Origin of the sequence: uncultured Tenacibaculum sp. (assembly GCF_947494125.1) — a bacterium.
GTDB lineage: Bacteria > Bacteroidota > Bacteroidia > Flavobacteriales > Flavobacteriaceae > Polaribacter.
Genome location: NZ_CANLTU010000004.1, coordinates 1 through 57,671, shown reverse-complemented (window position 1 = coordinate 57,671; position 57,671 = coordinate 1). Strand labels below are relative to the sequence as shown.

Annotated in this window: 56 protein-coding genes and 1 pseudogene (1 of these 57 running past the window's edge); 16 read left to right on the top strand and 41 right to left on the bottom strand. The window is 29.2% G+C overall.

The annotated features are described in order from the left end of the window. Window positions 1–272, top strand: the 3' portion of a protein-coding gene (locus tag Q0881_RS08780; RefSeq protein ID WP_299159088.1) for a thioredoxin family protein. It extends 37 nt beyond the left edge of the window; only the last 272 of its 309 coding nucleotides appear in the window; its start codon lies off the left edge, out of view; the stop codon is at window positions 270–272. Between the two features lie 91 nt (window positions 273–363). Then, on the top strand, window positions 364–621 hold the full coding sequence (locus Q0881_RS08775) for a hypothetical protein (protein WP_299159085.1): 258 nt from the start codon (window positions 364–366) through the stop codon (window positions 619–621). Window positions 622–672: 51 nt separating this feature from the next. Here Q0881_RS08775 and Q0881_RS08770 read toward each other — a convergent pair whose 3' ends face one another. The 3 genes from Q0881_RS08770 to Q0881_RS08760 all read right to left on the bottom strand — a co-directional run bounded on the left by Q0881_RS08770 (window position 673) and on the right by Q0881_RS08760 (window position 2,820). After that, window positions 673–1,104, bottom strand: coding sequence for a hypothetical protein (locus Q0881_RS08770; protein WP_299159083.1), 432 nt, complete (start codon window positions 1,102–1,104; stop codon window positions 673–675). Between the two features lie 144 nt (window positions 1,105–1,248). Then, entirely contained in the window at window positions 1,249–2,127 is an 879-nt protein-coding gene (locus tag Q0881_RS08765; protein ID WP_299159081.1) for a hypothetical protein, read from the bottom strand. A 75-nt stretch (window positions 2,128–2,202) separates the two neighbouring features. Beyond that, window positions 2,203–2,820: a Crp/Fnr family transcriptional regulator gene (locus tag Q0881_RS08760; protein WP_299159079.1), complete on the bottom strand. Its 618-nt coding sequence runs from the start codon at window positions 2,818–2,820 to the stop codon at window positions 2,203–2,205. A 212-nt stretch (window positions 2,821–3,032) separates the two neighbouring features. Between Q0881_RS08760 and Q0881_RS08755 the strand changes: the two genes are divergently transcribed. Beyond that, complete coding sequence (locus tag Q0881_RS08755; protein ID WP_299159077.1) at window positions 3,033–3,506, top strand: helix-turn-helix transcriptional regulator; 474 nt, start codon at window positions 3,033–3,035, stop codon at window positions 3,504–3,506. Between the two features lie 199 nt (window positions 3,507–3,705). Here the strand turns inward: Q0881_RS08755 and Q0881_RS08750 are convergent, their stop codons facing one another. From Q0881_RS08750 to Q0881_RS08645, 22 genes are all read right to left on the bottom strand, one after another. Further along, window positions 3,706–4,203 (bottom strand): hypothetical protein, encoded by a 498-nt coding sequence (locus Q0881_RS08750; RefSeq protein WP_299159074.1) that lies wholly within the window; start codon window positions 4,201–4,203, stop codon window positions 3,706–3,708. Between the two features lie 159 nt (window positions 4,204–4,362). Then, window positions 4,363–5,655 carry a WG repeat-containing protein gene (locus Q0881_RS08745; RefSeq protein ID WP_299159072.1) on the bottom strand — a complete coding sequence of 431 codons (1,293 nt, stop codon included), beginning with the start codon at window positions 5,653–5,655 and terminating at the stop codon, window positions 4,363–4,365. Between the two features lie 161 nt (window positions 5,656–5,816). Beyond that, entirely contained in the window at window positions 5,817–6,335 is a 519-nt protein-coding gene (locus Q0881_RS08740) for an SMI1/KNR4 family protein (RefSeq protein WP_299159070.1), read from the bottom strand. 165 nt (window positions 6,336–6,500) lie between these two features. Continuing rightward, a complete protein-coding gene (locus Q0881_RS08735) occupies window positions 6,501–6,794 on the bottom strand; it encodes a DUF1330 domain-containing protein (protein ID WP_299159068.1) in 294 nt (97 codons plus the stop codon). 18 nt (window positions 6,795–6,812) lie between these two features. After that, window positions 6,813–7,718 (bottom strand): NAD(+) diphosphatase, encoded by a 906-nt coding sequence (gene nudC, locus Q0881_RS08730; protein ID WP_299159065.1) that lies wholly within the window; start codon window positions 7,716–7,718, stop codon window positions 6,813–6,815. Further along, a complete protein-coding gene (locus Q0881_RS08725) occupies window positions 7,711–8,046 on the bottom strand; it encodes a helix-turn-helix domain-containing protein (RefSeq protein ID WP_299159062.1) in 336 nt (111 codons plus the stop codon). The genes nudC and Q0881_RS08725 overlap by 8 nt, the downstream gene beginning before the upstream one ends. 366 nt (window positions 8,047–8,412) lie before the next feature. Next, window positions 8,413–8,829: a hypothetical protein gene (locus Q0881_RS08720; RefSeq protein ID WP_299159059.1), complete on the bottom strand. Its 417-nt coding sequence runs from the start codon at window positions 8,827–8,829 to the stop codon at window positions 8,413–8,415. A gap of 168 nt (window positions 8,830–8,997) precedes the next feature. Continuing rightward, window positions 8,998–9,846 carry a DUF4238 domain-containing protein gene (locus Q0881_RS08715; RefSeq protein ID WP_299159056.1) on the bottom strand — a complete coding sequence of 283 codons (849 nt, stop codon included), beginning with the start codon at window positions 9,844–9,846 and terminating at the stop codon, window positions 8,998–9,000. A 5-nt stretch (window positions 9,847–9,851) separates the two neighbouring features. Further along, on the bottom strand, window positions 9,852–10,571 hold the full coding sequence (locus tag Q0881_RS08710) for a hypothetical protein (RefSeq protein WP_299159053.1): 720 nt from the start codon (window positions 10,569–10,571) through the stop codon (window positions 9,852–9,854). A 375-nt stretch (window positions 10,572–10,946) separates the two neighbouring features. Further along, window positions 10,947–12,440, bottom strand: coding sequence for an RNA-directed DNA polymerase (locus tag Q0881_RS08705; protein WP_299159050.1), 1,494 nt, complete (start codon window positions 12,438–12,440; stop codon window positions 10,947–10,949). Between the two features lie 646 nt (window positions 12,441–13,086). Continuing rightward, window positions 13,087–13,680 (bottom strand): hypothetical protein, encoded by a 594-nt coding sequence (locus Q0881_RS08700; protein WP_299159047.1) that lies wholly within the window; start codon window positions 13,678–13,680, stop codon window positions 13,087–13,089. Window positions 13,681–13,732: 52 nt separating this feature from the next. Beyond that, window positions 13,733–14,314 (bottom strand): outer membrane beta-barrel protein, encoded by a 582-nt coding sequence (locus Q0881_RS08695; RefSeq protein ID WP_299159045.1) that lies wholly within the window; start codon window positions 14,312–14,314, stop codon window positions 13,733–13,735. A gap of 195 nt (window positions 14,315–14,509) precedes the next feature. Further along, a complete protein-coding gene (locus tag Q0881_RS08690) occupies window positions 14,510–15,496 on the bottom strand; it encodes a DUF5700 domain-containing putative Zn-dependent protease (RefSeq protein WP_299159043.1) in 987 nt (328 codons plus the stop codon). Window positions 15,497–15,605: 109 nt separating this feature from the next. Further along, entirely contained in the window at window positions 15,606–16,145 is a 540-nt protein-coding gene (locus Q0881_RS08685) for a dihydrofolate reductase family protein (protein WP_299159040.1), read from the bottom strand. A gap of 65 nt (window positions 16,146–16,210) precedes the next feature. Continuing rightward, window positions 16,211–16,966 (bottom strand): helix-turn-helix domain-containing protein, encoded by a 756-nt coding sequence (locus Q0881_RS08680; RefSeq protein WP_299159038.1) that lies wholly within the window; start codon window positions 16,964–16,966, stop codon window positions 16,211–16,213. 64 nt (window positions 16,967–17,030) lie between these two features. After that, the gene (locus Q0881_RS08675) at window positions 17,031–18,209 is read right to left on the bottom strand and encodes an acyltransferase family protein (RefSeq protein ID WP_299159036.1); all 1,179 of its coding nucleotides are present in this window, start codon (window positions 18,207–18,209) and stop codon (window positions 17,031–17,033) included. Between the two features lie 91 nt (window positions 18,210–18,300). Further along, complete coding sequence (locus Q0881_RS08670; RefSeq protein ID WP_299159034.1) at window positions 18,301–19,149, bottom strand: LytTR family DNA-binding domain-containing protein; 849 nt, start codon at window positions 19,147–19,149, stop codon at window positions 18,301–18,303. An 82-nt stretch (window positions 19,150–19,231) separates the two neighbouring features. Next, window positions 19,232–19,837 carry a MarR family winged helix-turn-helix transcriptional regulator gene (locus tag Q0881_RS08665; RefSeq protein WP_299159032.1) on the bottom strand — a complete coding sequence of 202 codons (606 nt, stop codon included), beginning with the start codon at window positions 19,835–19,837 and terminating at the stop codon, window positions 19,232–19,234. 54 nt (window positions 19,838–19,891) lie between these two features. Beyond that, window positions 19,892–20,155, bottom strand: a complete 264-nt coding sequence (locus Q0881_RS08660) for a DUF2024 family protein (RefSeq protein ID WP_299159029.1) — start codon at window positions 20,153–20,155, stop codon at window positions 19,892–19,894. 4 nt (window positions 20,156–20,159) lie between these two features. Further along, window positions 20,160–20,882 (bottom strand): hypothetical protein, encoded by a 723-nt coding sequence (locus Q0881_RS08655; RefSeq protein WP_299159026.1) that lies wholly within the window; start codon window positions 20,880–20,882, stop codon window positions 20,160–20,162. A gap of 67 nt (window positions 20,883–20,949) precedes the next feature. Beyond that, window positions 20,950–21,183 carry a thioredoxin family protein gene (locus tag Q0881_RS08650; protein WP_299159023.1) on the bottom strand — a complete coding sequence of 78 codons (234 nt, stop codon included), beginning with the start codon at window positions 21,181–21,183 and terminating at the stop codon, window positions 20,950–20,952. A gap of 163 nt (window positions 21,184–21,346) precedes the next feature. Next, complete coding sequence (locus tag Q0881_RS08645) at window positions 21,347–22,084, bottom strand: GH25 family lysozyme (protein WP_299159020.1); 738 nt, start codon at window positions 22,082–22,084, stop codon at window positions 21,347–21,349. A gap of 192 nt (window positions 22,085–22,276) precedes the next feature. Here Q0881_RS08645 and Q0881_RS08640 point away from each other — a divergent pair, with 192 nt between their 5' ends. From Q0881_RS08640 to Q0881_RS08625, 4 genes are all read left to right on the top strand, one after another. Further along, window positions 22,277–23,023, top strand: coding sequence for a response regulator (locus tag Q0881_RS08640; protein WP_299159017.1), 747 nt, complete (start codon window positions 22,277–22,279; stop codon window positions 23,021–23,023). Beyond that, a complete protein-coding gene (locus tag Q0881_RS08635; protein ID WP_299159014.1) occupies window positions 23,004–25,922 on the top strand; it encodes a histidine kinase in 2,919 nt (972 codons plus the stop codon). Before Q0881_RS08640 ends, Q0881_RS08635 begins: the two co-directional genes overlap by 20 nt. Before the next feature lie 122 nt (window positions 25,923–26,044). Next, entirely contained in the window at window positions 26,045–31,342 is a 5,298-nt protein-coding gene (locus Q0881_RS08630) for a choice-of-anchor Q domain-containing protein (RefSeq protein ID WP_299159012.1), read from the top strand. 18 nt (window positions 31,343–31,360) lie between these two features. Then, complete coding sequence (locus tag Q0881_RS08625) at window positions 31,361–31,522, top strand: hypothetical protein (RefSeq protein ID WP_299159010.1); 162 nt, start codon at window positions 31,361–31,363, stop codon at window positions 31,520–31,522. Window positions 31,523–31,900: 378 nt separating this feature from the next. Here the strand turns inward: Q0881_RS08625 and Q0881_RS08620 are convergent, their stop codons facing one another. The 11 genes from Q0881_RS08620 to Q0881_RS08570 form a co-directional block, all read right to left on the bottom strand. Then, window positions 31,901–33,484: an NAD(P)/FAD-dependent oxidoreductase gene (locus Q0881_RS08620; protein WP_299159007.1), complete on the bottom strand. Its 1,584-nt coding sequence runs from the start codon at window positions 33,482–33,484 to the stop codon at window positions 31,901–31,903. A 28-nt stretch (window positions 33,485–33,512) separates the two neighbouring features. Beyond that, entirely contained in the window at window positions 33,513–33,902 is a 390-nt protein-coding gene (locus Q0881_RS08615) for a hypothetical protein (RefSeq protein WP_299159005.1), read from the bottom strand. Window positions 33,903–33,990: 88 nt separating this feature from the next. Beyond that, a complete protein-coding gene (locus tag Q0881_RS08610) occupies window positions 33,991–34,302 on the bottom strand; it encodes a hypothetical protein (RefSeq protein ID WP_299159003.1) in 312 nt (103 codons plus the stop codon). A gap of 12 nt (window positions 34,303–34,314) precedes the next feature. After that, entirely contained in the window at window positions 34,315–35,100 is a 786-nt protein-coding gene (gene bla / locus Q0881_RS08605; protein ID WP_299159001.1) for a subclass B1 metallo-beta-lactamase, read from the bottom strand. Between the two features lie 25 nt (window positions 35,101–35,125). Next, window positions 35,126–35,584, bottom strand: a complete 459-nt coding sequence (locus Q0881_RS08600) for a GNAT family N-acetyltransferase (RefSeq protein WP_299158998.1) — start codon at window positions 35,582–35,584, stop codon at window positions 35,126–35,128. Between the two features lie 39 nt (window positions 35,585–35,623). Further along, window positions 35,624–36,016 (bottom strand): DUF4345 domain-containing protein, encoded by a 393-nt coding sequence (locus Q0881_RS08595; RefSeq protein ID WP_299158995.1) that lies wholly within the window; start codon window positions 36,014–36,016, stop codon window positions 35,624–35,626. 22 nt (window positions 36,017–36,038) lie between these two features. Then, complete coding sequence (locus tag Q0881_RS08590; RefSeq protein WP_299158993.1) at window positions 36,039–36,554, bottom strand: cupin domain-containing protein; 516 nt, start codon at window positions 36,552–36,554, stop codon at window positions 36,039–36,041. Continuing rightward, window positions 36,514–36,690 carry a hypothetical protein gene (locus Q0881_RS08585; RefSeq protein ID WP_299158991.1) on the bottom strand — a complete coding sequence of 59 codons (177 nt, stop codon included), beginning with the start codon at window positions 36,688–36,690 and terminating at the stop codon, window positions 36,514–36,516. The genes Q0881_RS08590 and Q0881_RS08585 overlap by 41 nt, the downstream gene beginning before the upstream one ends. Further along, window positions 36,683–38,125, bottom strand: a complete 1,443-nt coding sequence (locus Q0881_RS08580) for a sodium:solute symporter (RefSeq protein ID WP_299158989.1) — start codon at window positions 38,123–38,125, stop codon at window positions 36,683–36,685. The genes Q0881_RS08585 and Q0881_RS08580 overlap by 8 nt, the downstream gene beginning before the upstream one ends. A 68-nt stretch (window positions 38,126–38,193) precedes the next feature. Beyond that, window positions 38,194–38,823, bottom strand: a complete 630-nt coding sequence (locus tag Q0881_RS08575) for an NAD(P)H-dependent oxidoreductase (protein WP_299158987.1) — start codon at window positions 38,821–38,823, stop codon at window positions 38,194–38,196. A gap of 89 nt (window positions 38,824–38,912) precedes the next feature. Further along, window positions 38,913–39,740: a peroxiredoxin family protein gene (locus Q0881_RS08570; protein WP_299158985.1), complete on the bottom strand. Its 828-nt coding sequence runs from the start codon at window positions 39,738–39,740 to the stop codon at window positions 38,913–38,915. Window positions 39,741–39,777: 37 nt separating this feature from the next. Here Q0881_RS08570 and Q0881_RS08565 point away from each other — a divergent pair, with 37 nt between their 5' ends. Next, window positions 39,778–41,061, top strand: coding sequence for a DUF2851 family protein (locus Q0881_RS08565; RefSeq protein WP_299158982.1), 1,284 nt, complete (start codon window positions 39,778–39,780; stop codon window positions 41,059–41,061). A gap of 192 nt (window positions 41,062–41,253) precedes the next feature. Beyond that, the gene (locus Q0881_RS08560) at window positions 41,254–42,006 is read left to right on the top strand and encodes a ThiF family adenylyltransferase (protein ID WP_299158979.1); all 753 of its coding nucleotides are present in this window, start codon (window positions 41,254–41,256) and stop codon (window positions 42,004–42,006) included. Here the strand turns inward: Q0881_RS08560 and Q0881_RS08555 are convergent. Then, complete coding sequence (locus Q0881_RS08555; protein WP_299158977.1) at window positions 42,003–42,764, bottom strand: LuxR C-terminal-related transcriptional regulator; 762 nt, start codon at window positions 42,762–42,764, stop codon at window positions 42,003–42,005. The two genes, Q0881_RS08560 and Q0881_RS08555, sit on opposite strands and share 4 nt — an antisense overlap. 112 nt (window positions 42,765–42,876) lie before the next feature. On the opposite strand from Q0881_RS08555, the gene Q0881_RS08550 reads away from it, so the two are divergent. The 7 genes from Q0881_RS08550 (at window position 42,877) to Q0881_RS08520 (ending at window position 51,098) form a co-directional block, all read left to right on the top strand. Further along, the gene (locus Q0881_RS08550) at window positions 42,877–43,524 is read left to right on the top strand and encodes a hypothetical protein (protein WP_299158974.1); all 648 of its coding nucleotides are present in this window, start codon (window positions 42,877–42,879) and stop codon (window positions 43,522–43,524) included. 85 nt (window positions 43,525–43,609) lie between these two features. Beyond that, the gene (locus Q0881_RS08545; RefSeq protein WP_299158971.1) at window positions 43,610–45,964 is read left to right on the top strand and encodes an outer membrane beta-barrel family protein; all 2,355 of its coding nucleotides are present in this window, start codon (window positions 43,610–43,612) and stop codon (window positions 45,962–45,964) included. Window positions 45,965–46,091: 127 nt separating this feature from the next. Then, a complete protein-coding gene (locus tag Q0881_RS08540) occupies window positions 46,092–46,298 on the top strand; it encodes a hypothetical protein (RefSeq protein ID WP_299158969.1) in 207 nt (68 codons plus the stop codon). A gap of 77 nt (window positions 46,299–46,375) precedes the next feature. Continuing rightward, on the top strand, window positions 46,376–46,585 hold the full coding sequence (locus tag Q0881_RS08535; protein ID WP_299158966.1) for a hypothetical protein: 210 nt from the start codon (window positions 46,376–46,378) through the stop codon (window positions 46,583–46,585). 175 nt (window positions 46,586–46,760) lie between these two features. After that, window positions 46,761–48,071 carry a radical SAM protein gene (locus tag Q0881_RS08530; RefSeq protein WP_299158963.1) on the top strand — a complete coding sequence of 437 codons (1,311 nt, stop codon included), beginning with the start codon at window positions 46,761–46,763 and terminating at the stop codon, window positions 48,069–48,071. Further along, window positions 48,037–50,283 (top strand): peptidase domain-containing ABC transporter, encoded by a 2,247-nt coding sequence (locus Q0881_RS08525; protein ID WP_299158960.1) that lies wholly within the window; start codon window positions 48,037–48,039, stop codon window positions 50,281–50,283. Before Q0881_RS08530 ends, Q0881_RS08525 begins: the two co-directional genes overlap by 35 nt. Window positions 50,284–50,363: 80 nt before the next feature. After that, complete coding sequence (locus Q0881_RS08520) at window positions 50,364–51,098, top strand: SH3 domain-containing protein (protein ID WP_299158958.1); 735 nt, start codon at window positions 50,364–50,366, stop codon at window positions 51,096–51,098. Between the two features lie 86 nt (window positions 51,099–51,184). On the opposite strand, the gene Q0881_RS08515 is transcribed toward Q0881_RS08520, so the two are convergent. The 4 genes and pseudogenes from Q0881_RS08515 to Q0881_RS08500 form a co-directional block, all read right to left on the bottom strand. Then, window positions 51,185–53,638, bottom strand: coding sequence for an alpha-ketoacid dehydrogenase subunit alpha/beta (locus tag Q0881_RS08515; RefSeq protein ID WP_299158955.1), 2,454 nt, complete (start codon window positions 53,636–53,638; stop codon window positions 51,185–51,187). 117 nt (window positions 53,639–53,755) lie between these two features. Next, the gene (locus Q0881_RS08510) at window positions 53,756–56,401 is read right to left on the bottom strand and encodes an aminopeptidase (RefSeq protein WP_299158952.1); all 2,646 of its coding nucleotides are present in this window, start codon (window positions 56,399–56,401) and stop codon (window positions 53,756–53,758) included. 236 nt (window positions 56,402–56,637) lie between these two features. Next, window positions 56,638–57,348: a TIGR00730 family Rossman fold protein gene (locus tag Q0881_RS08505; RefSeq protein ID WP_299158949.1), complete on the bottom strand. Its 711-nt coding sequence runs from the start codon at window positions 57,346–57,348 to the stop codon at window positions 56,638–56,640. 110 nt (window positions 57,349–57,458) lie between these two features. Then, window positions 57,459–57,671 (bottom strand): annotated as a pseudogene (locus Q0881_RS08500) (HlyD family secretion protein); the annotation flags it as partial.

The window sequence follows — 57,671 nt, the reverse complement described above, 5'->3', positions numbered from 1 at the left end:
TGGTTGCTAACAACCAAAAAGTAGTAGTACAATTTTCGGCTACTTGGTGTGGTAACTGTCGTATTATGAAACCAAAATTTAAGAAGTTATCTTCTGAAAATGAAGACACTACTTTTGTAATTGTTGATGCAGAGAAATTTCCTGAAAGTAGAAAGTTAGCGGATGTAAGTAATTTACCAACGTTTGCAACTTTTGTAGATGGTACATTTGTAAACCAAGTTCAAACGAATAAGTTTGATGTATTGAAAGACTTGGTAAACGAGGTTGTATAATACGTTATTACGAACGTAGTTAAGTAATTTTTTTAAATCTAATAAGCTTGCCAGCTAATACTTATTTGCTTGGCAATGACAAACTAAAAATATGAAACTTCCAGTTATTAAACACTTAACTTCTTTTATTGAAGAAAACGACCAAGATTACGTATTAGAAACGATTGAAACTTTAGAAGCTTTAACCGAAGTTCCTTCTTTGAAAGATGAGGAATTGGATGTTATTGGTGAGTTAATATCGAATATGTACGGTGCTATTGAGGTTGATAAAATGATAAAAGACGGTGCCCCTAAAAAAGAAGCGTTAAATACTTTTATGAAACGTGTTTTAGGATCGATAGATAAATAGTTTAAACCTATACTAAAAAAAATCTCGAGTGTTATACTCGGGATTTTTTTGTTAGTAACGTACTGTTCTATTGGTTATATTTTCATCATATTTTCTAGCGAATTTTTTCAATTTCTCGGAATTAATGTTTCCATCCATATCTAATACTTTGCTTCTAATTATTTGCTTGATAACACGTTTCCAGCCCATTCCATTAAATTGACTTGTTTCTACTTTTATTTCATCTTCAGAAAAAAACATCCTAAAAAAATCATCTCCACGATAATGAGTTGTCCCTTTAGTTACATACATCATATCAATAATTTCATCATCGTTATCAAGAGAATATAAAGTCATTTTAGCTCCTAGACCTTGTCTTTCATACTTCATTATTGCTTTTCCATCAACTAAGACTTTTCCTTTTTTTAATTTAATTTTCTGAGAAAACCCTAGAGCAGTTAATAGCATAGTAAATGCAATGGTTAACACCAATTTCTTGTTCATAGTATTCGTTTTTTTGTTTAATAATTTAGGTAAAGTTACTTATTTTTTGTGTACTAAAAACGAATATGTAGCTGATTTACTAACAATATTCTACGCTAGTTGAATATTGTTAGTAATTGCCAACCTTGTAGTTAATTGGTTAAACTATTCGTATTGTTTTAGCACCTGAAACTCATCATAGGTTAAGAGCCATTCTCCATTTATCTTTTCCCATTTTTCTTGATAAATTTTTCCTTCTCCTATATTCATGCTCCAACGGGCAGCTAGTGTTGCTGTATTTGCTGTTTGTGCGGTAAATATTGGGTTGTTGTAAATAAGATTGTTAGCCCCATCGCTAATTAATTTTTTCCAAAAGCCTTGAATGTCTTTTTTAGTATTTAACGATGCAAAGGGTACGGCATTCATGGTTGCTTTTTCTGAATAGCCATTTCCGCAGATAGCTCCTTTTCCTGTATTAAATCCTTGAATCCAGTTTATAGATGCTTGGATTACTTTTTCTAATACTAAATGACTTGCTATTGGGTTGGTTTTATTTTCTTGTGGTGTTTTAAACTTCTCTAGGACTTGAAAGTTATCGTAGGTTAGTAACCATGTACCTTCTTTTTTTTCCCACTTTTCTTGGTAAATAATTCCTTTTCCTACATTCATACTCCAGTTGGCAGACAAGAATGCTGTGGTTTTGTTAACGACTTCTATTTGTACATTGGTATAAATTAAATTGGTTGCCCCCGATTGTATAAAAGGTGCCCAAAAGCCAGTAATTTCTTTTCTTCCTTTTTTAATACCGAATGGTTGGGCATTTATTACCGCGTTTTGGGTATAGCCATTTACACAAGCAGCTGCATTTCCTTTGTTAAAGTTAGCAATCCATGCCTTACTTGCATCGAGAACTTCTAAGGCAACTTTGTGTTGTGCTGTTGGTGCTGATGTCGAAAATGCTTGTGTGGTTTTGGTATGCTGTCCAAAAGTGATGGCACTTATTCCTAGTAGTAGTGTTAGTATTCCTGCTCTTAAATTTTTCATGGTATTGTGTTTTATATCCAATACAAAGTAAAAGAGAATGCAGGGGTGTTACCTGTGCCTTTTGTCACAAGGAAATTAATTATTTAGTAAAACAATTTCTTTTTGCCCTAAATGGAGTTGTTTGTTTTTTTCTAACTTCTTTAATAAGCGTGAAATAACTTCTCGAGTAGTACCCAACTCTCTAGCCAATTCTTGATGTGATTTTTTTACAATTGCCTTGTCTGCTTTGGATACCAGGTAATCGAATAAGCGATCTTTTAATGGCTGGAATGCTAAGTTTGCATACTGATGGATTAGGTGATTGTAGCTTTCTCTAAATGTTTTGGTGGTGAATGTATTCCACGATTTGTATTTAAAATTCCAGTCTCTAACAAAGCGTACGGGGATGTTTATAATAGTACACTCTTCTTCTACTATGGCATTTACGGTACTTTTACAATCTTCAAAACAAGCAGAAAGCGATAGGGTACAGGCTTCCATAGTATTTAAGTAGTAAATAAGAATCTCTCTGTCTTCATTTTCTTGGTATACGCGTACTTTTCCTTTCAATACAATTTTTAAGACTTTTATGTATTGGTTGTTTTTAATTATGAACTCCCCTTTTTTATGGGTACTTATGGTTGCAATGTTTCGCAATTCGTTTTGAAGAGCTTCTTCAGTGATTCCTAATTGATGTATGAAGTTTGCTATCATCTACTTTTATATACGTATTTATAGGTGTGTTCTATTTAATGTATGGAATGCAAAATTAGATAAAAGTTGCTTTAGTTTTTTGAATATTATTGTATGCTGTTTTGGCTGTACATTCACTGTCATACTTCTGTCGTGTAGCTGTCAGCTCACTGTCTTAGTAGTTTCAGGGCTTATGGAAGGGAACTGCTTATCTTTGCACAAAACAATATTTGATGCCTACAGAAGAATTTAAAAAAGAAACCGTTACCATAAGAGATCTTAAAAAAATGCGATTAGCACGTCATTGGTCACAAGAACAATTAGCAACGATGAGCGGACTGAGTATACGAACCATACAGCGAATTGAAAATGGTGAAAATGCTGGTTTGGAATCTTTAAAAGCATTGGCGGCTGTTTTTGAAACAACTATTACCGATGCTAAGAAAGAAGCTGATCTGACCCAAGTAAAAAAAGAAGCTGCCTATATTGAAAAGGTTAAAGGTTTGTATAAATTGATAGCCATTGCCGTACTTAGTTTGGCACTTCCTATAATACTTGTTATTAACGATGTTGCTAACTTGCCTTTGTTGTTATGGACTTCCCTCTCTTGGATTCTTGTTATAGGAATCTATTCGCTTAACTCTTTTGATTTCTTTGGAGAAGCTTGGAAACATAAATTATTAGAGAAGAAGTTTGGGAAGGAGTAACGGTTTTGTACGAACCGTTAGTTAACGGATAAATATACTTTAATTTTTTAGTTTTAGACGAGCTTTAGCGATCTAGGTTGGATTCAGACGTATTTGAATCCGCCGTAATTGCGGTTATACAATGTTGCCAGTAGTATTTATTATTTAAATCAATCTCTCAATTCTATATTTTTTATATCTGGTTTTCATTAGTCAAAATTTAAACTATAAGTTCTCCGCAATTTGAGCAAATGTTTAAATCTTCATTGTTTTCTTTTCCACAAGATTTACATAATGGATTTGAATCTACTTTAAAAACTTGATTCCATTTACCATCTTCGTACTCATAGTCTGCCCAAACATCCTTAATTAATTCTCCATTATCATAATATACAATTAGTTTGTGCAAATAGAAGTCTGTGTCAGAGAGTTTCTTTGATGCAAAACGAACTTGTTTTTCGATACTGCTTTCAGTTTCTATTTGACTTTTAAATCCACTTTGTTCGTATATACAAATGAAAGGTGAGTTTCCTAACCCTTGCATAGAAGTATCATTACAATTGCACATTACAGAATAGCTATATCTATTTTTGTATTCCGAAATTCGTATAAAAGCTCTTGAGTGGTCAAATAACCTTTTATTTACTCGATATTTGTTTTTTAGACTTTGAATTCTTCCAGTCAACCCAAATCCTAATTTGTAAAATATAGTTTTCAATTTCTATTCTTTATGTTACTCTATATTACTGGAAACGTATTTGTATAAGATTAGTTGCGTGATTTAAGCACTAAAGTTAGCAAATAAATCACAGATAGAAAGTCCGCGAGGACTTTCGTAAATAGGCTAAAACCAGCAATTAATTTTATACCGTGTTAGCTATAGTTTATATTCAGTACCATAAATATCAATGTAGAAAAAATCATTATCCTTTTTCACTAAAGAAATATTTTCATTGAAAGAAAATTTTTGATCATAAATAGGTTCAGTAATTTTTTCTCCTGAAATATTTTTTAATCCCCACTTGTTATTTTTTTCGTACAAAATTGTATTTTCACTGTTTAAGATTATTGGGGGAGTATTAAATTCTTCTGATTTCCTGTCGATAATAATTGCCTTATTGTTTTTTACGGCAAAATGATATTCATTTGTAGAGCGTAAAAGTATGAACCTATCATAGTCAAGGGTCTTTATATATTTACCATTATAATTATATAAATCATAGGTTTTATTTTTGCTATTTTTGATATAAATTAATTTAAATTCATGACCACAATTATAAATTTCCACATATTTTTCTTGTTCAATATTTAATAAGACTTTTCCTTTTAAGTTAATAATACCATAGGTGTGTTTTTTTCTAAAGCATAATCTTTTACTGGATATTTCAGATAGATAAGAAAAAGTTTCACTAATAGTTTTTTCTTTTTTTAGATCATAAAGAACATAACCATTTTTGGTTTTTCTAATCTGCATACGTTCATTAATTTGCTTTTTAACAAATGGTTGGTTCTTATTATATAATTTTAGGCTATTAAGTGATTCAAAAACGGTATCTCTTTTTGAATCATAAAAAATATAATTATCATTAATCTTAATTTTTACTATTCCCTGATTGTATCTATTAATTTTACTTTTAGTCCCTGGAAATAATTCTTTCCCGTTTAAATCAAGAAGATAATAATATTGATTTTTTTTAGCAATGCAATAAGTTTCATTATTGTACCCATTTATTTCTTGATATATAGAACTCGTTTTAAATCCCTTTTCTGTAATCAAATATTCACCTAAGCTATCTTTTACATATAATAAATTAGTTTTTTTTATTCTAAAAATGTCATTGTACTTTTCATTGAATTTTGATATGAATTCTCCTTTTTCATAAATCCTAGTACTAATTGATTTCTTGATATTTTCATAGACTAAATAGTTAGATATTTTCATGCCTTTTTTGTCAATATGAAACCATCCAATAGAGTCTTTGGCTAATGTTGTATTAGAATTGTTGTAAAATGGATATGCAAATTCAAACTGAGGATTAATTTTTATTTCTGATTTTTCATTTGAGTAACCAAATAGGTTGCCTGCTTTAAAAGGTATAAGTTTATTTGATTCTTGTCCAAATGTTGTTAAAGAGTAAAGTAATATAAACGGAATGAGTGTTTTTAACATTGTAGTTAAGTTTTCGATAATTATAGCTAACTTGTTTGCATAAAAATAGTTGCGGTTTTGTGTGCGAGGATTTTCCGAAGGAAAATCAGACGTAACAAAAATGCAACTACCTTTGGTTAAATACTAATGTAGTAATTATTTTTATACGTTGTGGTATGTAGTTATTTAGATTCTCTCCAGTATTCATCTTTCCAGTTTTTATAAATACTATTTTTAATTCCTTCTTCGTTTTCTACGAAAGTCATATTTTTTATGAAAGAGAATATATCTGGTTCAATCAATTCAACCTCTGAATCATATTCGTAATATATTTTATCCATATTTGAAGAGTTAATTCCGACTAAAATTCCGCCTCCGTGTGAGTGATTTCCAATAGGCATAACTTTATTTTCAATCCAAGAATCAGAGTTTTCATAATTTTCTAATGATTGTTCAATTGGCATAAAATCTTCAAATAAGGTATCAGTTCCATTGGACTTTTTATAAATATAGTAAGAAAGAGTCTTCAGTTCATTATTTGTAGAATCGATTACTATTTCCCCTGTTATTTGCTTAAAATTATTAATAAATGAGCGGTATATTGGCGGAATTTTTATTCCAAACTTATTTTCAAGTTTATTTAAATCAATTGGTTCATTTCTAAACTCTAAGCAATTTCCAAATTTAGGTTTACCTATCATTTATAATATATTCTGTTTAATTACATACAACGGTCTCGTATAAGAGCAGTAGCGGATTTGTTCTAACTGCTTTTCGAATTACAATATAATTTAATTAAATGAAAAAGCGGTTCAAGTTTGCACTTAAACCGCTATTGCTTTTATACAATGTTGTAAGGCGTTTTTCTATTCACTAATATATCCTTCTAATTTTGAAAACGCTTTTTCACGATATGGTAATAATTTTTTATAATCATTACTTTCAAATACTTCATTTAATGAATCCATATTTTCAAACTCCATTATTGATACTAAACTTGGTTTGTAATCTCCAATTAAAGGTTTTGTGATTTTAAATTTATTTACTGATTTTGCATTTACTTTTTTATAAAGGGTACCTACCTTTTCAAGGTAATAAGATAGTTCTTCCTTTCCATTTGGATTCAATGTTGCTACTATTGTTAAATTTACTTTGGCCATAACTTCTGTTTTTATTGTTTAACTATTTTCATATACCCATTTCTCTATTAGATAATTAGAGATGGAATCTTTTTTTGATATTATAAGTGTGTTGTCTTTTACCATTTCAATGATTTGATTTGCAGAGAACCATTTTGCTTCTTTTATTTCTATATTATCTATTTTAAAATCTTTATTCTTTGCTTTTGCCGAAAATCCTAACATCATAGAGGATGGGAACGTCCAAGGTTGAGAAGCAATATATTTAATGTTGCTTACGGTTACATTTACTTCCTCTTTCATTTCTCTTACTACAGTATCTTCAAGACTTTCTCCAATTTCTGAAAATCCTGAAAAAAGAGAGCACATATAGCCATTCTCCTTTTTATGCATATTAAGTAAGCATAACGGAGGAGAATTTTCTTGCTTATATTCTATCAATACGATTACAGCAGGATTAATTCTTGGGAAATGAAGAGAATTACAACGATTATTTGAGCATTTTCTTCTATGTCCTTTTTCTTCTGTAATTGTTTTTGAACCACAATTATTACAATATTGATGCGTGCTATTCCAATGTACTATTCCTTTACCATATGCAAGTAACGAAGCTTCTTTTTCATTTATTAAATGAAAGCAATCACGTAAACAACATAAAATTGAATTGTTTAAGAAATTAGAAATTATAGACTGTTCTATTTCAGATAAGTCGATACACCAAACCTCTTTATTATTTATTATTCCTAAAAAATATTTTTTTTCAGATAGAGAAGCCAACTCTATTGGAATATTCATTATTATTTTGTTAATATTTAAAGACTTTGTGATAAAAAATTGGTCTTTAAAAACTGGAATAATAGATATTTCTGATGGTTTAGTATCAATTTCTCGTAATTCAACTGCTCTGTTGAAACTCTTATTACTATAAAACTGTATTCTATTCATTAGATTCAAATTCTTTTGCCCAATCTCTTGCCCAAGACTCTAAAGGCTTGAGTAGTAAGAAAATTTCTCTTCCTTTATCAGTAAGCGTATATCCATCAACCGTTCTTGCAATTAAAAAAGATTGGGTTAGTTCTTTTAACCTTTTATTTAATGTTGTAGGCGATATAGATTCGCATCTATCTTGAAGCACACGAAAGGTACAAGAGCCTTCATGTAGTCTCCAAATAATTCCCATTGACCAACTTCTTCCTAATAGGTCAAAAAGAGCCATTAAATGATTTCCTGATTTTGAACCTCTTACTGGTTTTCCTGGTGTAGGTAATGACATAATAATATTTTTGCTACATTTTGAGTAGCAAAGCTACATAAAATGTAGCAAGTAGAAAAATAATCCCGAATATTTATAAAATTCCCCGTTAATTAGTAGATGTAATTTTGAATTTAGATGAGTTTTCGAAATGACTTACAACTTGTTTATATACGGAACTTTATTCCTTTTATTTACCCATTCTGGTTGGCTATGCGGAACTTTTAGTTCTTAATAGCCTGCTTATTTAACAACTACGGGTATCCGTTAAGAATGTATAACTTCGTATTGTATTTAAAAATAAAAGGAATAGGGGACTATTGCTTTCACAATTTTTGCGAGTTCAATGTACTAAAAAATATTCTTTTTTAGTAAACTAATAATTGATTATTCCTCGTTCATTAGTTTCTGATATTTCCATTTTTCCACTTTTTTAATTCGCAGTATTCTATTTTCAAGTTCATAATTGTATGAACACCTAGATTTATTAAAACCAATCCAGTTAGGAAAATGTTTTTTTGCTATTTCATAAATCTTTTTGTCAAAACTAAGAGAACGCATAACCCCAACGTTATTATCTGGTCCAACAATCAATTTCATCCTATGGTTGAGAACATATTTAAAAGCATCTTGTAAATGATGATTTCTAAGTTCCCATAAACCCTCATCTTCCCAAGTAAATGCGCCAGATAGATACTCGTATTCCATTTTTGGATTCATCATTTTTGACGCTGTAGGTAAAGATTCCTTATTTTTTAAGAAAGTTATCCAAATCCACGTTTTTAAAATCAAATCCTTTATCATTGAAAAGTATTTTATTATAAACTTTAACGTGTTTGTGTATGGTTAGTTGCGTGAGCAACTAAGATAGCAAAAGGAGAGTAAACTGAGGGAAATTCGGAGAATTTTCTGATTGGCAGGTAGAAACTCGAGCAATTAATTATACACGTTGTTGCCAGTAGTATTTTTCCACTATACTATTTCCGTTGGCTCTGTCTCCGTGTTCATTACTAAATATTCATCAAAGTCAAAAGTCACTTTTCTAGTTATATTATCGAAAGTTTTAAAATCCACTTTATTGACTTTATTAATTCTCAAACTTCTTAACGGGTTCGTAGAAATTTCTGATTTAGGATGATACATAAAAAGACAATAATCTTTTGATAACGGAAGGTAAATCTCAGCTTCTATTGGTATTAACCATTCTTCGTGGCCTTGTTTGTCTATATGAACTGGACTATCAGTAGTAAGCCAACCATTTCCATCACATTCTTTAAGAATTACTTTCTCAAAATTCCGAAAGATGTGTACAAAGTGATTCATTACTGTACCTAAAGCAACATTAAGCTGATATTCCGACTTGAAAACTTGTAACACTTTTTCTGTATGTTCTTTGTCCTCTGAGAATAATGTAATTTCATTAATGAATTTTTCTCTAATAGAATCATCTTTGAGAAATTCATTTATAAAAAACCTTGTTGGATTAGTTCTACAGAGAAGGTTTGCAACAAAATGATTTAGATAATCACTATCCTTTTCAATTAGTTTCTTCTGATACTTTATGTTTTTTATAATTGTATTATAGCGATTTTCAATTTTATTGAATAAGTTTTCATAGTGTCGTCTTGATTCCATATCCTTAAATGGTAAATCAAACACATTTATTTCTTTAGTGAAATCTGAGATTCGAACATTTTCAGTTTTTCGACTACCTATCTTTAGAATTGAAAGCCACCACTCGTCATTTTTTTTGTAACCAAATTCTTTTAAGTATACTTGAGGAACTTTATGTTGACCTTGAAATTCAGGTTCGATTTTCATACTTATTATTCCGTATTTTGGTTCTCTTTCTTTTTTATTATTCCACGTTGATACTTTTCAACCATCTTTGTTTTGTATGAAGCATAATCTCGTTTATGTAAATTTCTTTTATTTTGTTCAATTAGTCTGTAGTTTTTGTCGAAATCTCTATCAAATGTCGCTTCAGAGATTATTAAATCGTGAATTAAAAAAGATAATCCTGTTAATAATTTTCTTTTCAATTGAAGGTTAACAATGTTTTCTTGTCTTAGTTGTCCAGTTAAATGCGTGTTAGCATTTTTTAAGTCATTTGTAAATGCATACTTCCATTGTCCGTGTGCAATTCTATTTCTAAGTTCAATTGAAGGAAGTAAATCACTCTCAATCAGATGGTAGATTTCTAAATATCTATTTTTTGGTGTAAATGGTAATTGAGAAACAAAATCCGTTATTGGATTAATATTATAAGCTTTGCAAACAGCAATTTTTAAAGCATTTTTCCATTTATCTGCTAAAGTTCCAGAGTTGATAATTATGCCTATTTCGCTTGATGTAAAAGCATTGTTTTCATAAGTCAATTTCAGTATTCTTACTTCTGACCAACAAGTAACTAGATAAGATAATATCTTGGTATATTTATAAACCTTGCTTTCTTGTTCGATAGAAATATATCTTCGTAAATCACTTTCGACTAATTTAATAGCTCCTTCGATTTCTCTTAAATTTTCGCAATGTTTTGAATACATAATTATTGATTTAGTGACTTCGACTGCCAGAGAAAACCTTAATTTGCTCTGGCAGTCGGGAATCGAACCCAACTAGACTTCCAATTCGGTAGAGTAAATCTACCTAGTTGACTGTGTTTCCATTACACTATCACCCTAAAGTTTGTCTATTAGTCACTTTTTTTTCATATTACTGGCAACGGTTCGGCTATGGTTAGTACGGGAATTAAAAGTAGTAAACTTTCGATTAAGCACTTAGCCAAAACTTTTTATTTTGTTTTATCTTTTTTGTTATAAAGCCAAATCAAAAAGATTTGGCGGACTTAGTTAAAAGCTCTAAACTTTGGTTAAGCACGAAACCCGTATTAACTATAGCCATTGTTGTGCTTTCGTACTTTATTCATAGTACGTTGTTTTCTTAATAATTTTCTTTATTTCCAATTTTGACACCTTTTTCTTTGTTTTAGCAATTGTATTTTCCTCTATTATAGACGTTTTATTGAATACGTTTTTTAACTTGTCATTTAACCATTCAATGTTCCATATTTGAACTGAATTATCTGTCAATTTTTTGCAGAGAGGTTCTGAATATATTTCCGCTTTATTGATTTTCAAATTTAGTCTTTGAAACCATACCATCATAAATGAAGAGTTAGGCACTTCTTTGAATTTGTTTCTAATCTTATCCGCTAATAAAAGCTTCTCTTTTTCATCTTTAATTTTGCTTAAAAAAATACTCAAAATTGCGATACAAGTTGGAACAACTCTTGGATTCCTTAAAGCAATTTCAGTCACGAGGCTAATTAAGGTTTCTAAATTGTAATCGTTTTTCTTTGACTTTTCAAGTACTATTAAGAAATCACGCATTTGAGTTTCTATTGTTCCAGAGTTTGGGAATTTCTCAGAAAGAAGATAAAGTTGTATTAACCACTTTTGCTTACTTCCAGTAATAATTTGGTTACTTATCCAATACCTTTTGTCAGGTTTTAGAGAACTTTTAATAATATCGTCAGACGCAATCGTTTTATCAGCATTTAATTTAAGTCCAATATTTGATAAAATTTCCGAGAGTTCTTTGGCAATTTGTTCTGCTAAAAAAGAATTATATGTAAATATTCTATAATCATCTCTAAATCTTAATATTTTATAATCTGAAATGCTTTTTGAGTCTAATTTTTCAGTCAAAAGTAGGTCAACATAGCCTAAAACTATTTCGGCAATAAAATCCATTAAAACGCTTCCTTGAGGAATTCCGTTTGTTTGTCCATAACTCATATCTTGTAAATGATTGTCAATTGCATTTCCAAGTAATGAATTCTTTCTGTTCTTTTTTGCTTTGGCTTTTGTGTGAATTGCCCAAGGAATTGAATGTGTATAAATTGAACTATAACAATCCGCTATATCTGTATGAAGAACATATTTAAAGTCTAAAGTTAGTGCAAGTGATTTTTGTTCAATCATTTTCCACCAATTCAATATTTGAGCGGTCTTGTTGGTTTTTGTTTTAGATTCGGAAATTGCTGGTAAACTATGACATTCAATTTTATCATTTTTTTGAAAAATGGCAAACCTATCTTTTAAAATTTCCCAATTAGATTCTTTTGTAATCGAGTTTACTAAAGAAACATAAATTGCTGGATTTATTAATTGAAAAGGTCTCCAAGCAAACTTCCCATCTTTATTCGATAGTAACTTGTAATTAACATCCTCTAAATCTCGTGGACTTTTATCTCTAAAATCAGAAATATTTTTCCCATTAAGATTCTTGTCAATTTTGTCAAGTAATTCTTGAAATGAAAAATACTCTGGCAAACTGATGTTACTATAACTTTCTCTTTTTAAAAGTAAATTTTTAGCTTCTTCATTTGTCAGTTTTAAAATGTTTTTCATTTATGTTACTTGGTTTTTTGTATGAAGCACAACTTGTTTATATGCGGAACTTTATTCCTTTTATTCACCCATTTTGGTTGGCTATGCGGAACTTTTAGTTCTTAATAGTCTGCTTTATTTAACAGCTATTTAGTGCTAAAGTAAGTACAACCTATAGCATTCTTTTATGGGTATCCGTTAAGAATGTATAACTTCGTATTGTATTTAAAAATAAAAGGAATAGGGGACTATTGCTTTCACAATTTTTGCGAGTTAAATGTACTAATTTTATGTTAGTACTACAAAAGAGTTAGGTACTTAAGTTTGTGTTTTTATCTTTATGTTATTCACTCGTACGAGTGAGTAACAGTCACACGCTCGGGTGAGTATCTTTCACAGGTACGAGTGAGTAAAATTCACTCGCTCGAGTGAGTAATCGTCACAAGCTAAGGTGAATTTTTTTAAGATTGTGTGTTGTTTTTTAGAAGACTTATAAACTATAAATTATTTTGCTTCTAATGAAAGAAACATTTTCATTAGAAGCAAAATAATATTTTCATTAGAGTGAAACTTTTACTTTGCTTAGGGTAAAAATAAAATTTTCATTAGAAGCAAAATATTATAAAGATTTGATGTATTCTAATTTCTTAGTTAGTTCTTGCTGAGGTTATTTTGTTTTTACATTAGGTAAACTAATTGCATTAACTTTATTTATTAAGTCAGCTTTAATTTCTTTAACACTATCGAAGAACTTTGCTTCTTCTTCTTTATTTGTAATATAACCTCTGTGTGAATATGAATATAAAACTAAATAATTACCAGATTTACTTTTTTGATTTTGATAACGATAAATATTCCACTCATAAATACTCTTTCCATCAGTAAGAATAAAATCAAGTAGCACTTCATTCTTTTCTTTATTTTCAATTTTTTGATACTTTACAATTGGATTCTTTTTTTTCCAATTTTCTAGTTCCATAATTTTCACTTCAGCCGCTTGATTCCCTGAAATTTCACCTTCAATAGCTTCAACCATTATCATTTTTTTGAATTTAGGGAATTTATCGTCTTTTCTTAAATATTCTTGTTTGTAGTAATTCTCAGAAGGATGAGAGCTCCACTTAAGCTCGAAGCTTTCTTTATTAAATTCAATGTTTTTTCCAACCGATAAAAAATCAATTGGGTCAGTATTTAATTTGCTTGCAGAAATGCATAAAAGACTTAAAAGTCCAATTGTAATAATTTGATATACCTTTTTCATATTTGACAATGTTTTAATATACCTCATGGTTAAGAGGTGTATTCATTAGTTTTTAGTCTAGTTTCTTGAAAAAATAATTAAATGAAAGTGAGAAGTAACTGTTTTTAGTATTGTTAAGAATATTGCTTAATCCAAAAGTTCTTCCAATTTTAATTGCAAATTTTTCACTGGTATTTATTCCAAGTCCAACTATAAAGCCAAAGTCGGTCTTTTTAACTTTATTAAGCAGAGAAAGACTATTTGAGTCCATAGTATTATGTTTAATACTTGTTCTATAATTAATACTTAAACCACTTTCAAGAAAGAAAGTTCTATTTAGCACGTAGTTAATTTTTAAAGGAATATTTATAACACTTGATGAAAAGTCAATTGCATTAATATTATTACCATACACATCTAAAATTCCTGGTTTTTTTATAGAATAATCATAAAAAGGAATAAAACTTATATCTGCATTTAAAGACCATTTATCATTTAATTTAGTTTCTGTTATAAAACCAATTGATCCACCTCCAAGTTGCCAGATTCCTGATGAATCATTAAAATTGACTTTAGAGTTTATTCCAAATCTAGTTTGAGAAAATGAATTTACTATTATAAATAGTAGTACTACCGTAGTTAAGGTCTTTTTCATGTTTTAAAATTTTCATAGTTTTTTTGAGCTTTCGAAAGTACTATAAAAAAGGATTAAACAATAAGGAACCCTAGTAAAAGTTAAGTAGAGGATAATAAGCTATAAAAAGTTGTTTTCAACTCAAAGATACTAGTACTACTATAAGTATCACTCACTAATTAAGGCAAGTGATACTAAGATTGTATGGTTACTGTCTTATTCAGCAACTTTAGTGTTTTTCAAAAACGCATCAAAAGTAATTTTACTTTCACCAGTTAAATACTTTTCAGCTAATAAAACAATAGCATCGGGTCCTTTATTTACCCATTTTACAAGGTTTTCATCATTTCCTTTTGCTTCTATGGCAAGCCATACTGCAACTGGTAAGGCTCCCCATTTTCTTTTCATAGAACCTCTAGATAGGTTTGCATGTAACGCGTTTTCTTCTTCTTTTGTAAGATTTGAGTTTGTTACTACTTTACTAATTCTTTCAGCAAATATTGGATATAAATTTTGGAAAGTTTTTTCTGAGGTAGCTGATAAAGAATCTCCTACAGGAAACCATTTAGAGGACATTGAACGATACATTCCAAAGCCTTCCGTTACACATTCCCATAAAATCTGATCTTTGAAACTCTTAATTTCTAGGTTATTTTTTATTGCCCATTGTTTGTGTAATAAATGTGTAAACTCATGTGCAAATATGCGATCAATTCTATTGTCATTTACGGGTTTTGTTGCTGAACCATATTCTCTATGGAATGCATTTACATCGAGACAAATAGTTTTGCTATTAGGTGTAAAAGCATCGTCTCCTCCTTGATAACCTAAAAGAACGGTAATGGTGTCGTTCAGTTTAATATTCTGGAAAGGTACTTTTATAGAGTCTCTAATTGCATTCCATTTATTTGCTTTTGATTGAATTAAGTTAATCCACTCTTGTTCTTCCTTCGTTATTTCTTTCACTACGCTCGATAGCGAATCTAATACTGCACTACTTTTTCTCTTTGTGAGCGCCTCTTTCCATTCGTTTGAAATCTTGTTAGCAGTAATACCTACTTTAACTTTTACTACTCGAGCATCTTTAGTTTTATGAATAGATGTCTCTTTTTTTATTGGATTGGTTTCTTTTTTAGTTGTTGAATTACAACTCACTAATAAAATAGCAGTGAGGCTAAGTGCATAAATACTTAAGTTTTTCATTGGGGATAATTTGTTGTGTTTAGTATGGGGAAAATACATTTAATTTATGACCAATTATTTAACCTAAGTTAATAAAGTATAATACGGAGTATTTATCAAGTAACCTTTGTTATCTTTTTCGAATAAAGGTATTTTGAACAACTTTATTTGAATATACTTTAGATTCGGAGCATTCAAAATCTAACATCTTTGGAAGCTCGGCAAATAAAGGAAATCCTCCTCCTAATAACTTTGGAATAGTAGTAATAGTTATACTATCAATTAAATCTTCTTTTAAAAAGCTTTGTATGGTTTTTCCGCCATCAATATATAAATTGTTATGCCCGTTTTTATGAATTTGTGCGAGTACTTCTGTTAATGTTCCCTTTACTAAAAAGACTTTGTCTTTTAATTCTCCTGGAACTTCTTTTAGTTTATTGCTTAATACATACACTGGTTTTTTATAAGGCCAATCTATATCAAATCCATACACAGTTTCAAAAGTTGTTCTACCCATAACTAGTGCATCTATCTGAGCTGTAAAATTACCATAGCCCATATCTGAATTCTCTGGATTTGGAATAGCGTGTAGCCATTCTATTCCGCCGTTTTTGTCTGCTATATATCCATCTAAACTAGTTGCTATAAATACTTTGTTGTTTGTTTTCATAATTAAACGTTTACTTATTTGTTTGCAAAATTATTTTAAATAGACTTCTTGAAATTGTATAAAATTTACCTTTCAATGGTATTGGTGAATTCTTTAGGCGTACTGCCGTAATACTTTTTAAATGATTTAATAAAATGTGATTGATCGTAAAAGCCAGCAGCCAAGCCAATTTCTGTTAGCTTCTCTGAAGTTCTGTTTTTAAGTAAATGAATGGCTGTATTTACTTTCTTTAACTTTATATACTCGCTTGGTGTTAGTATATAATGTTTTTTAAATTTTTGAATAAAGCTCTTTTGTGAAATAGCTATTGAATGGTTAAAGTTTTTTAAGGCTCCGTTTTCTAGTGTTTTTGATGCGATGTATCTTTCAAATTGAATAAGGTCTGAATCTAATTGTGTTTGCCCAAGCAATTTTACTAAATAGGTTTCTACAAGTTTAAAATTTGCTGTTTTTGGAGCAAATAAGTGCTCGTATAGTATTTCCGAAACTGCATTCATTAATGAAGTATCGAATTTAGTAAGTAGCATTCCATAGCAAAAAGGTTTCAAAATTAATCCAACGCACCCATAGCTACCAGAAACGGTAGTTTGGAATGGTGTTGTTTTTAAGCCTGAGATAATTTGATGGTATCCTTTGTTAGATGTAGTTTCAATATTTTGTCCATCAACTTCGAAACGATCTCCATAATTAAAAATGAGCTCTGTAAACAGTGCCGCATGATGACTAGATTTCAAGTCCAAATTAGCTGCTTTTCCTAGCCATATTGTATCAATAAACTGGTTAAGTGGAGCACTTGGACGGTATGTTTTTTCTAGAATCAATACGTAAGAATAATTTTGTTTTTCTATAGAGACCTTTGTCTTAGTTTAAACAACTATAAATTTATCAATTATATTTTGTTTCTGTAGTTAAGGACTTATTTTTTGATTTTTTTTTCATTCCAAATAAAAAGCGCACGATGTTGTAAGGTTTAATAAACAAATGATAGATTAGTAAAGTGATAAAAAAACATACAATTAGCAAAAAAGCTAGTTTTAATGAAACTTCATCTTTAGTGCCCACTATATAATACGCTATAATAACAATTACTGTTTGATGTAAGATGTAAAAAGGATACACGGCTGTATTCATATAACTAAGTAAACGACTTCCTGTATTTAAGTACTTTTTCCCATAGCCTAAACTTGCGAGTACCCACATCCAGGAATTAAAGTTTACCAAACTAATAAAGAAATACGTTTGTGGTTTTTCTATCCAATTATCCCATAAATCAAAAGGTTCCCATCCATTCCATCGTAGTGTATTTAGTAGTAAGATTGCTATAAAGGCGAGACTTAAAAATAAACGTCGCTTTATTTTTAACAGTTCCATAATATGTTGAAATCTGAAGAATAATAAACCAGCAATTATAAAGAAGATAAAAAATGAATGTCTAGCGATATCGTTTATTAAATTGTAAGTTGTTTTATAATGAACAGATAAAAAGGTGTAGGGGAGTATGGCTATGCATACAAAAAGGAAAATTGAAGTTGGTTTCTTAAAAAAAGCTTCCAACGTTTGTGTAAATTTATTTTTCTTTTGCAATATAGTATACAATGGAATTGATACTATATTATAACAAAACAAATAAGGGATAAACCATAAATGCAACCAATGAAAGCTTCCGTTTGGCCACCATTTAAACTCTAAAAATGATTTGTAAAATTCGAAGTAGCTTTGGTTAACTCCGTTTAATTTTTGTTCAAAATATAGTTGAGGTGCTACTAGAATAAATGTCCATATAATTGTTGGAATTAATAATCGTAGTATTCGTTGAAATGTAAATTCTTTCCAATTAAATCGTTTTAGAAGAATGTAAGAAATATGTCCAGAAACAAAGAAGAGCAAGGGCATTCTAAAAGAGGCCATCCAATAGTTAATTTCTAAAAGGACATTACTGGTTTGTGTATTTTTTATATGCCAATCCCATTCTGCAACAAACACCATAAAAACATGGTACATAAACATCATTAAAATGGCTAGAACTCTTAATGAGTCTATATAATATAATCTCGCTGTTTTCATTTTAAAATTTTCAGCGAAAGTAAGTTTATACCTATTGGTAATACAGTTTATGTGACGAATGACAAGCTTTTGTGATAAGAAACATGATTTGTTATTCCCGTTTCATATAGCTGTTGAATTTTTGAATCTTATTTCTAGAAACAGGTACTTTATAGTTGCCAATATGAAGTTGGTATCCTTGGGCATTTCCTTCAATTTTTTCAATATAATTACAATTTACTAGATAAGAACGATGCGTTTTAAGGATGTTTGGATGTGCTTGTAAAAGAGTTTCTAAATTCTTTAAGGTAGTTCGTATTAATTTTTTAGTTGGATTTTGTGCGTTTAGGTATACTTCTGTATAATTACCTTCAGCTTTTGCGAATAAAAATTGGTTATTATTAAACTCGAAATCGTTAACTTTTATATTGTTCGTTTTTGGATACTCTGTAGTAAGTTTATCTCCGATAGCATTATTTAATAGTGTAGCTCGATTGCCATGTTTTGTATTTAATCGATTAAAGTTTAATGGAATTAAAATAAGAACAAATAGCGTACCGACTAAAAATGTATTTCTTATTTCTTCATACAAATATTGCAAAGACCAATTGTTTGGATTGTCGTAAATAAGATCTCTAATTAGAAATTGTACTAAACCAACCATTAGAAAGAAACTAAAAATTAAGAACGCTTCTTTAACCACATTCCATTTTTCTTCTAATTTCCATATACTTCCAATTATAAATAAGAACGAAAGAATAATAACTGGTGTTAACGAATGAATTAGTGTTATCCAAAAATAATTCATTTTGTGTTCCGTGTATTCTACATTAAATGGCTCGAAAGCATAATTAAATAAGAAGGTCATTAAAAAGAATAACAATAGTATTATTTTTAAACTTTTACCTTGGTAATAAAAAGGATAAGGTTGTAATAAATATGTACGGATACTATTTTTCAAAGTATAGAATTAGTAGGGTGGTTAACTATTTTTATAGTGAAAGACATTTGACTAAAAGTTGAATTATTAATTAAGATTTGTTCTAAGCTTTCTCTTGAAATTCAGGACAGTCTAGTCGTATCTCTGAATTTAATAATTCTTTATTCAATAAATTACAATAATGCGAATCTTGGTTTTTTTGATAAAACTTACAACCATAACAAGTTCGTTGTACACTTAAGATTCCATTTTTATTTAATTTATAAATCAGGGTACTTAATGTACCGAATAAACTTTCTAGTTCTGTTTGATTAAATCCGTCTATTTGTTGTTTTAAAGGATTAGAAAAGTCATAAACTTGACTCACAATTTTTGTTCCTTTTTCTGATAAGTTTATATAATAACTTCTACTATCGGAAGAAGAGAAGTCTTTTATAATCATTCCTTTTTTATCTAAAACTTTAATGGCATCACTTACGGTTGGTTTAGTAATATTAAACTCCTTAGCCAAGTGGCTAACGTTGCACAAGTTTTGTTTATGAAAAGTAATAAAAATAAGTATTTGAATTTGTATTGGACTTAAACCAACGAGTTTGGCTTTTTCCCACAGTAAGATTTTAAATACTTCGGAAACACGTTCTAAACCAGCAACGATCTTACTCGAAATATTCTTTTCTTGCTCTTTTGGATTGAAATTACTTTTGTTCATTAAAATAGCCTGTCGAGATTTGTTCGACAGGCAAAGTTAGTAATCCTAATTAGATTAATTACAATTTTCCATTTCTATAATTGTATACATGTCTTTTTCTATTGCTGTAATCATAGCTTCAGAGGCTTGCTCTATGTGACAAAGACGACACTCGTTTGTTGTTAGTTGATTTGTTTTAAAAGGTTTCGTTTTTAAATAATCCATCCCATACTTAAATATAGTCTGCTCATTTGTTATATGACTGGGCACCAAAATATCAAAATGCATTGTGTGTCCATCTTCTCTTTCTACGTAGGTATCCCAAACTGCTACTTTCATAATTTTACTTTTTTACTTTATAAGGTAATGATAAATTTCCACTAGCTACACTAAACACTTCGTACACTCCTAACATAGGTAAGTTTTTATTACTTGTATTTACTTTCATAAATGCGGTTACTCCATCATAGTTAAAATTTGTTTGGTTGTTCATTCGATAATTAGGAACCACCACTTTTATGGTATTCCTTTTTGTGGTAATTGGATATCCTGGTGAGTCCATGTACATTGGCATTCCTGGATTGGTAGGGGGTAGTACAACTGTTTTATCAGCTTTTTTAAATTGTTTAACAGACAAGCCTCCAGCAACTCTTTCATCTTTATGTAGAATTACCCAATGTGGATGCCAAATAACACCATCGTTATTATAAATTCGATCATTATTTTCATCCCAAAGTGGAGTGTCATCAAAATCGGGATGTGAGGTTAGGGCTAGAGCTACTATACCATCCGTTTGATTAAAGCCAACATCAGTAGGTTTTAAACTTGTAGGAAATACATATCCTAAAACAGGTGCCCCGTCTAATTGGCCTGCCTTAGTGGGTACTGTTTTTCCTGCTGTTCCGTCTACACTTATTTCCCAAACTGTAACGCCTAAATCAGGTTTCTGAGTAACTTGAACCTTGTTAATTTTAAAGTCATCGTTTTTATATTTACTTTCTTGCGCACATGATATGCTTGCACTTAAAAGTATTGTTGCTGTTAGTATTGATATAATTGATTTCATTTGATTTGTTTTTAAAAGTTAGGACACTACTTTAGATTAGGAATCCTAACTTTATTGATTAAAAAAATTAGCCTTTTACGTCAGCCATTGAAGCTCCAAAGTTGATGTGTAACGTATTACCAGTTGGTGTAACTAAAGCTGGAACCGATTTTACTCCTGCATTTTCAGCTTCTTGAATTCTACTTCTGGCTTCACTTATATTAACTACTTCTACATTTTGTGCTCCTACTAAATTAATAATGTCGTGTTCTGCACTGATACATACTGGACATCCTGCGTGATAAAAAATTGATTTACTCATCTTATTATATTTTTTTAATGCTTAATTGCATTACAAATATAGTAAGGAATCCTAACCTGATAGATTGTTTTTATATTTTTTTTTATTATGTAAGCATAAGGTTTAGTTATTTAGAGTTGTAACGTTCTCTTTTTTAGTTAAAAAACTGTTGTTTAATAAATGGCTATAACTGGTTTAATTTCTTTAAAGTTCCATTAAAAAAGTTATGATCTACAAAGGTTTTGATTCCTTTAACTTTGGTCGAATCGTTATTTTGCCAAAATGTCCAGCCTACTTTTTCCCAAGGAATAGGTATTGCAGGTGTATCTGTATTGTAATTAGCTATCCATAAGTGATATGAACTGAAAAAGGTGTCATTTAAATATTTGTTAGCAAAGTTAGTTGAGGTATATATAATTGGTTTTTTTTTAAATTTATCTTCCACAATTTTTAGCCATGTTTTTACTCCTTTTTGATATTCTGCTATGGTTATATTAGAATTAACACCGTGTGTCTCTAAATCTAAAGTAGGAGGTAGGTCAGTAGTTTCTGATAGTTTTAAAACAGTTTGTATAAAAAAATCTGCTTGTTTTACAGGGTCATCTATAGTATAATAAAAGTGGTAAGCTCCTCTTTTTAAATCTTGTTGTTTTACATTTTTCCAATTAGTACAAAATAGAGAATCTATATAATCGATTCCTCCAGTTGCTTTTACAAAAACAAACTTTACTTCGGATGTTTTTAAAGCTTTCCAATTAATATCTGATTGGAAATCGGAAATATCAATTCCTTGTGTATAGCTTTGTGTAGTTTTTTCTGAAGTAGGAACACTACTTTTTGTTAGGGGAGCTTCTTTTTTTTGTTTGCTATAAGAAGATAACGAAGTAGTTATAAATAGTATAAAAATGAATAATTGTTTCATAGTGTTAGTTGACTGTAATCATTTTAGGGGCTATTAAAAAATCTTACTAAAAGTAAAGAAATGTCTTGATATAGAATAATATTTTTAAACTAATTAATGTCATTTTACAAGTTTCCGTTTGCTTTACAAACCATTTTTACCATTTGTAAATTAGTTTAAGTTTTGTAATTAGCTATTTCTATATTTGTAATTATGGCAAAAATTAGAGCAATACTTATTGATGATGAACAAGGAGCTATAAGTGTGTTAACTAATTTACTACAAAGGGATACTCAAGAAATTGAAATAATAGGAATTGCAAGTAATTTGAAAGATGGAGTTGCTAAAATAGAAGAGTTAAAACCAAATGTGGTATTTTTAGATGTACAAATGCCTAACTATGCTGGCTATGAAATAGCGTCTTTTATTGAGGAAATTGAATTTGAAATTATTTTTGTTACTGCTTATAATCAATTTGCAATTAAAGCTTTTGAATTAAATGCTGTAGATTATTTAGTAAAACCTATAGGCAGAGAAAAATTAGCATTAGCACTTCAAAAACTAAAAGACAAACTGAATCAAAAAAAAGCGCTAATAGATTACAAAGACTTATTAAAAATTATAAAAGACAAAGAGCATAAACAAATAGTATTGCCTGAGTTAGGAAATAGAAGAGTTATTTCTTTAGATACTATTGTGGCTATAAAAGCAGATGGAGCTTATAGTATTATATATATAATAAATAAGAGTAAAATTACTACAAGTAAGAATTTAAAATATTTTGAAGATGTATTATCTATAAGTCCTTCTTTTTTTAGAACTCATAGAGGGTGGATTGTTAACTTAAATCATATAGAGTTATTAAATAAAACTGAACAAATAATTACTTTAGCTAATGGTTTAGTAGAAGCAAAAATTTCTAGATCTAAAATAACAGATATTGAAGAAGCAATTAAATAAAACACAAATCATTAGAGCTTATGTATTCAATAAATTGGTTATTGTAACTTTATTGCTCGTATCTAAATTATATTCACAAAACCCAAGCCATTATTTTTTAGGAAAAGAGGAATTAAAAAATGCTGATGTTTATTCGATTTTAGAAACCAAAAACGAAGAATTATATATAAGTACCAATCGAGGACTTTTTTATTTTTTTAATAAAGAGTTTAAGTCAATTCCAAAACTTAAAAATCAAAAAGGCTCTTCGTTGTTTAGTTTAATAGAAAATAAAAAGGGAGAAATCTTTTGTTATAATCTAAGTGGACAAATATTTAAAGTAACCGATAAAAAACTTACACTTTATTATACGCTTCCAGAAAAGTATTTACAATCTCTTTTTTATCTTTTTTTTGATACTTCCGATAATTTAATAATCACAGCTAAGGGAACATTTAATATTAGTAATCCAACTAAAGTTGTTACTATAGATACATTAAAAGTGAGTTTTGCTTCTAAAACTTCAGCAGGAGAGATTATAATAAACAACAAAATAGATTCACTTAGTATATTAAAAGATGGAATTATAAAATGTCAAAAGATATCAGAAAAAGTTAATCTAAAAGATAATCACAGAACAACACTTAAAATAAATAATGTATTCTTTAATTATTATATGGAGGGAACTATTTTGCCTGTTGCTCCTTCAAAAAAAATAACACTAACCTTTTTACCAGAAAAAAGGGCAAGATATCACCAACTTATAGAGAGTGAAACATGGAGTTTAAGTGCAAATAAAGGGGCTAAATCAATAGTTTTAAAAGAGGATAGTTTAAAAATAAAGCATCATTTCTTTAAAAATGAATTTATATCAGCAATACATAAAGGAAAAACAGGAACCTATTACTTTGGCACTTTTGGAAACGGATTAATAGTTGTGCCAAATATAAATATAAAAGAAAGTAAGTTAAGTAATAACCAAATTAGAGGCATAGCAGTTAGTCCAAATAATACTGTGTTTTTTACAGAAACTAACCAAGGTATAAAGGCTTATAAAAAAGGCGATATTATAAAAATAAAGGATTCTGTAAAAGGTAAAAACTACCATAAAATATATTATGACGCTGCGATAAATTTTAAAATCAATAAAGAAGTACGAGGACTGTTTTATGATAGTTATTTTTTAGGGCAAAAGAAATCTTCTTTTAGTGCAGCTAAAGATATTTTTATAACTAAAAATAAAACAGTCTTAATAGCTTCTACAAGTGGATTGTCTAAAATAGGAGAAGACATTCTTTTAGATAATTTATCATGGGATAAAGTAGAGGTAAATAATTATCGTTATTCAAAGATTAACAAACGATGTAAATCGGTAGTTTATGATAGTATAAATAAGCAAATTTATTTAGCAACTATTAATAAATTACTACGTATTACAGCTTCCAATGTACATACAGAGGTTTTTTACAAGGGGAATAGTATTAGTGTAAATAAATTACTACTTCATGATAATAAAATTTGGATTGCTACTCAAAAAAATGGCGTTTTAATATATGAGAAAGGGAAAATTACTAAAGAAATAAATACCCAAAATGGATTGTTATCAAATAATATTACAAAAATAACGATACATGATAATAAATTATACATTCTCTCAAATGGGAAATTACAATATGTTTATTTAGATACTAATAATATAGTAAGCTTAGAAAAAGCAGAAGGATTTATAAGCTATATAGACGATTTTGCATTTAGTAATACTAAATTATGGATGTTAAATAGAAGAGAAGCACTTTCTTCTATTTTAATAAATAAAATACCAAGTAAGAACCCGAAGCCAAAATTAAAATTAGATACCATTTTAGTAAATAATAAAACAATTGATTTTAAGAAGGTAAAGCGTTTTGGATACAATCAAAATCATTTTAATTTTATAATAGATGTAAAAAACATTACTGTAGCATTAAATACAACAATTCATTATAGAATAAATGGAATAGATGCTGATTGGAATATATTTGATAAAAAACAAAATTCTAATATAGTTTATAAATCATTACCTATAGGAAAGCATCGCTTTGAAGTATATGCGAAATATGGTGTAAATAAGAGCGAGACTTTACATTATAACTTTACTATAAAAGCTCCTTATTGGCAGCAATGGTGGTTTTATGTAAGTATAGGTTTTATTATTTTAATACTTATATATGTATATTTTAAAAGACGAATAACTTTTATAAAAAAGAAAGATAAAGAAGAGTTAGAAAAACAAATGCTGCAAACTAATTTGTTAGATACACAATTGGCAGCATTACGCTCACAGATGAATCCACATTTTATTTTTAATTCACTTAATTCTATTCAAGACTTAGTATTGAAACAAGACACCGAAGCGTCTTATGATTATATTGTTTTATTCTCTGAGTTGGTTAGGAACACTTTGAATTACTCTAATCAAGATTTTATATCAATAGAAAAAGAAATTGCATTTATAGAAGTGTATTTAAAGCTAGAAAAACTACGTTTTGGTACAAACTTTCAGTATCATATAAAATACGAAGGAAATGAAGAGCTAAAAGTTCCGTCATTATTAATACAACCTTTTATCGAAAATGCTTTGCTGCATGGGTTATTGCATAAAAAAGGAGAAAAAGAGTTGTTTGTTACTTTTAAGTATACAGATGTATTACAATGTATTATTACAGATAATGGTATTGGTAGAAAAGCATCTCAAGATATAAATAAACGACAGGGTAATAACCACGAATCATTTGCTTTAGAAGCGATAGAAAAACGGTTAGAAATCTTTAAAAAACAATATCAAACGAAAGTAGGATATACGATAACCGATTTGTATGAAAATAAGGTAGCAGTAGGTACAAAAGTGGTGATAACAATGCCTTTTAAAAAACAATTTTAAAACTAATTTATAGTTGTTTACATTCCTTTATAAAGTCAAATTACCATTCATAAATCCGTTTATTACTAGGTAGTAATATTAAAGTATTGTTGTAGTTCTAAAACTTTTAGACCTATAATTTTATGAAAACAAAACTATTTTTAATCATTTTATTTTTAACTACGGTTATTTATGCTCAAGTACCGACTACAGATTTAGTAAAGTCTTACGAATTTACAAATGGTAGTTTAGTAAACATAGCAACACCAGGAACAGGAGATTTAGCTCCAACTGGAACAGCTAGAACACAAATTACCGATTTTTTAGACCGCTCTAACCAAGCCTATATACTTAATGGAGATAGCTTTAATGCAGGGCAAAGAGGGGCTGCAGCTTTAGCAAATACAGGAGATGTAACTATTGGTTTTTGGATAAAAACGGGAACAATAAATAGTACGCCTCAAAGCATAATAAAACAATCTGGAGTTTGGTTTACAGGTATTGTTGGGTGGGATGTTGAACTTGTAAATGGAAAGGTAAGGTTAACTTCAAATTTTTTAAAGAATGGTAGTCAACCAACTCTACGACGAGAATATGAGTCTAATGTTATTGCTGATAGTAAATGGCATCATGTTAATATAACTTTGAAAAAAGTAACTTTTTTATCCGGAGGTTCATCAACATTTGGTTTGCATCGATATATTTATATAGATAATGAATTACAAGCTGATGGGAAAAGTGGTGGAGCTGCAGGTTTAGCTCATGTAGCAGTAAACTCTCCTAGTGATATTATAATAGCAGATGGTACTACTAATAAATATGAAGATACTATAGATAATATTAGAATATATAATAAAGCGTTAGATGATGTGGAACGTAAAAACTTATATAAAGAGTTTTATGATTTGGTTCCGCGTTTTTATGTTGATTTAAATGCTTCTGGAGCTAACAATAGTACTTCTTGGGCAAACGGTTTTACAGATTTAAGTAAAGCTTTATCTGTAGTAACAACACAAGATATTTGGGTAAAGGCTGGCACTTATAAACCACACGCTACAGATAGAACAATATCTTTTACATTAAATCAAGAGGACTTAAACATATATGGAGGTTTTAACGGCACAGAAACCACCTTGTCGCAAAGAGATGTAAATACCTATAAAACTATTTTATCTGGAGATTTACAAGGAAATGATACAGCAGGTACAGTAGATTATAACCTAGCAGAAAAAAGCGACAATAGTTTACATGTAGTAGTGGTATCTAAGGATAATATTAGCATTGATGGTTTAACCATTATCAATGGGTTTGCAAATGGAACAGCAGGGCATGCTAATGGAGCAGCTATATTAAAACATGATACAGGAAATGATAATTTAACCATTAAAAATTGTAGTATAAAAGACAATATTTCTTATGGAGGTGGAGCAGTTAATGCTGACTTTAGAAATACAACGAATTCGACTTTTAATATTGAAAATACAATTTTTGATAATAATTTGGCGCGTTGGGCTGCCGCACTGTACAGTTATACAGGTATTAATAATGCTTCAGCAGATGCAAACGTTATTAATTGTTTATTTACTAATAATGTTACTAAAGATTTGAATTCAAGTGCTAAGGCATTGAGTGCGAGCGCTATGTGGTTTAGAGCATATAGAGATGGTTCTAGTTATACTTTGGATGTTGTTAATTGCACCTTTTCTAAAAATCAAGATATTGGTTCACAAGGAAGTAATACAAGAGCAACATTTGGTTTAAGTAGGCATTTTAATGCTGCTTTAAGTGCGAATATTTCTAACTCTATTTTCTACGGAAACACCACGGTTGGTGGTGCATTAATTAATTCAATAGGTAGAATAGATATTAACCTAAGTGATGCTCAAATTATCAATGCATTAAATTCTATTGATGAGGATAATTTTGCCAAAGCTAGCACTAAAACAAATACAAGTACTGCTAACCCTTTATTTAATAATGCAGCAGCTAACGATTTTAGATTGCAAATTACCTCACCTGGAAAAGACGCAGGAAATAATACTAAAATACCAGTAGGGATTACTGCCGATTTATTAGGTAACCAACGTATCTACAATACCACGGTAGATATGGGAGCGTATGAGTTTGACCCAGCCTTAGTTATACAATACAATTTAACGATTAATAAAACAGGAAGTGGTTCTGTAGTGCCTAATGGTACGAGCACACATAACAATGGAGATGTAGTTACATTAATAGCAACCCCAATTTCAGGATGGAATTTTGCTGGTTGGTCTGGAGATGCTTCAGGAACTACTAACCCATTGCAGGTAACTATGAATGCTGATAAAAATATTACAGCTACTTTTAACTCAGCACCACAAACGCTAACTATAAATACTGTAGGGAGTGGTTCTGTAACAGAAAGCCCAATACCTACAAATGGGGGGGGCTATAATTTTGGAGATCTAGTAACACTTACCGCAACTCCAGCTGCAGGTTATAAATTTGATGGTTGGTCAGGTGCTATTACATCAACTAATAATCCAGAAACCATAACTATGAATGGGAGTAAAAATCTAACTGCAACATTTAGCTTAAAACCAGTAATATATGTAGATAAAGATGCTACTGGAGCTAATGATGGTTCGTCTTGGACAAATGCTTATACCAATTTGCAAACAGCCTTAACAAACGTAACTGCAAATAGCGATATTTGGATTGCTGATGGTACATATAAACGACATACGACTGATAGATTTCTATCTTTTATAGTAAATACTACTAATATTGGAATTTACGGTGGGTTTAATGGTACAGAAACAACTATATCTCAAAGGGATTTTAGAACTAATAAAACCATTTTATCAGGAGATTTACAAGGGAATGATACAGGAGTTGTAGATTATAATTTAGCTGAAAAAAATGATAACACAACACATATACTAAGAGTTATTTCAGATGACTTAATACTAGACGGTATAACTATTAGTGGGGGATATGCTTCTTTAACTTCTCCAGCAATAGAAAGCGATGGAGCTGCCATATTAAAAGCCGATGCAGTTAATAATCTAACTATTAAAAATTGTAACATAAAAGATAATATTAGTTTTGAAAGAGGAAATGTCTTAGCTGTTTTTAATGGGAATGGTAAACTTACTATAGAAAACACCGTTTTCGATAACAATTTAGCAATGTATGGTTCAGGTATTTATAGCTTTAATGCTAATAGTACTTCTATCACTGCAAATATTACTAATTGTTTATTTTCAAATAACATTTCTAAAGATAGAGGAGGAATTCAAGGTTTTGCAGGTAGTGCAATGTGGTTAAGAGCGTATGGAACAAACTCTACTTACAATGTAAATATTGCCAATAGTACTTTTGCTAAAAATCAAGATATTACTGCACGAACTGGCTTAGTATTAGCTACTGTTGGACTTAGCCAAAGAAATGGACATGGTGTTATGACTGCAACAGTTTCTAATAGTGTATTGTATGGTAATACTATGAATGATCCAAACTTAGTTCCAACTTCTATAGGTTGGGTAAATTCTAATAGACCTTCCGATATAAGTGTAATTAATTCGATTACTCAAGGAGGATCGCTTCTTGCAACAAGTGTAACCAATGTGATCTATTCGGATCCATTATTTACAGATGCAGTCAATAACGATTTTACCTTACAATCTGGTTCTCCAGCAGTTGATGCAGGAGATAATGCTAAAATACCATCGGGTATTACAACCGATTTACAAGGGAACCAACGTATTTTTAATACAACGGTAGATATGGGAGCTTATGAATATGGAACATTACCAATAGTAACTACTTGGACAGGAGCTACTGATAATGACTGGAACACTTCAAGTAATTGGGATAATGGAGTACCTATAGCGACTATGGACGCTGTAATACCAAATGTGAGTAATGATCCTCAAATTAGAAATACGAATTTAATAGCATCAGTAAAAAATTTAGAAATTCAACCAGGAGGAAGTTTAAAAGTTTTTCGAAGTAATGCAATAACTATTGAAGGCGATTTAGTTCAAAACGGAACTTTTGAAATCCTTTCGTTTCCTACTACAAGTGGATCTTTAATAGTAAAAGGGAGTCAATCTGGTTCGCAAAAAATATCATACTATAGAGGTTTATCAGCAAACTGGCATTTAGTATCATCACCAGTAGTAGGTCAAAGCATAGCTATATCTGGTTTGGGTAGTATTGCCACTAGTGGAGTAAAACATGCCATTGCATATTATAATAATAATTTAGCCTCTTCACGTTATACATACTATACAACGGCTAGTGGATCTAATAATATTAATACTGCTGGAAATTTCATAAAAGGAAAGGGATATTCAGTAAGAAGATTATTTCCAGCACCAATTATATTATCAGGAACTTTAAATACTTCTGATGTTTCTATAGTCGTTACAGATGCTAGTGCAACAGGTAACAAATGGAATTTGATAGGAAATCCATTTACGGCAAGTATACAAGGAAATGTAAATGCTGAGGTTACTAATAATTTTTTAACAGTAAATGCATCACAATTAGACCCAGCAAGAGTAGCTATGTATGTTTGGAATGCAAGTACAGGTTCGTATGATATAATTAATCAAGCTAGTGTAGCTAAGCATATTGCACCTGGACAAGGATTTTTTGTGGAAGCTAAAAACGGAGGAGGAACAGTTCAGTTTACTGAAGCAATGCAAAGTCATCAAACAGGTAATATTTTTTCAAAAGGTAGTGCATATAAAAAACCATCAATAAAAATTACCGTTTCAGAAGGGAAAAACACTAAAAGTACTGAGATAAAATACCTTGATAATACCTCTATTGGTTTAGATTTAGGATATGATGCAGGAGTCTTTTCAGGTGAGAATTCAGAATTTGGTGTATACACACATTTAGTGGACGGTAGTAAGGATGTAGATTTTGCCTTACAATGCTTACCTAAGAGTAATTATGAAGAAATGGTAATTCCTTTAGGTATTAAAACCAAAGGAGAAGGTAAAGTAGTTTTGTCTGCGAAGGCTTTAAACTTACCTAATAATGTAAATGTTTATTTAGAAGATAGGGATAACAATACGTTTGTTAAGTTAAACGGAATTGCTACTACTTATAAATTACCAATGATTTCTTCTAAAGATGAAGTAGGTAGGTTTTATATACATACAACAGCTAAGAGTAAATTAGAATTAACAAATATAGCTATTGAAAGCGAAAATATTAACATGTATATGATGACAGGAAATACCTTGAAAATTACAGGAGTTACTAAGGGAGAAACAAAAATACTTGTTTTTGATATTTTAGGAAAAGAAGTGTTTAATACAACTTTTAAAGCTAAAGGAACTAACAATATAGAATTGTCTAGTTTAAAAACAGGAGTTTACATAGTGCGTTTAAAAACAGCAGATGGAGCTAATGTAAATAGAAAAATAATTATTGAATAAAGTAGAAAAAAGAAACAAATGAAAAAAATAGATAAAGACGAGATTACTCGTAAAGATGCATTAAAAAAAATAGGAAAATATAGCAAGTTTGCAGCATTAACCGCATTAGGAACTTATATGATTTTAAACCCGCAGAAAGCACAAGCACAGAGTCCTGAAGACCCAGGTAATGGGTTTTAATTTTAATACTGATTTTAGTTTAGAAGAGTGTCTAGTTATTAGACACTCTTCTTTTTTATATTATATGTATTTTAAGGTATGCTAAAAAGGCATAAATAGTTGCTACTTTATAAAGAGGGTAAACACTTTTAATAAAAGAAGTATTTTGCTTTAAATAAAACTATTATTAAATGCTTCGATATAGTAACAACATATCGAGTGATATTGTGTTATCATATCATTCAATATGGTATTACCACATCGCTCGTTATAATATAATCATATCACTCGATATGAAGTAGGCATATCATTAGATATGCTAACGTCTTAATTTGTATGAAAAAAACTTTTAGAGCTAGTTAAAAAGAAAGCTAATAACTACTTAATTATAATAGTTAGTTAAAGTATCTTTTTTAAGATGTTTTTGCCAGTAACTGCGGTGCCTGATAGTACTCCAGAGAACAAAGCACCTCCGATACCTGCTGTAACAATATCTTGACCTGTTAAGTAAAAGTTCTTAATTGGTGTTTTTGGTTTTAAAAACGATTGTCTAAAGCGCGATGGGCTATGGTCTAACCCGTAAATCTCACCTTTTTCATAATTAATAAAATGCTCAGTTGTAAGCGGGGTAGATAACTCATAATAATTTATTTCCCCTTCTACTTGTGGCAGTTGCTTGTACAATTCTTTTAAAAGACGTTGTGCTATTTTTTCTTTAAGCTGTTCATAATCGTCTCCTCTTTTTTTCCATGAAGTTTGTTTCCACTCTTCAAACATTTCATAAGGAACTAAGGTAATAATATCAATAGCACTTTTACCAGGATATCTATTTTTCCAATCAGGATCTTTGGCTGCTGGAAACGACATATAAACCACAGGGAAAGGCTGCGATAAATCTTCTAAATAGTTTTTTACGCAAGTATCATGATCGCCTTTGGCAGGATATACCCAATAATTAGTTTTTGGTATTTGTAGCTCTTCAGGAGTACCTTCTAATCCAATATATAAGCTTACGTGTGCTACCGATGGCTTTACGGTTTGTAAATGCTTTTTTAACTGATATTGCTTTACAATACTAGCTGGTAATAATTTATTATAAGTAGTTATAAGACCAGCATTACTTATAATGTTTTTGGCTGAAATTTGTTTGCCATCTTTCATTTGAACTCCAATGGCTTTCCCTTTATTTATTAAAACTTCCTCAACTTCTGCACTTACTAATATGGTTCCTCCACCAGCTTCAATAACCGGATCTATGGTTTTTACAATCTGCGAAGATCCTCCAATTGGATAACTTCCTCCTTCAAAGTAATGACGTGCTACTGAAGCATGCATAGAAAAACTACTTTGTTTAGGAGGTAAACCATAATCGCCATACTGGCCTGTTAGTACTTTTATTAATTCTTCGTTATCGGTTATGCTTCGAAGAACTTCATAAGTTGTTTTATCGGAATATTTATAAAATGGTTTTCTTAAAAAACCTCCAGCTAATGCGTTTGATACTGGTGAAAGTGTTTTACTTATATAATAGTTCTTACTAGCTTTTACTGCTTTGAAAACCGTATTGATATAGGTATTGATAGCTTGTTCTTCTTCAGGGAAGTAAGCAATCATTTGCTTTTTAAAGTTTTTAACACCTTTTACAAAATCGTACTGTTTATCTCCAATAATAATTTTGTCGTAAACATCTCCCATGTCTTCCCATTTTAGGTCGCCATTAGTTACATAATCGAATAATTTCTTTAAAATACTTTTATCTCGCTGTACGTCTCCTATATAATGGATTCCTACATCCCACTCATAACCTTTACGTTTAAAAATATGTGTAAAACCACCAGCAGTATAATGCCTTTCTAACACCAATACTTTTTGACCTTCTTTAGCAAGTATGGCAGCAGTTGCCAATCCTCCCATTCCAGAGCCTATTATTATGGTATCGTAATTTTCTTGTAATGTTGGTTTTTTCTTGTAAGATTGAATCATGGAAAAGAGTAGGGGGTTGTTTTATTAATTATTCATTACATTTTTTATAGTCATAGCCTTCTCTGTATAGAATGGTAGTACCACTTTGACTAACTAAACTTAGCACATTATTATCACATTTAAAATTTAGTTTGGCTTTTAAAAAGTTTCCAGAACTTAGGTCGATAATCAATTCATTACCATTATAGGTCCATGAGTTTGGATTTGGAATAGCTTCACTTAATGATCCAAAATTTCCATCAGTACTATAAATAGTATGTCTTAAATCTTTAGTGAATTCATATAGTACTGTTTCTTCAAAACCTACCACATGCCATCTGCCTAGGATTGTTTTTTCCTGAGCAGGAATTTGATCGTTGTTTAGAGAACAGCTTGCTAATGTTATTGTTATAAATAATAATGTAAAAGCTTTTTTCATATGATAAAATTTAAGGGCATAAAAAAGAGTATAGTTTTTATAACTACTTAAGCAACCAATTTACTATAATTTTTGGAGATTATTAGTATTAGATGTGGTTTACTAATCTAATAATGATAATTGATACTAGAATTCCTATTGTGTATAACATGGAGAAATAGAATAAGTTTTTGTGTTTTTTTGAAGCTTTAATTTTCTTGTAATTTTTATAAGCTATAATTCCCGTGATAAAAGGACAAATAAGAAATAAAAAAAAAGCAGCTAAAGAAGCTAAAGCAGTCCATAAATTCATTACATCTGTTATGATTAGTAATACAAGAGATATGTAACAGAAATAAATAAAGGAAACATGGTTTTTATTAGGGGAAGTTTCTTTTTCAGTTGTCTTAGCTTTTTTCATTCTATTTTTTCTTTATTGTTTAAATAAATCTATAGTATAGTCAAATAATTTGAAGTCTCCCCATTTTCCATGCCCAGGAATTACAATTTTAGCTTTAGGATATTTAGTTTTTATTTTACGTACAGTTTGTGACCATTCAGCTGTATTAGCATCCTCTAAATTACCTTTACTGGCTTTAAGTTTTTTAATTAAACATCCACCAAATATGGCATTATCTTCAGGAAAGATTCCAATAATATTATCTTGGGTATGTCCTTCACCAAAATATTCAGCATAGACCTTTTTATTACCAATGTTTATTGTGAGTTGAGAATCAAATTCTTTTACAGGTTTGGTAAAAGTAACGTTGTTCTTTTTTAATAGTGCTTTTGTTTGTTTTGTTATGTAGGTAGGGATGTTCCTTTCTTCAAAGGTTTGTATTCCTCCGACACAGTCTTCATGGAAATGAGTAGGGATTATACCTATGATTTCACTTTTGAGTTTATGGGTAACAAAGTTTATTAATTCAATAGAACTTTTGTTGTCTGTAGGTGTGTCGAAAACGACTCCTTTATTTTTATTAATAACAAGCATACCATTACAAGCTACTTTTCCATAATCGTTGGTGTTTAAAAAAGAAATATGTGCATACACATGAGGTGATAGTTTTTTAATTATTAAGTTTTCTGTTTTGTAAATGGTTAAGCTATCTTTTACATGTGATTTAGCTTTTAGTGTACTAGGTTTAACTGGTGATTTCTTACATGAAATAAAAAATATTCCTGAAATAATAAATGCAATTAGTACTGTCTTTTTCATAAGTTTTTATTTGAGTTTGTATATGCTATTTAAAGTGTATTTTCATTCCTTCGTGGGAGGCTTCAAAACCTAAGTCTTCATAGAATTTAATTGCTTTGGGTCTTTTTTTATCGGAAGTTAACTGTAATAAATGCGCTCCTTTTTCTTGTGCTTTTTTTATAGCCCATTTAAACATTTCTTTCCCAATTCCTAAACCTCTTTTATCTTTTCTAATTCTTACAGCTTCTATTTGAGCTCTAATACCACCTTTGTAAGTAAGATATTGTATAAAAGACAATTGTAGTGTACCAATAATCTCTGCATTTTTATCTTCTACAACTATGAGTTCTTGATTTGGATCTAAACTAATTTTTTTAAATGCTATTAGGTATTCTTTTGGTAATGGCGTTTGAAAGTTTTCCCTCTTTCTTCCCAGTTCATCATCGGCAATCATTTTTATAATTGTAGTAAGATCAATTTCCGTAGCTTTTCTATAGTTTAGCATTGTTTATTTCTTTTTACTTATAATAGTTAACAATTATATTTATTCTTGACTATATTTTTTAAGTTGATAAATTGAAAATAACCCAAGAAATAGTTCTGCGATAATTCCAAAAATATAACCATTTGTTGGTAGTCCATCGGTTATCATACTTAATGCACGTCCAGTTGCGAGAGTTAACATAAATAAAATGTTTAACTCAGTTGCTCGCTTCCAGTAGTTGGTTTTCCAGATGCCTAAAATCCATACAATTGAAATACCAAGATATAAACACATTATGGCTTTTAACATGTTTGAAAGATCAATGGTATTTACTTGAATATTCAATTGTTGCGATAGGATAGAAGGAGAGCCATAAATAAATGCTGTAGGCACTACAATCCATAATGAAATGAGAAGATGTAAGTTTTTAACAATCCAATTAACTATTCTCATTGTATTTTTGTTTTATGCTAGACTAATGATGCGTAAGCTTGGTAATTATTTCCTTATGTTGAGGAAACAATTGTATCAATTCTTCTCTCTTGGGTAAAACAAAATCGTTAAAATCAAACCCTGGAGCTACTGTACACCCTGTAAAAGCATAAGAATTATGTTTTAATACTTCGGCTGCAAACCAATAGGTTGCTGGTACCACAAATTGTGGTTGCTCGTTTTGTTCTAAATCATTTCCTATCAACACAAAAGAATAGTCGCCAGTAGGAGAGATCATATGTAATTTTAAGGTAGTGCCTTTGTAAAAATGCCAAATCTCATCTTGGTTTATTTTATGGAAAGCTGAGAATTTATCTGAAGTTAATAAGAAATAGATAGAAGTACTATAATTTCTATCACCAATAAAATCAGCAGTAAGATTTTCATTTTTTATAACTCCGTTACTTCTATAGGTTTCTTTAAAATAACCACCTTCTGGGTGTTCCGTTAAATTGAATTTATGTATTATCTGTTGTGCTGTCATTTTCTTTTTGTTCATTCATTTTTTTTATAAGCGCTTTTAAACGCTCTTTGTTACGTTGCTTTTCAAGCTTAACTTTATTTTCTTTCTGTTTCATTAAGCGTGTATGTTTCGCTTTATTTACAGTGTTCTTTGCTTTTCCTTTTTTAGGCATTATTGGTTTGTTTTATAGCTAATAAACCTAAGAAAGTTATTAGTCCGTTTAAGATTAAAACAAAGAATCCGAAATCAAAATTAAATTGCGATTTACTAAAAATGCTTATGAGGTAGGTAAATACTGGAGAAAGTAAACAAATTATAGGGACTAATTTGTCTTTTACTTTTAGTTTGGTAAATAAACCAAAAGCATATAAACCTAATAAGGGGCCGTAAGTATAGCCTGCAAATTGAAATATTTTAGCAATAACACTTGCATCAGCAATAAAATATTTGAAAATTAAAATGGTTGCTATTAATACAAATGAAAAAAGCACGTGTATTTTTTTTCGAGTTTTTTCTTTCTCTTGTTCATCTTCTTTTTTATCAATTTCTAAAATATCAATACTAAAAGAAGTGGTTAAAGAAGTTAAGGCACTATCTGCACTAGAATAAGCCGCAGCAATTAAACCTAATAAGAAAAATAGTGAGGTAACAATTCCTAAATCACCACTCATAGCAATGGTAGGAAATAAGTTGTCTTTATGAGCATCAATTCCGTTTGTAGCTGCATAATCGGTTAACAATACCCCTAAAGCTAAAAAGAAAAAGTTAACTATTACTAGAACTATGGTAAACCAAAACATGTTTTTTTGTGCGTCTTTTAAGTTGCGACATGTCAAGTTTTTCTGCATCATGTCTTGGTCTAATCCTGTCATAACAATGGCTATAAAAGCACCAGAAAAGAAACGATTCCAAAAATAATTTCCTGCTTTAGGATCGTCAAAAAAGAACATTTTTGATAGTTTGTTTTCTGAGATGTATGAGAATAAACTCTCAATTTCCATAGCATCTTTAATCATAACAATACAAACCCCTACAGCAATTAACATGAATAATGTTTGTAAAGTATCTGTCCAAACTATGGTTTTAATACCTCCCTTAAAAGTGTATAACCAAATTAATAAAATGGTAATAGTTACAGTTATCCAAAACGGAATTCCGTAAGCATCAAACAAAATTAATTGTAATACATTGGCAACTAAAAATAAACGAAAAGCTGCTCCAATTGTTCTCGACAATAAGAAGAAAGAAGCACCGGTTTTATAGGAGTACCTACCAAAACGATCTTCTAAATAGGTGTAAATAGAAGTAAGATTTAGTTTATAGTAGAGAGGAAGTAATACTAAGCCAATAACTGCATACCCTACAACATAGCCAAATACCATTTGCATATAACTCATTTGTTGACCTTCTACCCAACCTGGTACGGAAATAAACGTAACTCCAGAAAGCGATGCGCCAATCATACCAAAGGCAACTAAATACCAAGGAGAGGAATTATCTGCTTTAAAAAATGTGTTGTTATTTGCCGATTTTCCTGTGATGTATGATATAAAAATTAATACACCAAAATAGGCTAGAATAAGGAGTAATATATGTAGTGGTTGCATACAGTTAAATTATGAATTACGAATGTACTAAATTTCTCATTCGTAATTCATAACTTAAAAGGTGTAGATTATAATTCTATAATAACTTCTGTAGTTTTTCTACGAACTTTTTTCAAGTCTTTCATATAATCATCTTCGGCTCTAAAACCAACAGGTAACACTAAAACTGATGTTAAGTTATGTTTGTTTAAATCTAAAACTTCATCATATTTTTCAGGAACAAACCCTTCCATAGGACAAGAGTCAATTTGTTCATTTGCTGCAACAGTCATTAAATTTCCTAAAGCAATATACGCTTGATTTCTGTTCCAAATTTTTAATTCTTCAGAAGTTTTATTAGCTATTGAAGAAGTAAGCATTTCTTTAAAAGGATTTAAAATTTCATCGGGTGTATTTCTAATATCTTTAACCAGTGAAAAATAATTATCAACATCCTTTGTTGTAAATTCTTTAGGAATACATAATACCAATACATGCGATGCTTGAGCTACTTGAGGCTGATTCCAAGAATGCTGTACTAATTGCTGTTGAATTTCTTTATTTTGAATTACAACCATTTTAATAGGCTGTAATCCATAGGAAGTAGCCGTTAAATTAAAAGCTTCTTTTAATGTATTTATTTGAGTTTCTGAAAGTGATTTGTTTTCGTCAAATTTTTTAACAGCGTAACGCCATTCTAAACTTTCTATACTATTCATTTTTTTGAATTTATTTAAAAAGCAAAACTACAATTGCTTTTAATAAAAATAATAATTTGTTTATCGTAATAATTGATAGTTCAATCAATTTAACCTTTATAATGATCAATAATTTTAATAAAAGTTTCAGGTTCTGGTCTTACACGATAATTATCGGTTAAGTCGGCAAAGATAATTTTATTGTCTTTATCAGTAATAATAACAGTAGGTAATACAACATCAGAATCATAACCAAAAACTTGAAAACCAGCAGGCAATCCGTTTTCATGTATAATACCTAATTGTTTAGCTACATTATTTTTTACATCTACTAAAAACCGAAAAGGAACTTCGTGTTTCTTAGCTAGGTTCTTGGTAAATTTATGTGGTTGTGAGCTTACTAAAACCATGGTAGTATTTCTTTTTTCTAGTTCTTTATATTGTGAAACAACCTCTTTAATTTGTGCCATACAGAGTGGACACCAATTTCCTCTGTAGAATAAGAAGATTTTAAAATCACCTTTTAAATCTTTCAGTGCAATTTTCTCTGACTGTCCATTTTCAAGCGTAAAATCAGGAAGTGTTTTGCCTTCTTGTAAAATAGCGGTGTTTCTTGAGTTAAAAGAAGAATACCAAGTTAAATAAGCTAACCAACCTAAAGCCAATCCAACAGAAATAAGCAATGATTTTTGTTCGAAATTAAAAAGATTTAAAAGAAACCCAATAACAATAAGCGTTGAATAAAAAGTTAGTGTTTTAGTTGTTCTTGCTACAGGTTTTATGAATAGCATGGCAAAGAAAATAACAATTGCTATTGAAGAAACTAGTAAGCCTATATTGCTACTATTAAAACTAGCATTAATAGTTGTTTTAATAAAAATAATTAAAGCAAAAACAGGGAACCCACTGATAAAAAGAGATTTAGTAATATTTTTCATATCTTAATAGTCGTAAAAGAGTTGCTAATTTACGGTTATGAAAGAAGAATTTCTACATTTTTTGTGGCAATACAAATTGTTTGATGTAAACAATTTGAAATCAGTACACAATGAAACTATTCAGGTTATTAAATCGGGTATGCATAATAAAAATTCTGGACCAGATTTTTTAAATGCGCAGTTAAAAATAAACAATCAATTGTGGGTAGGTAATGTCGAAATCCATATCAACTCTTCCGATTGGTATATTCATAAACATGAAGTAGATGAAAATTACGACGCTGTAATTTTGCATGTTGTTTGGAAACATGATTCAGAAGTGTTTATGAAAAACAATCAACCTATTCCTACATTAGAACTAAAAGATTTGGTTAATGAGAAATTACAGAATAATTATAAAAATTTATTCTCTAAACAGTTACGTTGGATTCCTTGTGAGCTTTTAATAGCAGAAGTTGACTCGTTTCTAATTCGAAATTGGTTAGAGCGATTGTACTTTGAAAGACTTGAAAACAAATCAATATTAATTAAAGAATTATTAACCCGTTCAAATAATAATTATGAGGCTGTTTTATTTCAATTATTAGCTAAAAACTTTGGTTTGAAAGTAAATGGAGAAGCATTTTTACAGTTAGCAAAGTCATTTGATTTTTCGGTATTACAAAAAGTTCGATTTAATGAATTACAATTATCAGCATTATTATTTGGGCAAGCTGGTTTTTTAGAGAATGATAATGATATTGAAAGTGAATATTTTTTTCAGCTAAAGAATGAATATTCTTATTTAAAACATAAATATAAGATAGAATCAATTGCTAACAACCAATTTCAGTTTTTTAGAATGCGGCCTAATAATTTTCCTACTGTACGAATTGCGCAACTTGTAGCTTTGTTTAAAAAGCATCAAAATTTATTTTCCAAATTGATGGAATTAAACAAGAAAGAAGATTTTTATGATTTGCTATTTGTTGAGATAAATGATTTTTGGAAAGAGCATTATACATTTAAAACAAAATCGAATAAATCATCAAAAAAACTTACTAAATCATTTATAGACTTGTTATTAGTAAATACAATTATTCCTTTAAAATTCGTATACGAACAGAGTAGAGGAGAACTTGATAGTGAAGAGATATTAAAATTAATACAACAAATTAAGCCAGAGAAAAATTCAATTATATCTAAATTTACGGAGTTAAAAGTTCTATCAAAAAGTGCATTTGAGACTCAAGCTCTATTAGAACTTAAAAACAGTTTTTGCGAAAATAAACGTTGTTTAGAATGTGCAATAGGAAATAGTTTGTTACGTTTATCAAATTAGTTTTTTATAGTACAATATTTTTAAATTTAAAGTTAAGAAAGAGTATCTACCCAATAATCATCTTAAATCTTTTTTTAATAAGTTATATTTCGGTTTTTAGTAGATGTAAAAAATAATAATTTTTTTAACTTACTACTCTTTTGAGTAGCAATAGAAGAGTATATAGGAAGTATTTTTGTTAAAAAATATAATTTGGAAACAAGATATAGTAGAAATAGAATTTATCTTACCGAAAGCGAGCAAGAAAAAATAAAACGAGTCCCTGTGCTTATAGGTGGGGCTGGTATTGGTAGTGTTATAGCTGAATGTATATTGAGGTTTGGTTTTGAAAATATAACTATTGTTGACGGAGATACTGTAGAGCTGACTAATCTAAATAGGCAAAATTATACAGAGAGCGATATTGGTTTTAGTAAAACAGAAGCCATAAAGAAAAAACTATTAAGTATTAACTCTAAGGCAAACATAAAAACATATAACTGTTTTATAGATAAAAATAATATAGAAGAGATTATTGAAGGACATGAAATAACAATTAATGCTCTTGATTTTACTACAGATATCCCTCTTTTATTTGATCAATTGTGTCGAGAAAGGGAAATACCAATACTTCACCCTTATAATTTAGGTTGGGGAGCTTTAGTTGCAGTGATTAATTCCGATAGTTTACTCTTAGATTCTATATCTAGAAATAAAGAGAAATTTAATGAGGTACATGTGGTGGAATATGCTTCTAGTTATATGAAATTTTGGGGTAAACCTCAGAACTGGCTTGATGAAATCATAGAATCTTATAAGAATGAGCAAGAAGTATTACCTCCACCACAGCTTTCTATAGCCTCTTGGCTAGTTGCTTCCATGTGTACAAATCTGATATATAAAATAGTAACTAATAAAAAGATAAAAACTTTCCCAGAATTTTATATGTCATCAATAGATAATTAAATTAATTTATTATTTATAGCATAAGAAATAGCCTCAGTTATATTTGATACTTCCAATTTTTCAAATAATTTTTTTCTATGAAATTTAACGGTATCTGGAGATACGTATATGACTTCAGAAATCTCACTTATAGTAAATCCTCTTGTAGAATACCTTAATATTTCTTTCTCACGCGTAGACAACACAATCTTTGATTTAGATTTCCAATAATTTCCTTCTAAATTATAGAAATGTATTATATTATCTTCTTCTCTGTATATTTTAATATTACCAGATTTTTCTTCAGATGACAAAGAGATTATACATATTGCTTTCCAAATTTTTCCACTTTTAGTTAAGAACATTGGTGTCAGCTTCTGATTAATTAAGATTGTCTTAGATTCTTTGTTTTTAATATGAAAATCATAAGATATAGTGTAATCTAATCTGTCTTCTATTGGAAGTTTATCATAAAAATCAAACCCAACAGTGTTAATTTTTAACAATAAATCTAAATCTTCTTTTATTACATGTTTAAAGTAAAAGGCATACCCCATTTGTTGAACTTCTTCCGCAGTATGTCCACACAAAAATAAAGGGTTTTCAGAAACGTATTCAAAACCTTTTTTTTCGTAATCAATTATATAAATGCTTTTATAGGTTACTCTTGCAAAAGCTCTTATAGGAGCTAAATAGTTTGATATTTGTTTTTTTTCATCTTCTAAAAGGGAGTTCACACTATTTTTAATAGAGAAAAAATCATCGACTTTTTTTTTCATTTACTATAAATTTCGGAGGAAAGTAAAAGTAACAAAAAAAATGATTTATAATCAATAAACTACCTTTTCAGGTAGTTTGTTGATTTGTAGCACTTTACTACACTTTAGTGTAATGTATACAGTATATCCAAAAGATAATTTTGTTTTTATAAAACTTAATTTGTTTATGGGATTTAAAATTAGTCATTTAAAGGGAAAAAGTGAAATTATCGATTTAGCAAAGTTTGTTGTAATGCAAAACTTTATTAATCATCAAAATGGAAAGATAGATGAAAGCTTTGAGAATGATTTAAAAGAGATACATGAAGAGGAGGCTGTTTATTATGAAAATTCAAAAATTTTCATTTCAAAAAATGAAAAAAATGAAATTAATGGATCAATTAGAGTTGTAAAGTGGAATTATAGAGATATTCTACCTATTCAAAAAATTTTTAATATAAATCCTATTGAAATAATAGGGAATTCTCCCATACGACATGTTTGGCATATAGGGAGGTTTGCAGTAAACAAGAATATAAAAAGTAGTTTACTCTTTAAAAAGCTAATGGTAGCTGCTTTATCACAAGTTTGTAAATATGAAAATTCTGTTGTTTTTGCAGAATGTGATAGTAAATTATTAAGAGTTATGAATGCTATGGGAATTAAGACTATTCAAATAGGTAATGCTGTTAATTATTTAGGTTCTGAAACCATTCCAGTATGTATTTATTTTGATGGTGTTATCGATTTTTACACTAAGAATAAAGTTTTATTTAGTTGATTTTAAGTTGATTAATAAAACTACCCTTTTGTGTAATCTTATATGTCTTTAGTGGAAATATCTTTGTTGTGAAAAAAAATATAAAATGAAAAAATATTTTACATTCCTATTCTTAAGTTGTTGTTGTTTTAGTTTTTCTCAAGTTATTTTAAAAGGAAAAATTGTAGATAATAATACTCCTATTGAGTTAGCTAATGTTTTATTGATAGGATTGGATAATAAGATAATAGAAGGCACTATTACAAATGAAGAAGGCCAGTTTGTTTTAGAAGTAAAAAAAGGAACGTATTTTTTACAGGTTAGCTTTTTAGGTTATGAGAAATGGAAAGAAAAAATTGTAGCCAAAGAAAGTGAAAACTTAGGGGATATAAAGCTGGTAGAAAAAGAAAATAGCTTAAATGAAGTTGTTGTTAATGCGAATCAAAAAGTATTTGTAAAAAAGGCTGATAGGCTTGTTTTTAATGTTAAAAATAGTTTGATAGGAAAAGCTAATGGGGATGTAACAGAGTTGTTGAATTTTGCTCCTAGCGTAATTGTAGAAGGAGAGAATATTCAAGTTTTAGGAAAAGATGGAGTAAAAATATTAATTAATGGTAGAGAGTCAAAATTAACAGGAAATGGATTAATGGCTTTTTTAAAGTCATTAAAAGCTATTGATATTGATAATATAGAGATTATAAATAATCCACCTGCTAAATATGAAGCAGAAGGGAATGTTGCTTTGATCAACATCATTATTAAGAAAAAAGAAATTGAATTTTGGAATAGTAATATCACTGGGGCTTACAGACAAGGTTTTTATAGCTTAGCTTCTTATAGCGGAGTGTTTAATTATAATAAGAAAAAATTTTCGTTTTCTACTAGTGTGTCTGGAGCAAATGGAAATACTAGAGGAGAGGAAAAAAACAAAATCTTTTACCCTGATAATTTTTGGAATCAAGAAACCTATTATAAATATAAAACAAAGTATTTAACCGCAAATATATTTTCTGAATATAGAATTAATTCAAATTGGTTGATTGGTGGACAATACACAGGAAGTTTTAGTACTCCTAATTCTAGTAATAAAGGGAATATTAATATACAGGGAATTACTCAGCCTAATATAATTACAAAAGTAGATAATACAGGTAAGGAAGAAGGTGAAAAAAGGTTTAATGGAATAAACTTTCATACAGTTATTAATATAACCCCTAAAAGAGTTATTAATGTAGATTTTGATTATTTCGACTATGAAAGAGATCAAAAGAGTATTGTAAACTCATTTTTCAATCCAAGTGGGAATATTAATAATATAAGTAATACTTCCTCACAAAATGTATCTAATTTTTCTTCAAAAGTTGATGTAGAGTATCCTTTTAAAAATGTAGCATTAAATTTTGGAGGTAAATTATCATTTACTGAAACAGATAATGATGTATTGATTAGTGGAGTTGTAAATTTTGATCAACAAACAAGTTTTAATTACAAAGAAGATATACAAGCACTGTATGCATCTTTGAATAGTAATTTTGGACTTTCAGAATGGAGTTTTCAATCTGGATTAAGAATGGAAAGAACAGAAACTTTAGCAAAAGAGAAAACACTAAATAACGAATTTAAAAATGATTATTTAAATTTCTTCCCTTCAATATATATCAATTATAAACCAAGTCAACATCATAATCTTTCTTTAAATTATTCAAAAAGAATACTTAGACCAAGGTTTAATACCTTAAATCCTTTTAGAATATATACAAGCCCTTTTTCTTACTCAGAAGGTAATCCAAATTTACAGCCAGTTTTGTTATCTAATATAAGTTTAAGCCACTTGTATAAAAGTTTCTTAAGTACAGAAGTTTATTTTTCAAAGGCTGAAAATAGTTCGGGCCAAGTAGCAGTTTTAGATGCAGATAATTTAACACAATCTATTACGAGATTAAATTACTTTGATGGCTATGATATTGGTTTTTGGTTGAATTATTTATATAATAAAAAGAAAGGATGGCAGAGTTTAAATACGTTTCATATTTATTACAATAAATCAACTTCTAAAATATATCCATTAACACCTAAGTCTATTACCGGAGTAGCAGCAATTCTTAAAACAACGAACCATTTTACATTAGATAAAAAGAAAAAATCAATAGTAGGTTTTGATTTTTCATATCGTTTCCCAAATACATCTAAAGAGCTAATTCATAACTATGAGCAGTTCATATTTAATGCTTTTGTAAAGTATAATGTAAATAATAATCTTCAACTTTCATTAAATGCCAATAATATTTTAAGAGAATATAATTTTAATAACGAGAGTGTTAGAAATGGGATAAAAGCTATTTATAGCGGTTATTATGATACACAATACATAAAATTTTCTATAAACTATAGTTTTGGTAATAGAAAAGTGAGAAGAACTAATAGACAATTGGGGAATAAAGATGAGAAAAATAGAACATAAAAATATATAAAGAATAGTTTACAATTACTTTATAATGCGCAGTGTGAATTAATTGTAAGCTAAAAGTTGCAACAAATGAAAAGAGGTATACTTCTTTAAAATTAATTTAATAATAAAAATTTTAATCATGAAAAAACAATTTGATTTAACAAAATTTGAAAAGCTAGAAACGTCAAACGATTCTTTAAAAGGAGGATTTTCAGAAGCACTTTCAGCTACAGGAGGAATTAGTAACGTTGATTTAGATGTTAACCTTGCTAGGAACTGTGGTTCTACTAACAGCGGATGTAATTTAGTTGCTGGTTGTGGAGGAAGTAAAGAGATTGCTAAATAAAGCAACAAACTAAATTTAATGTGGAGGTATGTTTTTAACATGCCTTCATATTAAACTAACAATGTAAAATTTTAATTATGAAAAATAAAAAATTTGATTTAGCAAAGTTTGAAAAATTAGAAACCTCTAATGATTCTTTAAAAGGAGGATTTTCAGAAGCACTTTCAGTTACAGGAGGAATTAGTAACATTGAATTAGATATTAATCTCGCTAAAAATTGTGGTTCTACTAACACCGGATGTAATTTAGTTGCTGGTTGTGGAGGAAGTAAAGAGATTGCTAAATAAAGCAACAAACTAAACCAAATATGAAGATATGTTAAAAGCATGTCTTCATTTTTGAAAAGATTTGGTCAGTCTTAATATGACTTTAATTATTTACCGATTTACAGTTTACTATAATAGTTAACAGCTAATATTTTTATAAATCGCATACATTTTTTTTATTTATAAATACTAAATTATGAAATATAGTCAATTCAACTCAATAATTCCTTATAATAACCAGTTTGCTCTTTATAATGCTTTTGAAGATAAAGTTATTTTTTTAGAAGACGATTTAAAGGAGCTTCTTATAGCTGGTAAACATGAAGGAATAGACGAATTAGAACAGATACACCCTGCATTTTATAAATACCTTTCAGAAAATAAATTTTTAGTGAACAATGATGTAGATGAGGTTGATAAAGTAAGAGAAGTAGCTAAAAAGGTAGATGAACAAACATCAATGTTTCAATTAACCATTAATCCAACAATGAACTGCAATTTTAAATGCTGGTATTGTTATGAAGACCATATTAAAGCTTCTCGTTTAAAGAGTACAATGGTGGTTAAAGTTAATAAATTTGTAACAAAAAAGCTTCAAGATGAATACTTAAAATATTTTCATGTAGGTTTTTTTGGAGGGGAACCATTATTGTATTTTAAAAAAAATGTAATTCCTATTATTGACCATATAGCTGAAGAAAGTAAAGTTTATAATAAAGATTTTGGTATAAATTTTACGTCTAATGGATATTTAGTAAATCAAGATTTTGTTGATTACTTTCATAGTAAAAATCTTACATGCAATTTACAAATAACATTAGATGGTTATAGAGAAGAACATGATAAAGTGCGGTTTGTAACTAAAACAAAAGGATCTTATTTTGAGATAGTTAATAATATAAAATTATTAATTAGAAATGGTTTTCACGTACGTCTCCGAATAAATTATACAAGTGAAAATTTAAAAGATACATTTAAAATTATCGATGATTTTTCTGATGTAGATTTAAAGCATATAAAGAAAAATTTAATTGTTGACTATCATAGAGTTTGGCAAGACGATGCAGTTGATGATTTAGATACTGTTTTAAATGAAAACATGGAAATTATTAAATCTAAAGGGTTTAATGTAACAGGTACTTTTTCAGCCAATAATGTTTTAAATTCATGTTATGCAGATAAAAGAAGTAGCGCGGTAATTAATTATAATGGAGATTTATATAAATGTACAGCAAGGGATTTCAAAAAGGAAAGTAGAAATGGTTATATAGATAGCGATGGTACTTTAATTTGGGATGATGGTTATGTAGAAAAAAGAATGAGTTCAAAACTACATAATAAACCTTGCTTAAGTTGTAAGATAATGCCTCTATGTAATGGGGGATGCAGTCAACATGCAATGGAAAATCTTGAAAATGAAGAAGGATATTGTGTATATGCATTTGATGAAACTCAAAAAGATAAAGTTATTTATGCTAAGGTTACAGACATACTTAAATCAGCCTAACAAGAGAAGTAAAAAACTTCCTTTTATATATCAATTAACAAGTACAGATTGCGCAGCAGCTTGTTTGTGCATGATTGTTAATTACTTTGATAAAAAAACAAGTTTAAATGACTTAAAAAAATATTTTGAGTTTACTAGGAACGGAGTATCTATTAATGATATTGTAGATGTAGCTGAAAGAATAGGACTGTCAGCAACTGTTTTAAAAGTAAGTTCAGAAGAACTAGCTACTATCCCATATCCAACTATTCTATATTGGAAACAAGAACACTTCTTAGTATATGATAAGGCTAAAAATAGTAAAGGAAGCTTAACATTTCATTTAGCAGATCCAGCATATGGAAAAGTAAAACTAGATAAAGAAACATTTGAAAATGAATGGAAGGGTATTAATGATAAAGGTATAGCTATAGTATTACAGCCAAATGAAAGTTTTGATACGCTTAATTTAAAGGCAGATACAAATACCATTAAACCATTTTCAAGTCCAATAATTAATTACATTAAAGAGTTTTTAGTAAAAAATAAACTTAAGTACATCTTAGCGCTAGCTTTACTAATTGTAAGCCTTGTTGCTAACTGGGCTATTCCTTTTATCTTTCAAAAAATTATTGATGATGGTGTTATGTCTAAAAGCATGCACATGGTGTATTTCTTTTTGATATCTCAGGTAGTTTTGTTCTTATCATATTTTATTTCTGATTTTTTTAGTAGATTAATTTTAACAAAATTTAATTTTTCATTAAGTATTAACCTCAAAAAAAATCTATTATTTAAGCTGATTAAACTACCTATAAATTATTTTGATACAAGGTTAAATACAGAAACATTACAAAGAATCAATGACCAAAATCAGATACAAAGTTACATGACCTGGAAAGGTCCAGAGTTAATAATTAGTACATTAAATATATTAATTTTTGGAAGTATATTATTGTACTTCAATACAACAGTTTTTTTATCTTATTTTATTTTAAGTATTTTTTCTTTTGTATGGGTGTTTCTATTTTTAAAAAGGAGAGCTATTTTAGAATATGCAATGTTTTTGAAAAAGTCAGAAAACAGCAACCATATTTATGAGTTTATTATGAATATGCCAGAAATAAAAATAAATAATGCTCAAGACAACATAATTAATAAAATAACAAACATTCAAGAGAAGTTAAACGATATAGAGTTACGTTCACTATATCTTAATACTTATCAACTTATAGGGGTAAATGTTCTAACTAAAATTAAAGAAATTGTAGCTATTGGAGTTTGTGCTTATTTTATTATTGAAGGTCAAATAACTTTAGGAGCTTTAATAAGTATATCATATGTTATAGGTCAGTTAACTGGACCAATGAATAATATAACTAGTTTTATAAAAGATACTCAGGACGCTAAATTGTCTAATGATAGAATTAACGACATATATGCAACAAAAGAAGAGAATAAAAATAAAAGTGTTGATTTTTCAACTAGAGATGTCTCAAACATTAATATTCAAAATTTATCATTCAAATATCCAGGTAAATTTAGTCCTACTATTATTGATGATGTAAGTTTTAAGATTAAAAAAAATACAGTTACGGCAATAGTTGGAGCTAGTGGAAGTGGAAAAACTACATTATTAAAATTATTATTATCATTCTATTTAACTAAACCCAATACTATTTCTATTGACGGAACAGATATGAATGATATTATTCCTTCTAGCTGGAGAGAACAATGTGGTATTGTAATGCAAGATGGTAACATTTTTAGTGGTACTGTAGCAGAAAATATTACTTTTTCTGAAGAAAATGTAGATCATGATAGGTTAAAAAAGGCTTGTGAAATTTCAAGTGCTTATGAGTTTATTAAACAATTGCCTATGAGGTTTAATACTAAGATTGGTAATTCTGGATTACAACTTAGTGGTGGTCAGAAACAAAGGATTTTAATAGCAAGAGCAATATATAAAAATCCTGATTATATTTTTTTAGATGAGGCAACAAGTGCATTAGATGCAGAAAATGAAAAAATAATACATAACAATCTTCAAGAATTTTTTATAGGTAAAACAGTTGTTGTTATTGCTCACAGACTTTCAACAGTAAAAAATGCAGATAATATTATTGTTTTGAAAAAAGGAAAAGTAGTCGAGTCAGGAAATCACAAGGAGTTAACTGAAAATAGAGGAGAATATTATCACTTAGTAAAAAATCAATTAGAATTAGGAAATTAATATTTTTATTAAAACAATATATATATATTCAGATTTTTGCTTGTAAGATTAAAGGTTATATTTGTTGAAAATTAATTATTATGAAAAAAGTATTTATTACTATCCTTTCAGCATCATTCATGATGCTAAGTTGTAAAGATGATAAGAAATCATCTAATTCTCAAACCCAAACAGAAGTAGTTAAAGAACAAAAAAAAGAAGCTAATACAGCAGCTATTTGTTTATTAGAAAAACTATCTATTAGAGCTACTCCAAAGGCTAAAGGGAAATGGATTACTTCAATGAGTTTGGGAGAAAAAATTGAATTAACAGGTGAAGAAACAACTGATTCAATCTCTAAAAAACTGTACTATAAAGTTAGATTAATTGATGGTAAAGAAGGGTGGACTAGAGCTAGTTTTTTAGCTGTAAATGGAAAAGTAGCAACTTTATTAAAAGAAGCAACAGTTTATAAAAGACCTGATTTATTGACTAAAACAGAAAAGAAATATAGTACAATGGATATTATTGCTGTTTTAAAAACTCAAGACGATTGGATGCTTGTAAAAGGAAAAAGAGCAACTGGAGAATATATCGAAGAGGGTTGGATTAAAGCTGGAAATTTATCAGAATCTTCAGTAGATATAGCTGTAGCAAAATTTGCAAATGTAGCTATGGCTACTGGAACAATGACAGATAGAATAAAAGCATTAGAAGAACTTGTTAATAATGCAGATTTCTCTTCTTCATCTTTTATAGAAAAGTTACAAGAGAAAATTGAAGATTATAAGTCTAAGAATCTTAAAATTGATACTGAAGAAGCAGCTGTAGATTAAAAGGTGTTATAAGCAAGATAAATAAAAAAGCGATTTAGAATTTAAAATTCTAAATCGCTTTTTTAATAAGCTAAACTTTTTACAGTTTAATATAAGTTTTTAAATTTCTGAGGATTAGCTTCATGCATAATCTCATATATTTTTTCGAAAATATCTTCTGTAGATGGCTTAGAGAAATAGTCACCATCTGTACCATAAGCAGGTCTGTGTGCTTTAGCTGTTAAAGTTTGCGGTTTACTATCTAAGTGTTTATAACCATTCTGATTTTCTACAATTTCTTGTAATAAATAGGCAGAAGCTCCACCAGGTACATCTTCATCAACGACCAATAAACGGTTTGTTTTTGCAAGAGACTTTACAGTATCATGATTTAAATCAAAAGGTAATAAACTTTGAGCATCTACAATTTCTATATCAATACCAACTTGAGCTAAATCTTTAGCAGCTTCTTCCACAATTCTTAAAGTAGATCCGTATGATATTACAGTAATATCTGTTCCTTCTTTAATGGTTTCTACAACTCCAATAGGAGTTTTAAATTCTCCTAAATTTGTTGGTAATTCTTCTTTTAAACGATATCCGTTTAAACATTCTACAACTAAAGCAGGATCGTCACCTTCTAATAAGGTATTATAAAATCCAGCAGCCTTAGTCATATTTCTAGGAACCAATACATGAATTCCACGAATGTTATTTATAATTCCACCCATTGGAGATCCAGAATGCCAAATACCTTCTAAACGATGTCCACGGGTTCTAATAATTAATGGAGCTTTTTGTTTACCAAAAGTACGGTAACGAAGTGTTGCTAAATCGTCACTCATAATTTGTAAAGCGTACAATAAATAATCTAAATATTGAATTTCTGCAATTGGACGTAAACCACGCATTGCCATTCCAATACCTTGTCCTAAAATTGTAGCTTCACGAATACCTGTATCAGATACTCTTAATTCACCATATTTTTCTTGTAAACCTTCTAATCCTTGATTAACATCTCCAATATAACCAGCATCTTCACCAAAAATTAATGTTTCTGGATGTTTCTTTAAAATAGCATCAAAATTATCACGCATAATAATACGTGCATCAACTAAGTTTTTATCAGAAGCATAAGTAGGAGCTTCTGGAGCAATATTTTGTGTAGCTAACTCAGTTTCACTTAATAAATGTGCTGAATATTTTACAGCAGCATTCTCAATTGAAGTTTTAATGAAGTTTTGTAATTCAACTTTTTCAGCAAAACTTTCGTCTTTTAAATAACGTAAGCTTTTACGTGCAGCTACCAAAATATCTTTTCTAATAGGCTCGGCAATATTTGCTAAGTCATTTTTATATTTTGTAATAAATGAACTGTTGTTACTTTTATTAGCTACTCTTTCTAGTAAATCTACACTAGTAGTAACTTCAGCTTTTATTTCATTAGTATAAGCACTCCATGCATCACGTTTAGCTTTACTAACTTTTTTCTTAGCCTCTTTATCTATCTTAATTAATTCTTCTTCAGATTCAATGAATTTTAACACCCCACCTTTTTCGTCTTGCAATTCAAATTCTAAAATCCATTTACGCATTTGAGTAATACAATCAAATTCTTGCTCCCATTGTAAACGTTCTTGTGATTTATATCTTTCGTGTGATCCAGAAGTAGAATGACCTTGTGGTTGTGTTAATTCTTTTACGTGAATTAATACGGGAATATGTTGCTCTCTAGCAATTTTAGATGCTTTATTATATGTATCAATTAGTTGTACATAATCCCAACCATTAACTACAAAAATTTCATATCCGTTGGTGTCGTTTTCTTTTTGAAAACCTTTTAATATTTCAGAAATACTTTCTTTGGTTGTTTGATGTTTTGCATGTACAGAAATTCCGTATTCATCATCCCAAACATTCATTACCATTGGTACTTGTAAAACGCCTGCTGCATTTATAGTTTCAAAAAATAGTCCCTCAGATGTACTTGCATTACCAATAGTTCCCCAAGCAACTTCGTTACCTTCATTAGAAAAATTTGTGTGATTTTCTAAACCTTTTACGTTACGATAAATTTTAGAAGCCTGTGCTAAACCTAGTAAACGAGGCATTTGACCAGCAGTTGGAGAAATATCTGCCGATGAATTTTTTTGTGCTGTTAAGTTTTTCCAATTACCATTTTCATCAATTGAATGGGTTGCAAAATGACCTCCCATTTGACGCCCAGCTGACATTGGTTCAATATCAATATCTGTATGTGCATACAACCCCGCGAAAAACTGCTGTGGAGTTAATTGATCAATAGCCATCATGAAAGTTTGATCACGATAATATCCCGAACGGAAATCACCATTCTTAAAAGCTTTTGCCATTGCCAATTGTGGAACTTCTTTACCATCACCAAAAATTCCGAATTTTGCTTTTCCTGTTAAAACTTCTCTACGTCCTAATAAACTACATTCTCTACTTATACGAGCGATTCTATAGTCGTTTAAAACTTCATTTTTAAAATCTTGAAAAGAAAGTTGTTGAGTGTTAGCTACTTCGGTCTTTTGCATCATAATCATCTAGTTTTGGTGTGGATACAAAGATAGTTTTTTTAGTTGAAATTTAAAAATTTCAAATTTTATTGAATATTCTTCAAAAAAAATGGATAAAAACGACTTTTGTTGAAGTATCTATAATAATCCTCTTCTTAGGAAATTATAAATTCTATCGATGTTGGTTGTAATTATGAATCTAATTTTTGTTGGATAAGCTTCTTTTGTAACTTCAAATCCTTCATTAGTGTAAATTGGGAAATAAAATTCGAAGATATTAGGCACTAAATTTAACCGAATTCCATTCTCATAAAAGAACTTAGGAGAAGTGTTTTTATTTTTAAGCATGGCAAAATCATTATATACTTCTGCCCATTTCCATACACTAACACTGGTGTTTAACGATGTTATTAATTGATTTGAAAACTGAGGTTCACTAAATTTAGATTTAAAGCCTCCTTGACCAATAATAAATTGTTGGCTGAAAATTCCTTCATTTTCTGAACGTCCGAATAGGTTTTGTTCAAATAAATAATCAGATCCTCTATTTAAACCAAAGCTAAAATAATCTCCTTCTGTTTTATTAGATAAAAAGTAACCGCCAAAAAATCGAATATCGAAACTTTGATCAGTTGAAAAAAATCTACGATAACGAATATCGGTTGAGATTTTACTGAAATTTGAATTGAATTCTGCATTTACTGCGTACAAAGTTCTATTGATTGCACTAAATTTTGAATGTATATATCTTAAGTTAATAATGTTGTATTTATCACTATCTTCTTTTGGTTTACTAGCTAAAATTTCTTTATTAACACTAATCATTCGAGCAATTAAAAGCTGTAACCCATTTTCTCGAAGTGAATTTCTTCTGAATTGAAAACTTACAAAAGGAGAGAATGTATTGTATTCAAGTTCGGGTGCATAATGGAAGTTACTCCCTCTAATACCATAACGTATTTTGTAAATTTTTGATTCTTTTAAGAAATGATTATAAGAAAACGAATAAGAACCTGTAAAATTCCTACTTTTTGTACTGTAATTAGGTGTTAGACTAAATTCAAAATTATGATTTACTACCGACTGATTATTTATATTTACACCAAGTATAAGTCCATCATATAAATTATACTTAAAATCAGGATAATAGAATAACTGACTATAATATGGGTTTTCTACATCCTTAAAAAACCGAAATTGTAAGGGTTTATTTATAAGACTGTTATTTGTATTTCTAAAATTGTCTAAAGAATTATATTCTGGATAAATATTCTCATAGTTTAGGGCTAGTTTATTAAAATCACCATTTTTTATTTTAATAGTTTTAGAAGAATCAATGGCTGGTATCCATTTTTTATATTTAATTTTCTTTTTCTCAATACCATACAATGCGATAGGAGCAGAGAAACTTCTTTTATTTTTTATAGTTACTTCTAAAGAGTCTTTATTATTAGAGTATTTAATTTTATCTATTTTATAATCTATTTTTTTATTAGTTTTTATGTAATCATTAAAAAACCAATTTAAATTTTTAGAAGTGTTTTTTTGAAGAACCTTGGCAAAAAAGCTACTACTGCTTAATTTTAATTGCTTTCTTGAGTAGTATTCTTTTAATGAGTTTTTTAAGGTATCTCCGCCAATATAATCTTTAAGGTATAATAACCCTAAGCCAGCTTTGTATTTACTCACTATTTTCCTGTTAAAATTTGAAAGGGAATCGGCAGGAATATTTAATGCTTGGTCGTAAAATTTACGAGCACTAAATTGATAAACAAAAGCATATTTATCGTTCTGTTTTAATTTAGCAATATTATAAATTCTTAATGGCCAATATTTAGAATACTTACCCAGTATAGTTGTATTTGGATAATATTTTTTCATGTATTCCATCATCAAGAAAGTTTGTAGGCCATCGGTAAGCCAGTAATCATTTCGTTGATTTAGGATTAATACATCATCAATGTATTTTTTTGTAAGTGCTTTAAAGAAGTTGATTTCCCATCTAAAATTTTTAGGAAATGGTTTTAGCCATCTTGGAAGTCCATAAATTTCATGCAAAGAGTTTTTATTTATCGTATTTGCATCAACAAAAATTTCAGTGTGCGGATGTTTACCTAAGTAGTCTTCTATGAAATCAATTTGCTTATTGATTATCTTTGATGTTGTTGTATTTGGAATACTTTTTAAATAGGCATCAGTTTTTATTTCTTTGTCTTTTGTTTTAAAAGATGTAAATCTATTGCGTGTATCTATATTTAGTATAATATCTTTTTTTCTGCCACCTACTAGGTAATATTCTATATAGTTTTCTTTTTTTGTTTCATATTGATATAAGTTACTTTCAACAGTATATTCTTTGGGGACATTAATGTTTATTTTATAATCAGTAAGATTTTGATATAAATCATCAATATTTAAATTACTCATTAGGTGCCATTTCTTATTATAAACGGCAGGAATTATATGCCAAAAACGCAAGTGATAACCAGTTTTTGTTTTTCCATAACCTGTATATTTTGCATTTGGAATTTTAATAGTGTAAGTAGTCGATAAAACGATACTGTCTTTAGGTTCGAGAGTTTTATTTAAAAGAACTTCTATTATATCTTGGTGACCTTGTTTTTCTTTAAAAGATACTTGTTGATGATCTACGGTCAGATTATGAATTTTAGTAAAGCCTCTTTCTTTTTCTTTAGAAAAATAAAAATCTTTTTTATAATCTTCAACAAATCTTTGACCTAAAGGAGTATCATTATTTTTAAAACTATTGGCCCAGTTATGCAAAAAGACAGCGTTGAGATTTTTTGAAGAATTGTTGTGAAATATAGTTTTTTGCTGGATTTTAAGAAGATCGTTCTCTACGTCTAATCTAGCATTTATATCTATTGAATTTGTTTGCGCAATTATAGAATAACAGCACAAATAAAAGAAAGGTAAAAAAAGTAGTGGTTTTTTTTTCAAATTCAAACTTAAAATAAAAGGCTCGTTGAATATTCAACGAGCCTTAAAGATAATTATTTTTAGAAATTTGGTTTTAATTCGTATTTCGCATAGAATTTATTAAAGTGTTCTACAGCTTCATCAGCAGTATCAACAACCCTAAATAGATTTAAATCTTTTTCGCTAATGTTACCTTCTTCTAGTAAGGTATTCTTAATCCATTCTAATAAACCAGACCAGAATTTCTTACCAACTAGAACAATTGGGAAACGACCAATTTTATTTGTTTGAATTAGAGTAATTGCTTCAAAAAGTTCATCCATAGTACCAAAACCACCTGGCATTACAACAAAACCTTGAGAATACTTTACAAACATTACTTTACGAACAAAGAAATAATCAAACTCTAAGTTTTTATCACGATCAACCCAAGGATTGTCATGTTGTTCAAAAGGTAGTTCGATATTCAATCCTACTGAGGTTCCTTTTCCTCTACGTGCTCCTTTATTACCCGCTTCCATTATACCTGGACCACCACCGGTTATTACTCCAAATCCATTCTGTGTTAATTTATAACCTACTTCTTCTGCTAATTTATAATAAGGATCGTCAGTTTTAGTTCGTGCCGAGCCAAAAATAGATACACAAGGACCAATTTTACTTAATTTTTCATATCCTTCAACAAATTCAGACATGATTTTAAAAATAGCCCATGAATCATTTGTTTTTATCTCGTTCCAAGTTTTTTGTTGTAATCTTTCTCTAATTTTTCTGTCATCGTTCGGACTCATACTCATAATCTTTTATATTAATGTAACAATTTACGTTGCTTAAATTACTTTTTTAGCAAGCTTGCTAATTTAGTTATTTTATATAATTAATAAGTAGGTAATTAGAATTTTTATTTTATAATATTTCTAAGTTGATAGAAGAAGCGTTCAATCAAACGTAAATCTTCGGTTACTATATTGGCAGTACCTTTCATTTCTTGTCTGAAAGCTATTTTTTTATCATAGGTAGTTTTTAAATCCTGAGGCAATGCTACATCTATTAAATAGTTTCCTTCTTCATCTGGTATTAATGAAATTGATTTTACTGTACCGTTTAATTCACC

Bases quoted from the DNA above. Each gene is read 5' to 3' on its own strand.
- Q0881_RS08700 (WP_299159047.1), bottom strand. From the start codon at position 13,680: ATGAAAAAGGTATATCAAATTATTACAATTGGACTTTTAAGTCTTTTA.
- Q0881_RS08770 (WP_299159083.1), bottom strand. From the start codon at position 1,104: ATGAACAAGAAATTGGTGTTAACCATTGCATTTACTATGCTATTAACT.
- Q0881_RS08575 (WP_299158987.1), bottom strand. From the start codon at position 38,823: ATGAATAGTATAGAAAGTTTAGAATGGCGTTACGCTGTTAAAAAATTT.
- Q0881_RS08545 (WP_299158971.1), top strand. From the start codon at position 43,610: ATGAAAAAATATTTTACATTCCTATTCTTAAGTTGTTGTTGTTTTAGT.
- Q0881_RS08735 (WP_299159068.1), bottom strand. From the start codon at position 6,794: ATGGCCAAAGTAAATTTAACAATAGTAGCAACATTGAATCCAAATGGA.
- Q0881_RS08645 (WP_299159020.1), bottom strand. From the start codon at position 22,084: ATGAAACAATTATTCATTTTTATACTATTTATAACTACTTCGTTATCT.
- Q0881_RS08590 (WP_299158993.1), bottom strand. From the start codon at position 36,554: ATGAACAAAAAGAAAATGACAGCACAACAGATAATACATAAATTCAAT.
- Q0881_RS08625 (WP_299159010.1), top strand. From the start codon at position 31,361: ATGAAAAAAATAGATAAAGACGAGATTACTCGTAAAGATGCATTAAAA.
- Q0881_RS08720 (WP_299159059.1), bottom strand. From the start codon at position 8,829: ATGATAAAGGATTTGATTTTAAAAACGTGGATTTGGATAACTTTCTTA.
- Q0881_RS08725 (WP_299159062.1), bottom strand. From the start codon at position 8,046: ATGTCATTACCTACACCAGGAAAACCAGTAAGAGGTTCAAAATCAGGA.
- Q0881_RS08540 (WP_299158969.1), top strand. From the start codon at position 46,092: ATGAAAAAACAATTTGATTTAACAAAATTTGAAAAGCTAGAAACGTCA.
- Q0881_RS08715 (WP_299159056.1), bottom strand. From the start codon at position 9,846: ATGAAAATCGAACCTGAATTTCAAGGTCAACATAAAGTTCCTCAAGTA.
- Q0881_RS08695 (WP_299159045.1), bottom strand. From the start codon at position 14,314: ATGAAAAAGACCTTAACTACGGTAGTACTACTATTTATAATAGTAAAT.
- Q0881_RS08655 (WP_299159026.1), bottom strand. From the start codon at position 20,882: ATGAAATCAATTATATCAATACTAACAGCAACAATACTTTTAAGTGCA.
- Q0881_RS08660 (WP_299159029.1), bottom strand. From the start codon at position 20,155: ATGAAAGTAGCAGTTTGGGATACCTACGTAGAAAGAGAAGATGGACAC.
- Q0881_RS08705 (WP_299159050.1), bottom strand. From the start codon at position 12,440: ATGAAAAACATTTTAAAACTGACAAATGAAGAAGCTAAAAATTTACTT.
- Q0881_RS08565 (WP_299158982.1), top strand. From the start codon at position 39,778: ATGAAAGAAGAATTTCTACATTTTTTGTGGCAATACAAATTGTTTGAT.
- Q0881_RS08745 (WP_299159072.1), bottom strand. From the start codon at position 5,655: ATGTTAAAAACACTCATTCCGTTTATATTACTTTACTCTTTAACAACA.
- Q0881_RS08675 (WP_299159036.1), bottom strand. From the start codon at position 18,209: ATGAAAACAGCGAGATTATATTATATAGACTCATTAAGAGTTCTAGCC.
- Q0881_RS08740 (WP_299159070.1), bottom strand. From the start codon at position 6,335: ATGATAGGTAAACCTAAATTTGGAAATTGCTTAGAGTTTAGAAATGAA.
- Q0881_RS08765 (WP_299159081.1), bottom strand. From the start codon at position 2,127: ATGAAAAATTTAAGAGCAGGAATACTAACACTACTACTAGGAATAAGT.
- bla (WP_299159001.1), bottom strand. From the start codon at position 35,100: ATGAAAAAGACAGTACTAATTGCATTTATTATTTCAGGAATATTTTTT.
- Q0881_RS08505 (WP_299158949.1), bottom strand. From the start codon at position 57,348: ATGAGTCCGAACGATGACAGAAAAATTAGAGAAAGATTACAACAAAAA.
- Q0881_RS08515 (WP_299158955.1), bottom strand. From the start codon at position 53,638: ATGATGCAAAAGACCGAAGTAGCTAACACTCAACAACTTTCTTTTCAA.
- Q0881_RS08520 (WP_299158958.1), top strand. From the start codon at position 50,364: ATGAAAAAAGTATTTATTACTATCCTTTCAGCATCATTCATGATGCTA.
- Q0881_RS08610 (WP_299159003.1), bottom strand. From the start codon at position 34,302: ATGAAAAAAGCTAAGACAACTGAAAAAGAAACTTCCCCTAATAAAAAC.
- Q0881_RS08620 (WP_299159007.1), bottom strand. From the start codon at position 33,484: ATGATTCAATCTTACAAGAAAAAACCAACATTACAAGAAAATTACGAT.
- Q0881_RS08525 (WP_299158960.1), top strand. From the start codon at position 48,037: ATGCTAAGGTTACAGACATACTTAAATCAGCCTAACAAGAGAAGTAAA.
- Q0881_RS08665 (WP_299159032.1), bottom strand. From the start codon at position 19,837: ATGAACAAAAGTAATTTCAATCCAAAAGAGCAAGAAAAGAATATTTCG.
- Q0881_RS08595 (WP_299158995.1), bottom strand. From the start codon at position 36,016: ATGAGAATAGTTAATTGGATTGTTAAAAACTTACATCTTCTCATTTCA.
- nudC (WP_299159065.1), bottom strand. From the start codon at position 7,718: ATGAATAGAATACAGTTTTATAGTAATAAGAGTTTCAACAGAGCAGTT.
- Q0881_RS08550 (WP_299158974.1), top strand. From the start codon at position 42,877: ATGTATACAGTATATCCAAAAGATAATTTTGTTTTTATAAAACTTAAT.
- Q0881_RS08755 (WP_299159077.1), top strand. From the start codon at position 3,033: ATGCCTACAGAAGAATTTAAAAAAGAAACCGTTACCATAAGAGATCTT.
- Q0881_RS08650 (WP_299159023.1), bottom strand. From the start codon at position 21,183: ATGAGTAAATCAATTTTTTATCACGCAGGATGTCCAGTATGTATCAGT.
- Q0881_RS08535 (WP_299158966.1), top strand. From the start codon at position 46,376: ATGAAAAATAAAAAATTTGATTTAGCAAAGTTTGAAAAATTAGAAACC.
- Q0881_RS08775 (WP_299159085.1), top strand. From the start codon at position 364: ATGAAACTTCCAGTTATTAAACACTTAACTTCTTTTATTGAAGAAAAC.
- Q0881_RS08570 (WP_299158985.1), bottom strand. From the start codon at position 39,740: ATGAAAAATATTACTAAATCTCTTTTTATCAGTGGGTTCCCTGTTTTT.
- Q0881_RS08580 (WP_299158989.1), bottom strand. From the start codon at position 38,125: ATGCAACCACTACATATATTACTCCTTATTCTAGCCTATTTTGGTGTA.
- Q0881_RS08530 (WP_299158963.1), top strand. From the start codon at position 46,761: ATGAAATATAGTCAATTCAACTCAATAATTCCTTATAATAACCAGTTT.
- Q0881_RS08600 (WP_299158998.1), bottom strand. From the start codon at position 35,584: ATGCTAAACTATAGAAAAGCTACGGAAATTGATCTTACTACAATTATA.
- Q0881_RS08615 (WP_299159005.1), bottom strand. From the start codon at position 33,902: ATGAAAAAAGCTTTTACATTATTATTTATAACAATAACATTAGCAAGC.
- Q0881_RS08555 (WP_299158977.1), bottom strand. From the start codon at position 42,764: ATGAAAAAAAAAGTCGATGATTTTTTCTCTATTAAAAATAGTGTGAAC.
- Q0881_RS08585 (WP_299158991.1), bottom strand. From the start codon at position 36,690: ATGCCTAAAAAAGGAAAAGCAAAGAACACTGTAAATAAAGCGAAACAT.
- Q0881_RS08630 (WP_299159012.1), top strand. From the start codon at position 26,045: ATGAAAACAAAACTATTTTTAATCATTTTATTTTTAACTACGGTTATT.
- Q0881_RS08640 (WP_299159017.1), top strand. From the start codon at position 22,277: ATGGCAAAAATTAGAGCAATACTTATTGATGATGAACAAGGAGCTATA.
- Q0881_RS08710 (WP_299159053.1), bottom strand. From the start codon at position 10,571: ATGTATTCAAAACATTGCGAAAATTTAAGAGAAATCGAAGGAGCTATT.
- Q0881_RS08685 (WP_299159040.1), bottom strand. From the start codon at position 16,145: ATGAAAACAAACAACAAAGTATTTATAGCAACTAGTTTAGATGGATAT.
- Q0881_RS08690 (WP_299159043.1), bottom strand. From the start codon at position 15,496: ATGAAAAACTTAAGTATTTATGCACTTAGCCTCACTGCTATTTTATTA.
- Q0881_RS08760 (WP_299159079.1), bottom strand. From the start codon at position 2,820: ATGATAGCAAACTTCATACATCAATTAGGAATCACTGAAGAAGCTCTT.